The sequence below is a fragment of the Chloroflexaceae bacterium genome, from assembly GCA_025057155.1.
In the GTDB taxonomy this organism is placed as follows: Bacteria; Chloroflexota; Chloroflexia; order Chloroflexales; family Chloroflexaceae; genus JACAEO01.
This window is the reverse complement of sequence record JANWYD010000008.1, coordinates 115343-172682: the sequence shown is the minus strand read 5'-3', so window position 1 is coordinate 172682 and position 57340 is coordinate 115343. Positions and strand designations below refer to the sequence as shown.

Below are 57340 nucleotides of genomic sequence, written 5' to 3'. Positions count from 1 at the left end.
AAGGCCTGGAACCGCGCGCCCTGTGGTCGCACAAAGCCGTGATTGACCAGCTCGCCGACCATGCTCCCCTGCAGGTCGAGCAGCAGAGGCGCGCCGAGCAAACGGGCGACGGGGAGGGCTACCGCGGCGCCCTCGTGCAGATGGGCGTGGATAATGTGCGGCTGGTAGCGGCGGGCCACCTGGAGCGTGCGCGCCATCAGGAGCACATCGAGGTACAACTTGTGCCACGACGGCCCCGCCGACCCCTTCCGGTACCACGGGATCGGCGGAATGCGGTAGGTCGGGATTGAGCCAATCGTGCGGCCGAGATGGTAGGTCACGATGGCGACATCGTTCCCGTTCACCTGCTGCGAACGCGCGACCTCGTAGATCTGAACGTGGCAGCCGCGGTCGAAGAAGTAGGGTGTCGGGGCCACCATCAGCACGCGCTTGTGCGCAGCCATCCTTCATGCTCCATCTGCAACTATGATGCGCCAGGGCCGTTCAACTCCTCCCGCACCACATAGATTGACCGGTTGCGCCCCTCGTAGTAGACCCGCGTGATCAACTCGCCCAGGAGACCCATGCCCAGAAACTGCACCCCGATCAGGACCAGCAGGATCGCCAGCAGCACTAGAGGCCGGTCGGCGATCGGCTGGCTGAGGATCAGGCGCACATAGCCCAGATAGAGGAGCAGCGCGGCGCCGATGGCCCCGCTCACCAGGCCGATGCCGCCGAAGACCTGCATGGGCCGGGTGGAGTAGGAGAGCAGAAAGCGCACGGTGATCAGGTCGAGCAGAACGCGGGTGGTGCGCCCGATGCCATACTTCGAGCGGCCATATTTGCGGGCGGCGTGGTTGACCGGCGCCTCGGCGACGGCCACCCCCTGCCACGAGGCGATCGCCGGGATGAAGCGGTGCAACTCGCCGTAGAGATGAATGTTCTTTACCACCTCGGCCCGGTAGACCTTCAGCGAGCAGCCGTAGTCGTGGAGATGCACCCCGGTGGCCAGAGAGATCAACCGGTTGGCGATGATCGAAGGGAGCCGCCGACTAAGAAAGGGGTCCTGGCGGCGAGCGCGCCAGCCGCTCACCACATCGAAGCCGCTCTCGGCCTTCGCCAGGAGCGCCGGGATATCGCGCGGGTCGTTCTGGAGATCGGCGTCAATGGTGACCACCCACTCGCCGCGGGCGCGGTCGAAGCCCGCGGCGAAAGCAGCCGTCTGGCCGAAGTTGCGCCGGAAGCGAACGACCCGCAGGCGCGCATCGGCGGCGGCCAGGTTGCGCAGCAGTTCAAAGCTGCGGTCGCGCGAGCCGTCGTCAATCGCCAGAATCTCGTAGGGATGCCCGAGCCGGTCGAGGACATCGGTCAACTGAGCGTAGAGATGGGGGATGCTCTCCTCTTCGTTGTAGATCGGCACCACCACGGAGAGGTAGGGTCCCGGCGCCGCGGCGACGAGATCGCGCAGTTCGGGGGCCACTGCACAGGTGGTCATAGCTAACTCCGGCACACGGTTCATCCTCTACAGTTTCTCCACCTGCAAACCCGTCAGGCGCCACTAACCGCCGGCTGGAGGGGTATGGCGAAACCGGGTTGCCCCACACCCACTCCGATGGTACGCGCCCAGGTCATTGTAGCGCAGGGCCCTTACCAGCGAGAAGCGGAGCGGGCGGGACGATGGTCCCGTTCGGGGGGAACGAAGCCAGAGAAGCGGTTCACACCTGAGTCACGCCTGGAAGAGCGCGGGGGAGGCGACGCCTTCCCGCGCCTTCCGTTCCACCCGCTGCACGCGCGCCCCGGGACTACCTGGCGTCGAACACCTCGTCCACACTCACAGCGAACCCGTCAATGAGCTTTGAGGCGGCGCGTTCGCCGCGGCGGAACACGCCGTGCTCAACGTAGGCCGCGCCCTCGAGCACGAGTACGGTGATCGTCTCATCGAGGGGGTTCACGATCCGGTATTCGGGAATGCCCGCCTCGGCGTAGTCGCGCCGCTTCTCTTCGATATCGCGCTCCGGCCTGTCCGGGCTTACAATCTCCATAACCAGATCGGCGCCGAGCCAGTACTCGTTCTGGTTCCGCGGATCATGCATATCCTTAAGGGCGAGAATGTCCGGCTGACGAAACTTCCCCGGCCGCACCTGAAGCCGTAGCGGCGCAAAGAGGACCTTCCCTCCTCGGGGGCGAAGCAGCAGCAGCAACACCTCGTACAGAAAGGCCAGGATGACCTGATGATCGCGGGTCGGCATCGGGAGGACCTCAATAACGCCATCGGTAAACTCAATGAGATGGTTCGTCTGATCGCTGAGCCTGAGGTACTGCTCAACGCTCCACAGGCCCTGGAGGGGCCGCAAATCCAGATCCAGCCCATCGGCCTCGCGGACCATGCGCAGGTCGTCAGCCCGGGTGTGAGTGGCCATGGCGCTCCACCTTCCGTGAGAGAGTAATCCTGACCAGAGTATACGCGAGCCGGCCAGAGATTAGCAAAACCTCTTGACACAAGAACGGCTGACTTTACCATACTATGGGAAGCCAGGTTTCCCCACGCCCCTGCCCGTGGGAGAACTCCGGCGATCCACGTTGTCTGGGAACTCGCCGATACGCTAATAATACGGTTGTCAGTAGTCTGTGAACTAGGTTTCCTTGCATTTCCGCCCCCCTCCCAACTTTCCCCCGATGGGGAGACGCGCCGGACTCCCTCCCCCAACGGGAGAGGGTTGGGGAGGGGGTTGGAGTTAGCGAAAAACTAAGTCCACAGAGTAATCAGACACCTTGCGGGAGAAGGAGCAACCCATGGCAATTAAAGCATGGGCGCTGAAACACCCCGTCGCGGCCTACATCGCGCTGACGCTCGGCTGGTCCTGGATCGTCTGGTTGCCGCTCTTCTTCATCGCCGAGCCGGGCCGTATCTTTGAGGGCGCGCCTTCCCCCGCGGTGCTGAGCTTGATGTTTGCCGGCCTGCTCGGGCCGGCGCTGGCCGGAGCAGGCCTGACGGCGTTCCTGTACGGCCGGCGGGGCCTGGCCGCGCTCGGCGCGCGGCTGCGCGACGCCCGGGCCGGGTGGTGGTGGCTGGCCCTGCTGGTCATTCCCCTGACCTACGCCCTGCTGCCGCTGCTGCGCTGGATGGCGGGGCATCCGGTTGACGCGGGCGCGATGCTTGCGCGGCTCGGCCCGGCGCTGGCCATCGGCATCTTCGCCGGGCTTGCCGAGGAGCCGGGCTGGCGCGGCTTCCTGCTGCCGCATCTGCTTAAACGCCGCCCACCGCTGGTCGCCGCGCTCCTGGTGGGCCTGGTCTGGGGTGGGCTGTGGCACGGCTACGCCAACTACTTCGGGCTTGGCGACCGGGGCTGGGCCTTCATGCCACTGAATCTGCTCCAGGGGTTGGGGTTGCTCACCGCGTGGTCGCTGATCCTCACCCGCGTGTACCAGCACACCCGCGGCAGCCTGCTGCTCTCCATCCTGATGCACGTGAGCATCTCATTCAGCGCGTTCGTCACGGGCCTGACCTACCGCTCGCTCGGCGACGAGTTGACCTGGACAGCCATTCAGGTGGGGCTGGCCTGGCTCGTGGCCCTCGGCTTCTGGCTGGCCACGCGCCCGGCGGCCGCGGCCCAGGCAACCCCGGTGCCGGGGCCGGCAGGTTAGCGCAGTGGCGCCAGGAAGTGCGGGCGAGCCAGGAAGGCGTCCTGACGCCGAATACGGCAGCAGGGCCGGTGGCGCTTGTGGAACATCGGGCGCTGCTCAGAACCGGCAGGGGCGACCAGCCGGTCGCCCCTGCCGGTCCAGACGGGCGGGAAGGTGGCGGGCAGCGCCCGCTCCACCTGTGGGTAATGTATAGTCCCTGGCGAGGGTTTCTGGCTCCTTCTCCAACGGGGGGGCTGGGGGAGAGGGCGGACATGCCAGGAAACGTACTTTACCGACCAATTCGTGGTCTGTGAACGAAGTTTTTCGCTCAACACGCCCCCTCCCCAACCCTCCCCCGCCGGGGGAGGGAGCCTGCCTCCTCCCCCGCAGGAAGGAGGTTGGGAGGGGGACGGAAATGTCAAGAAACTTGCTTTACAGACCAATTATGCGGCCAGGGGGAGGATTTCCCTCCCCGGCTCCGCCCAACGACGCAGGGCAGAGCGACGCCGGCGGACGATGTGCGTTGTAACTCCGCAGAGTATACTCTCCTCAGATAGATCAGGGCCGGCTGCCATACACTGTAGCGTGCAAGCCTGCCGGCCCGTCCCTCCTCTTCCGCGACTGCCCCTGGCGGGTCAGTCGCTTTTCTGTTACACTCGTGCGCGATTGTGCGCTGCACATTCCTAAAATGGGGAAACCGGGGTTCCCCATTCCCCTGCATGTGCATGGGCGTTCGCCACCCTCCCGGTTGATGGCAGGGGCGGGGGAGACCGGGGTTCCGCATTCTCTCAGGTGTAGGGTTTTTCAAGCGAGAAGGGGTTTTTAGCATTCCCATACGTTTACGATTCTCACCCCCCGCCCCCCTCTCCCTGAGCGGGAGAGGGGGAGTTGGGCGTCTCAATGCCCCAGATGGCGCATGCTCGCCTCGCACGCGCCGGAAAACCCTACCCCTGAGAACCGGGGAGACCGGGGTTCCCCATTGCCCCCTGCCGCAAGGGATGGGCGGGCGCGGCGCGTCTGCCCATCCCTCCCCTGGTGATAGCTGGAGGCTTTTGTGATACGTGTGCTCCTGGAAGTGCTGCTGCCAGTCGCGCTGGTGGCGGCGGCAGGCATGGTCCTGCGCCGCCGCATGGCCCTCGATCAGGCCACGCTGAACCGGGTGGTCATCTATGGGTTAAGCCCGGCGCTGATCTTCACCTCGCTCGTGACCACCGATCTGTCGGGCGCCGGCGCGGCGCGGATGCTGGCCCTGGCGCTGGGGGTGCTGCTGGCTATGGGCCTGATCAGTTGGGCGACTGGCAGGCTGCTGGGATTGCGCGGCGGCAGCCTGAGCGCCCTGGTGCTGGTGGGCGCGTTTATGAACTCGGGCAACTACGGGTTGCCAGCGGCGCGCTTCGCCTTTGGCCAGGAGGGCCTCAGCCTGGCGCTGTTTTACTTCATCGTTCAGGCGATTATGGGACAGACGGTGGGAGTGGCGGTGGGCGCGGCGGGCAATGCCCGCTCCGGCGCCGGCGCGCCCCTCGAGGTGACGCAGCGCGTGCTGCGGATGCCGCAGGTCTACGCTACTGCGGCGGCGCTGCTGGTGCGCGCGACGGGCTTTGACCCCACGGCGGCCGGCGGGGCCGTCCTGGGCCTGTTCCGGGGCGTCACGCTGCTTGGCGAAGCCGCCCTGCCGATGATGCTGATCGTGCTGGGCGCCCAGCTTGGCAGCGGGATAGCGCGCGAGGACCCCTGGCTAGTGGGTCTGGCCTGCGCGCTGCGGCTGGCAGTCTCGCCGCTGGTGGCCTATGGCCTGGGCCTGATGCTGGGGTTGCAGGGCATGAGTCTGGCGGTGGGGGTCATGCTCTCAGGGATGCCCGCCGCGGTGCATACCACCATCACCGCGATCGAGTTCGAGGCGCGCCCCAGCCTCGTCGTCGCCGTGGTGGTCGCGTCGTCGGCGCTCAGCCTGGTGAGCCTGGCGGTGCTGCTGGCGGTCCTGCCGGGGTGATGAGGGGAGCGCGTGGTAAAGGAACCTTATGCGAAATCGGTATCTCCGGGATACGGTTCCACCTGCCAGCCTATCCGCGAACGTGGGCTGTAGGTGATCAGGTAGCTCCGTCCCGGCTCAAGGGGTTCCCACACGGTGTGGGGTATCTGAATGGTAATTGAGGCGTCAAAGACGGCGTAAAAGTGTTTCGGGCTGCGCGCGGAACTGTACTTGCGCGTCAGGCGCGCCGTGTGGACAAGGGCCACCCCGTCGCGCGCGTCCAGCGCGAGATTGTAGGTGCGCCACGCCGTGAGCCCGAGCGCTGTAAGCGCGAGGAGCAGAAACAGGCCGATGAGGATCCTGATTAACAGCACGTCGCCAGCAACGATGAACATGCACGACAGCAGCGCCCCCAGACCGACAATGACAACGGCTACCACTCCTGCTGTCAGCCAGGCGATGGCCTTAAGAACGTTTCGTTGTTCGATGGTGAGCGGAATGCTTTGCATATCCCCCGTCCAGATCATACGCTGCCTGGTACTGGCGGGACGAACACCAGTGTTCTCGTGGGTACAACCTTCAGGGGTGCGCCTACAGCTCTTTCCCCATCACCCCATGCCGCCCAGGGCAATGAACAGGAGCGTACCCAGGCAGAGGTAACTGCCGTAGGCGATATAGGTCGGCGTGGGCCGGCCGGCGCGCCGGGCAATGAGAATGCCCGCCGAGACGACGCCGGCGAGGAGCATGCCGTAGAACAGCGCCGGGGCCAGGTTGAGCAGACCTACCGCCGCGCCGATGAAGATGGCCAGGTAGACATCGCCGAGACCAAACGGCACGCCAGCCCCCGGGAAGAGGAGGCGCGCCGCCAGATAAAACAGCATAAAGACGAAGCCGCCGGTAAGGGCGCCGAGGGCGACATTGATCCAGTTCAGACCGGCGAGCGGCCCGGCGATCAGGGCCACCAGGGCCGCGCCGAGAATGACGAAGGTGTAGATGTAGCGGTAGAGCCAGTCAATCGCCCCGGTAACGATCAGCACTGCGCAGACAAAGGCCAGGTAGAAGAAGCCCGGACCGAAGCCGTAGAGGTGATAGAGCCGCAGCAGAATGAGCGCGGTAATCAGCTCAACCAGGGGATAGATCCAGTGCAACCGACGCCCGTCGGCGGCGCGGCCCCGCTGGAACAGCCAGCCCGCCACGGGGATCAGTTGCCAGGGGGCCAGGGGCGCGCCCGTGCGGGTGCAGCGGGGCCAGCCCAGCAGGCGCCGTTCGCGCGGAATGCGGATGATCAGCACGTTGAGCAGCGCGCCGAGCACCAGTCCGGCCAGAAAGACGAAAAGCGCGGGAAGCATGCGAGTGTCCGTACCTGTACTGCTTCAGCGGCGGAGCGCGCCGGGAAATGGGCAACGCTCCTCTCCGCGCCGGGCGGGCAGATCCCACCCGTTGTATCATACCAGCCAGGTGCGACCAGGATGGATTTTGGATTTTAGATTTTGGATTTTGGATTTTGGATGGGGCGGGGCGCGCTGGATTTTGGATTGGGGGTGTGGGATTTTGGATTGGGCGCGGGGGAGCGATGGGATTATGATGGCCGCGCCTGCGGATCGGCCTCGAATTGCGGGTGCAACCTTCCATTCTCGCCAGCACGCAGAGCAACCGGCGCCCAGGATCAAACTGGCCGATCTGCGCGGCGCGACCGCAACCGCTTCCTTCGGCGCCGATCCCCGACATGCGTTTCCGGTGTTCGAGGCGCGGTGCTACCGGCTGGCGTCGCTCTACGATCCGCTGCTGGCGATGAACATGTTGCAGGTCGATCCGTGCATAGCGCAGCGATAACCACAGGGAACGGGAAAGGCGTCACCCGACTCCCTCCCGCGCCTGGCCGGCGCTCTCCTGGCCCTGTCCTCTCAGCCCCGGCAAGGATCACGCCTCGCCCTGATCTACCCCCGGCAACGGGGCGAGGGCGCGGGTGAGGGCGGCCCACTCGGCGAGGGTGACGGTCTCGGCGCGGCGGGCAGGAGCGATGCCGGCGCGCTCCAGCGCTGCCAGGGCCTGCTCGCGGGAGACTCTGACCCCCAGCGCGGCCAGGCCGCCGGCAAGGGCGTTGCCGAGTTGCTTGCGCGGGTGCAGGAAGCCCGCTTTGATCACCCGGAAGAGCGTATTGGCATCGTCTATCTCGACCGGCGGGGCGTCGTGGCGGCGCAGGCGCAGCACCGCCGAGTCGACCGCCGGCTGGGGATAGAAACTGCTGGCGGGCACGCGGGCGACGATCTCGGGGGCGGCATAGAATTGCACAGCGTGGGCGAGCACGCTCAGGTCACCGGGCGCTGCGGTGATGCGCTCGGCAACTTCCCACTGCACCAGCACCACGCTCAGGTCGGGCGGTTCGCGGGCCTCGAGGAAGTGGCGCAACACGGGCGCGGTGATGGCGTAGGGCAGGTTGGCCACCAGCTTGTAGGGCGGCTGGCGCCCGGCGGCGGCGAGGAGTTCGCCGGGGGTGACGCGCAGCACGTCGGCCTGCACGATCCGCAAGGGGGCGCCGGCGAATTCGTCGCGCAGGCGCGCCGCCAGGCGCTTATCCAGTTCGACGGCGATGGTGAAGCCAGCGCGCCGGGTGAGTTCCCAGGTCAGCACGCCGAGGCCCGGCCCGACCTCGATCACCAGGTCATCGGGCCGCAGGGCGGCGGCCTCGACAATCGTGGCCAGGGCGCCAGGATCGATGAGAAAGTTCTGCCCCATGCCCCGCGTCGGGCGCAGGTCGAGGGCGCGCAGGGCGGCGCGCACGCGCCGGGGATCGAGGTAAGGATTCACGACTCGATTGGTACGATGACCCTCACGGTCGTGCCTTTGCCGGGGGTTGAGGTGATCTCGGCATGCCCGCCGACCAGGCGGGCGCGTTCGTCAATGTTCAGCAGGCCGAAGGAGCCCCGCTTCTCGTAGGAGCGCAACACGCTCTGCATATCGAAGCCGGCGCCGTCGTCCTGGACCACGGTCACCAGATGATCGCCTTCGTGGCTCAGGCGCACCCAGATGTGGGCGGCGCGGGCGTGCTTCAGGGCGTTGTTGATGGCCTCCTGGATGATATTGAAGAGGGTGCCTTCGGCCTTGGTCCCCAGCCGCACATCTTTCAGGTCGCCGGCTTCGAGGATGATCCGCGGTTCCTGGCCGCCATTTTTGAAGCGTTCCAGATACTGCTCGAGGGTGGCGCGGAGGCCCTGGCTTTCAAGCACAAGCGGGCGCAGCTCGAAGAGCATGGTGCGCACCTCGTAGGTGGTGCGCTTGGCCAGGCTGCTGAGCTTGTCAAGCTCCTCGACGACCCGGTCGGGGTCGCGTTCCAGCAGGCGCTTGATAAACTCCACGTTCATGGTAATCGCCGCCAGAGCCTGGGCGGGGCCATCGTGGAGATCGCGGGCGAGCTGGTGGCGCACCTGCTCTTCCTTGGAAATGAGCTTGTTGCGCTCTTCCTTCAGATCGAAGATCAACTGGGCGTTGTGCAGAGCCATGATGGCATAATTGGCCAGGGCGGTCAGGTTGGCGACCTGTTCGCCGGAGAAGGCGTCGGGCGCGTCGCTGGCCACCACCAGGAGGCCGTAGGTGCGCATCCCGGCGCGCAGGGGAATGAGACAGGCGCGAGTGCAGGAGCGCAGGGTCTCGAAACTCTGCAAATCGGGTTCGCGGGCCACATCAGGCACAATGCGGGCCTCGACGCTGCGCAGGGCGGCGAACAAGCCGCTGCTCACCGTAATGCGCCGCGCCTGATCAGCCGGCGCGAGGGACTGGCTGGCGGCGACGTAGAGTTCGTCGGGTTGGCCGGAAGCCAGGAGCACGAACCCGGTTGAAAAGGGCACCAGTTTGCGACTCTCGCGCAGCGTGGTCTCGAGCACCTGGCGGTAGTCGACTGTTGTGGAGAGGGTATAGGCCACCTCGTAGAGGGAGCGCATCTGGTCGCGGTAGGCGCGCGCCTCGGCGAGGGCTTCTTCGGCCTGCTGGCGGGCCTGCACTACACTGGCGCGGTTGTTCTCGCTCCAGCGTTCGGCAAGCCCGCTGGTGAGCAGCGGCACATAGACCAGGGTGAGGGCGCGCAGGCCCAGACCCACGGTATCGAGGGTATTGATGGGCGGGGCGCTCTCGGCGGCGATGATCAGGCGCCAGCCCAGAAAGGCGAACACGTAGAGCAGCGCGGCGAACAGGCCGGAGAACAGGCTCGCCAGCGGTGGATGGCGGAGCGCCGCATTGATAAGCGGGACCAGGTAGAGCGGAAAAAAGATGACCACCTGCTCACCGCCGAAGAAGGTCATCAAGGCGATGAACAGCAGGTCAACGACATAGGCCAGGCTGAGCAGGTGGTCGGCGGCGGGAATGAACAGGGCCAGGGTGGTGAGCAGGCTGAAGCCCGCGTAGGCCCAGAGCACCATGAGCAGCGGCGGGCTTTCAGTGGTGAGCGGCCACAGCGGTGCGCCGGTGAGCAGACCGGTCACTGCCGCCAGGAGGACGACAGTCAACCAGCGCGCCACCGTGTAAAAGCGCTCGCCACCGGGGAATCGCCAGCGATCCACACCCGTTTTAAGTTGAGGAGCAAGGTTCCTTGCCGTCGTCGCCTTCACGGATCTCCTGCGAGCAGATGGGGAGGCATGAGCGCTCCACGCTCATGCCTCCGGCCAGATCAGAGCGTCTTGAGGGTCTCAAGGGTCGCGCGCACCGCGTCCGCCGACTTCTTGAGCAGGGCCATTTCTTCCTCGTTGAGGGGCAGTTCGATAATCTTCTCGATGCCCCCGGCACCGAGGATCACCGGAACGCCGAAGTACATATCGGAAAGCCCGTACTGACCGGTGAGATACGCCGAGGCGGCAATGAGCCGCTTCTTGTCCTTGAGAACCGCCTCGACCATCTGGGCGGTGGCCGCGGCGGGGGCATAGTAGGCGCTGCCGGTCTTGAGCAGATTGACGATCTCGCCGCCGCCCTTGCGCGTGCGCTCTACGATGGCGTCGAGGCGCTCCTTGGGGATGAACTCGGTGACCGGGATGCCGCCGATGGTCGAAAAGCGCGGGAGCGGGACCATCTCGTCGCCGTGGCCACCCAATAGCATCGCCTGAATATCCTCGACGCTGATTCCGGTCTCCATGGCGATAAAGGTGCGGTAGCGAGCGCTATCGAGGATGCCGGCCTGCCCCATCACCCGCTCTTTGGGAAAGCCGCTGACCTCGGCGGCGAGGTAGGTCATGGCATCAAGCGGGTTATTGACCATAATAATCACTGCATTGGGCGAGAGAGGCGCGGCCTTGCTGATGCAGTCGCGGGTGATGTCAGCATTGACTTTGATCAGATCTTCGCGGCTCATCCCCGGCTTGCGCGGGGCGCCGGAGGTGACGACAATCACATCGGAATTGGCAGTGTCAGCGTAGTCGTTGGTGCCGCTGATCCGCGCGTCAAAGCCCATAATCGGCCCGGCCTGGTACAGATCAAGCCCTTTGCCCTGAGGGATGCCTTCCAGAATGTCGAGCAGAACAATGTCGCCGAGTTCCGCGGCGGCGCACCAGTGAGCAGTCGTGGATCCGACGAACCCTGCCCCGATAATACTGATCTTCTTGCGCATACGTGGCCTCCTCTGCGTGGCTGATCGGCGGTCCTTCCCGCCACGAGCATCCTGTCGGGCATGGCGCCTACGACATGGCAGCATTGTAGCATAACGTGTGCGCCGCGCCGCGCAGACGGCTATCCCGGCGTATTATAAGCCGTCGCTGGCTCCACAGGCGTACCAGGAGCGCGGCCCCCCGGCCACGAGCATCGCGGCGGCAACGAGCGCCACTGTTGCTGAACTCCGACTCGATACCATGTTTGAAACGCGCCCGACCAGATGGCCCTCACCTCCACACCTCCACACCTCCACATCTCCACACATCGGTTATGGAGGACCATAGAACGCCTGCCTGGCGGAGAATGTCCGGGTTCGAAACACGCCTGGAGTCTACGGAGGGACCTATGTTTAGCCCCGTTCGCGCCGATTTTCCCGCGCTGGCCGATCTGACCTATCTCAACCTGGGCACCCACGGCTTGATGCCGGAACCGGCCCTGCGGCGTTACCTGACCGCCGTGGCACGCTACGAGCGCGAGGGTTATTTTGCCCACTATGACCTTTTAGCGACGCGCGAGCGGGTGCGCGCGCGCCTGGCGGCGCTTATCGGGGCCTCTCCAGCGACCCTGGCCCTGACCGGCAATGCCAGTGATGGCGTCAACCTGGTGGCTGCCGGCATCGCCTGGCGCCCCGACGATGAGGTGGTGATCAGCGATCAGGAGCATCCTGCCGTCGAAAACCCCTTCGCCTACCTGGCCTTCCGTGGCCGGCTGCGGCTGCGCCGCTTCTCGCTGGCAATGGATCCGCAAACCACCCTGGACAACCTGGCCGCGGCGTTGACCCCGCGCACGCGCCTCCTGGCGGTCAGCGTGGTCAGTTCCCAGACGGGCGCGCGCCTGCCTCCTGTCGAGGCCGTGGCCCTGGCCCATGCCCATGGCGTCGAGGTGCTCCTCGACGCTGCGCAGGCCCTGGGGCAACTGCCGCTCGATGTGACGGCCCTCCAGTGCGACTACCTGGTGAGCAATGGTCACAAGTGGCTGCTGGGACCCAAGGGCGTCGGACTGCTCTACGTCCGCCCTGACCGGCTGGAGGGGCTGACGCCGGCCCATGTGGGCGCAGGGTCATTGCGCGAGGACGCGCCGGTTCCGACGCTTCAGCCCACGGCGGCGCGCTTCGAGTTTGGCACGCGGGCACTGCCGCTGTGGGAAGGGATGGACGCCACGCTCGACTGGTGGGAGGAACGAGACGCGGCGGCGCTTCAGGCGCATATGGCCGCCCTGGCCGCTGAGTTGAAGAGCCGGGTGGCGGCCCACCCGCGCCTGCGGCTGCTCTCACCAGGGCCCTGGGAGCACAGCTCGGCCCTGGTGAGCTTCCAGGTCGCGGATCGGCTCGACGCCGTGGAACTGCTGCGGGCGCTCTGGGCGCAGCGGGTGCTGGTGCGCGCTGTTCCCGAACGGAACGCCCTGCGCGTCTCGACCGGCCCGTTTAATGACAGCGGCGACCTCGACCGGCTGTTCGCCGCCCTGGAGCGGATTTGATGCCAGAGCGCCGACCGGAATGCTTGATCCATCTCCACGCCAGGCCCCCCCGCTCCGCCTCTGGTACGACCCCTCTACAGCGCAATCGGCAACTCCCGATCGCGCCGTGCGCTGACGCGCAGAGGATTGCCACGCGTTACACTTCTGGCGGGAGTCGAGACCGGGAGGCCGTTATCCGATTTTGGATTTCGGATTTTGGATTTTGGATTTTGGATTTCGGATTGCCGTGTCTGGGTTCCCAGGGCGAGCTGACGATGATGCGCATGCACTCGGTTCAACAGGAATTGGCGCCATGCCTGCGACGTCACTGGCTATCGAGACCAGCAGGCTGACCAGATACGACGGGCTGCGCCGCAGCGTTGCCAGCGTGAGCCTGGCGGTCCCGGCAGGGGCGCTGCTGGGCCTGCTCGGTCCGCCCGGCGCAGGTAAGAGCACCCTCATCAGGCTGCTGGCGGGACGTTTGTGTCCCGCCAGCGGGCGCGGCGCGATCTTTGGCCACGATCTGCGGCGCGAGCGGAGAGCCGTTCGGGCGCTTACGAGCGTGGTCACGGCGGTCCCGCCGCTGATCGGCAGCCTGTCGCTGCGGGCCAATCTGCGCCTGCTGGCCGTGCTGAGGGGCCAGGGCGCGGCGGCGCCGGTGGATATGGCGCTGCGCCGGGTGGATCTGGAGGCGCGCGCCGGGGCGCCTGCCCGCGAGGCTGCCAATGCCGAGCGCTGGCGCCTGGCCATCGCCGCCGCCTTGCTCCACCGACCCCGCCTGCTCTTCCTGGATGAACCGACCGTTGATCTGGATCCTGCGGGGGTTGCGGCCCTGCATCGCGTGCTCAGGGGCCTGCACGGGGAAGGGTTGACACTGGCGCTTGCCAGCCAGCGGGTGGAGGAAGTGGAGCGCCTCTGCACCCACGTCGCGCTGCTCCGAGAGGGGCATCTGCTGGCGTATGGCCCGATCGAGGACTTCCTGCGCGGCGAAGATGCACTGCTGATCACGGCCGAACCTCTGCCAATCGTCGCGGCAGTGGCGGCCCATTTCGGTTATGAGGCCTTGCCAGCGGGCCGCGGCGCCCTGCGGGTGGCAGCAGGCCCCGAAGCCGCTCCGGGGCTGATCGCCGCCCTGGTGAGCGCCGGGGCGCGCGTGTTTGAGGTAACCGCGGAGCGGCGCGGTCTGGCGCGCTGTCTACCGGAACTGGAAACTCGGAAGGAGCGCTAAGACGCCGCTTCTGGCTGATGCGGACCAACCTGCCGGTAGAAGTCTACAATGATGCCCTCTGGTCCGGCAATCATCGCCGACTCTGTGCCCCAATCCGTTCGTGTCGGTTCAAGCAGAACGGCTGCGCCGGAGCGGCGCGCCCGTTCAAGGGCGCCTTCCACATCATCCACCTGGATATGCAAAATAACCCCTGCCGCTTCCTGTACGGGAACGAGGGCGTCAGGACTGAGCATAATCATTATGGCCCCGCCGTCGAGTTCGGCGAAGCGCGCATCCTCAACGCGGACAGGTAGACCGACGACATCGCGGAAAAAGGCAGTGGCAGCCGGAACATCGCGCACAATCAGGTCAAGCTGATTACAGTTTCGCATGGCGACTCCATATTTCCGATTGTAGATTCTGGATTTTCGATTGCGGTCTTACACTGCCAATACCAATGAATCAAGGTTAAGCGGGAATACTGGCATCTGGACCCTGATCCCCTGAGAACGAAACGAACAGGCGACTTACCCTTACCTTATCGCATTCACAATTGACCATACAATAGCGATTATGATAACCAGCCAGATGGCAATCACCATCATCGCCCCGGCGCGGCTGATCGGTTTGCCCTGCTGCACCATCTCTTCGGACTTCCGCCGAGCTTCATCCATTACTTCAGGCGGGATCATCTTCAAAGCAATGATGACGCCCAGAGGAGTTATCACCAGGTCGTCGAGATAGCCAAGAACAGGAATGAAGTCTGGAATCAGGTCTATAGGGCTAAAAGTATGCGCTACCACCAGACCGAGAACGGCTTTAGCGTACCAGGGAACTCGCGGATCACCAGCAGCGATATACAGAGCGTAAACTTCTCGTTTTAGAGCGCGGGCGCGTTGCTTAAGTTCGGCAATCACAGCCATCACCCCTGAGGTTGTCACGATTGGCCCGCCCAGCGGTCATACCCATCGTGTGCGCCAATCCAGAATCAGGTGACTGTATCTTCTTTGAGGAGACCCGACGCTCAGGATTCCGAATCGATCCGCACTGAATAGATGGGCCGGTTTTCTTTCACCCGCTTGAAGAAAAGGTTCCGATGGGCGGATTCTCTCGCCAAACTTTGCAGGCTTGCCGTGGCCGTCAGCGGACTTCAGGGGCAACGCCCGACAGGGCTTGCAGAGAGACTCAGTCGTTGATGATTTGATTGATGTTCGATGCATTCGCCGCCTTCATCGAACATTGGCATCGTGGGGTATCTGCCGGAGCGAGTCACGGATGTGTTTTGCCGCTTCGCCGATAATCTCAATCCTCCGGAGGTATTCGCGCACTGACAGTTGCATATTCAACCTCACATAGAATATGCGGGCCGATGTACGGGCTTAATAACTCAGTCGTGATCAAATCAACCTTGGGGCCAAGCAAATCTTCGTGGAAAAAGGCAAGCTGCATGATAATGATCAAACGTCTTCTGCTCTGGCTCGAACTCGACCAGAATGTTCACATCACGCTGATCATTCCACACAAATGAACCAAAGAGTCCACAGCGTCGCACACCAAAGCGCCGCAACTGGAGTTGGTGCGCCTGTAACAGGGCCAGAATCGGCTCTTTCGTCTGGACCGTCACATACACCTCGCATATCGGCTCTCGCACGTCCACGATTATAGCACGCTGGTGTCGCAACTGGCACCGGTAGCCAGGAATGGCGCCGGTCGAAGGTTCGGGTGCTCGTGGTGGATACGAGGTCGATGGGTGCAGGCGAACGCCCTGCGCGTCAGCCGCGCCGCCTCCGGCGGCGTCGGCTGGATGCGCAGGTTGGGCGGCACTCTGCTACATCAGAACCTCATCCAACCAATCAAACAGCGTTTGATTGGAAAGACTGAGGTTATTCACCTGGCAGTGAGCTTCTGCACCTTCTTCGGCTGTGAACACGCGGATAGCTTTTTGCCCGCGTAGCCGATCATAACATTCGTGCGTTTGTCGAATACACTCTGCTGGATCAGCCGTGCTCACCATGCACAACATTGCACATTCGATCTGCTCTACCTCCACGCGCGCCTGCTTGACTTTCTCCATATACTCCGTAATTCGGTTAACGCCCATAGACCAAAGTAATTTGCTCAACGCAACCTGTACCACAGGATTGCGGCGCGTAATGATTCTAAGCAACATTTCCTTCAAGGCGTTTGGGGCTTTTTGGAATGCCGCCCATTCTGATTGAATCAGGCGCGAGAGGTCAATGATGGACGGATTCGCTATACACGCTTTGATGCGCTTTTCAAACGCGGCGGCTCTGGTGACAGCATAACCACCGCCGCTGATCCCGTAAATCGCTAACCGTTCTCCATCCACTTCAGGCAGCCCCAATGCAAAATCTACGATCTGATGTGCTAGCGCCTCAGTGTCTAGACGAACACTCATTCCATCGAGGATTGCCTGACCCTGCCCAGGTCCTTCAAACATCAAGACGTTATACCCGCGCCGAATGCCTGCCGCGCCGCCAAAGAAATACATATCTTCAGCCACACCATCGCCACCACTGACTGCCAGCAGGGTTGGACGCCTGGCGCCTGTGGCATCGGGTCGCATAAAGTAACCTGTGAGCGTCTTGCCATCAAAAGGTATCTGAAGTGGGATTACGGGTGGATTGGATAACTCGGCTACCTTGCGAAAACACTCTCTCATTCTTTGCCAAGTGGTAGGCAAATCGGCATCTTGAGGGGACTGGCAAAGGGAAGCAAAGCGGTAATAAGTCATCGCGCGCAGATAGGTTTCACGGGCGCTCACCAAGCGACTTTTGGTTTGCATAAACGCAGCCGCTTGTTCCAAGTGTGCCGCCATACTTTTCCATGCTCTTACCCAGCTTGCCGGATCGCTTTCGTTGATTTGCGATGCGATATACAAGCATTCTCCAAGTTCAGCCCCTTGATAAGTTGAGAATCCCATCGCCCATGACAGGTAGAAGTCAAGGTCTTGATTCTTGAAAAAGATGTGTTGCTGATGTCTTTGAAATACCCTTTCTTGTCCCATAATGACTCCTCTACAATTACTGCCGCCCAACATGAAGCAGCCCGCCTGCCGCCGCCTATTCCCGCAGGCGCCATATTATATCCATTTCGGATTTTGGATTGTGGATTTTGGATTGCTGTATACGTCGCCTCAGTGAGATCCGGCAATGTTACGCATGCACAATATTCAACAGAAATCAATATCAGGCCGATAGCTGTCCGTCTATTCCTGCCCTATTCGGGCGTTCGACCGCCATGCGTCTGCCTGACCCCCCCTCTGCAAGATTAGCCGGACAGCCATCCGTCTCCCGCCTCGCCACGGCGTTCCGCTGCCGCTCGTCCGCCTGATACCCGCCCGCGCCGGCTGCGACGGACATCAATCAATGCCCTACGCTGCTGGACGGCAACCGCAGGGTCATGTCTCCGACATGGAGCAAAAAGCGATGATGCGCGCGCTATTCGCCTTCGAGCGGCTTGAGACGCCGTTCGATGTCCTCGAGCGCTATTCTTCCTGGCTCCTTCCGCCGTTCCGCCGGAAAGTCTGCGAATTCCCGGCTGTTCCCCAGCGCAGCCACTTCGCGGTCAAAGTCGTCTGCGGCTTCGAGGATATAGCGCCGGACCTCTTTGGTGACGATCAACACCGCCTCTGAACGCGCTGCGCGCACACGCCAATCACGCTCCCATAAGCTCATCGGCTGCGGCGAGCAGAGCGGCGATGCGTTCCGGGCTGAGGGGCGGCTGTCTGGCGCGCAGGTAGAGTTCCAGCGCGCGCCGGGGGGTGAGGCCGTCGAGCAATTCGGGTTCGGCGGCAGCGAAGCGCCGGCGGCCGGCGCGTTCCACGTGAAACACGATCCCGGCCACTACGAAGGCCCCGGCGTCATCGAGCAGGCGGCGGATCTCCTCCGACCGCAGCGTGTCGGCCTGCTCGCGGGTGACCCGCAGTTCCACCCGCACCACCGCGCCGCGCAGGTCCTGGCGCGCAATCAGCGCGGCGAGGGTGCCGGCGGGGTCGCTGCTGCGGCGCAGATCCTCTTCGATGCTCACGAACGGGCGCGCCCGCAGCGGATGGAACGTCCAGCGGGCCTTTCCGTTGGTGATCTCCACCAGCACGCAACCCTTTGGCTCGTCACGCTCGCCGAAATCCACCCGCTCCAGGCTGCCGGGGTACACCATTGGCGGGTCGTGGTGTAACACCTGGTGGCGGTGGATGTGGCCGAGGGCCACGTAGGCCACCCCGGGGTGGATGAACAGCGAGCGGGGCAACACCAGGTCCTGGCCCAGGGTCATTACCCGTTCGGCGCCGACCTGCGCGCCGTCGAGGCTGCCGTGAAAGGTGATGATACCCGGTCGTTGCGGATCGAAGCCGCGCGCCTGCTCCTCGATGAAGCGCTCCAGGCGCCGGCGCAGCTCGTACTCGATGTCGGCGAACGAGGCGCCCCGCAACTCCTCGCGGCTGAGCAACATCTGCCGCGTGATCCAGGGAACGGCGAGGATGCGCGCCGGGCCGACGCGGGTGGGCACCTCGTAGAGGCGGGGGCGGTCGGCGATGGTCACGCCCTCGATCTCCAGGGCGCGAAAGATCTCCACCGAGTGGGCCCGGCCCGCCGCCGGGGAGATGTCGTGGTTGCCGGTCAGGATAAACACCGCTACATCGGCGGCGCGGAGGCGTTGCACCCGGCGGGCGAACTCGCGCTGGTGGGTGGGGTTGGGCGAGCGGTTCTTGTAGACGTCCCCGGCGATGAGGACCAGATCTACCCCCGCCTGCAGGCCAAGATCCAGCGCCTCGTCCAGGCGCTCGAGGTAATCCGCCAGGCGAGTGTGCAGCCCGGTGGCGGGATCGAGGCGCCCATAGTTCTCGACGCCGATGTGCAGATCGGCGAGATGGAGGATCTTCATGCCGGTCGCCTCTGCGTCGCCCGCGGGCTAAGCCGCGATCGGCTCGCGTTCGGCGCCCTGCGCGGCGACCGCCCGCAGGCGCGCCACGAGGGCCGGGAGGGTCTCAAGCACGCAGGTGATGTCGGCCTCGGTGATGCCATGGCCCAGCGAGAAGCGCACCGAGGCGTTGGCGGCGGCGGGCGAGAGGCCCAGAGCCAGCAGCACGTGAGAGGGTTCGAGCGACCCGCTGGTGCAGGCCGAGCCGCTGCTGGCGCAGATGCCCGCCTGGTCGAGCAGCAGGAGCAGGCTCTCGCCTTCGATGCCAGCGAAGCCCAGATTGGCGTTGCCGGGCAGACGCTGGATACGGTCGCCATTGAGCCAGCTATTCGGCACGGCGGCGAGCACCCCATCCACCAGCCGGTCGCGGAGGGCGCGCAGGCGCTCGGCGGCGGTGGGGCGCCGTTCTTCGGCCAGCGTCAGGGCCGCGGCCAGACCGACGATGCCGGCCACGTTCTCGGTGCCGGCGCGCCGCCGCCGCTCCTGGGCGCCGCCGTTGATCTGCGGCAGCAGCGGCGCGCCTCGCCGCGCGTAGAGGGCGCCGACGCCCTTGGGACCGTAGAACTTGTGAGCGGTGAGGCTCAGATAATCCACCTTGAGCGTCTCGACATCGAGGGGCAGCGACCCCGCGGCCTGCACCGCGTCGGTGTGGAAGGGCACGCCAGACTCCCGGCAGATCGCCCCCAGCTCGGCAATGGGCTGGATGACGCCGATCTCGTTATTGGCGTACATCACCGACACCAGGGCCGTGTCGGGGCGCAACGCCGAGCGCAGATCGTCGGGCCGCACCAGGCCGCGCTCGTCTACGGGGAGCAGGGTCAGTTCGAACCCGTGGTGTTGCTGGAGGTATTCGGCAGCGTGCAGGACGGCGTGATGCTCGATGGCGCTGACGATCAGGTGCGCCCGCACGCCCGCCGCGCGCCGGGCCAGGGCCGCGCCTTTGATCGCCAGGTTGATGCTCTCGCTTCCCCCGCCGGTGAAGATCACCTCACGGTGCGAGCATCCCAGCACCAGAGCCACCTGTTCGCGGGCATCGTCGAGGGCCTGCAGCGCCGCGCGCCCCAGGCGATGGATGCTTGATGGATTACCGTAGTGCTGCGTGAGGTAGGGCAGCATCGCCTCCAGCACGCGCGGATCGAGCGGGGTCGTGGCCGCGTGATCCAGATAAATGATACGCTCGCTCATCAGTGACTCCTCCGGAGAGGCACACAGATGGTAGTATACCATACCCGATTCACGTGCAATGGGTGCCAGGGTATGGCGGGGTGCGACGAAACGTTCTGCAGGATGGGGGAGCAGGCGTCTGGCGACCCGGAACCCGGCAAGCATCCCGCTGGTTCGCGCGCGGTGCTAGTTTCCGGTTTGCTCCGCGGCGCGGCGCCGGTGGGCGCCCCCCTCCCGGCCTGCCCCCGTTGGGGGGAGGAGCGCGGTTCCCTCCCCCAGCGGGGGAGGGTCAGGGAGGGGGCGGGGCGGCGTCCGCCGGGAACGGACGCCGCGCGCTCCTGAAACCCGGTCCGCTTCGCGCAGTGGGGAGCATGCAAAACGTTTCGTCACACCGGGTATGGCGCCATACATCGCACGGCGGCGGGGCCATCACGGCCCCGACTCTACGGCGCCTCAAGGCGCGCGCCGGCGGCCTCGACGCGCACCTTTCCCTCCGCGCCCGGCGGCAGTTCGATGGCCAGGGGCAGATCGGGTCGCAGGGTCAGGGGGGCGCTGCGGAAAACCTCGCGCCCGTCGAGGCTCACCCTCACTGTCGCGCGGGGGACAATCCGCGGCGTCGCCAGGGTCACCGTCAGGCCGCCGTCGTCGCGGCGCGCGAGGCCGAGGGCGCCGTCCGCCGTGGCTGTCACCAGGCGGCCTAACCCCCACAGCGGAAGCCAGGCGCTCTCGATGCCGCGCGTCGCGCCGGGGGCCAGGGGCGGGTTGTCCCAGAAGGTGGCCTGGGCTCCGCTCCAGAGCTCGACGTAGCTACTGTCGTCGTCGGTGTACAGACGCGGATCGTTGCGCGGGCCGAAGCCGAAGATCTTGCCGCCAGCGACGCCCGGACCGTGCGCGACGGCCACGCCGCTGTCGGCGCTCACGTCGTAGACTGCCAGAAACGGCGGCGGTTCAGGAGTAAAGGCGCCCAGGTACCCCGTCCAGGTGGCGGGGTCGCTCAGGTCGCGCCCATCGTGGCGCGGCCAGGCGATGCCCATGCGCGGGCCGGGCAGCCCCGCGTCACCGGTGGCATGGACGATCATCTGCCCGGTAGGGACCACGAAGCGCAGACCCGGCCCCACCCGGTTGTCGCCAGCCGGGCTGAGCATGGCATTGGTCCACAGTTGGAGCGGCTCGGCGGCGCCGGAGGAATTGCGCGCCGCCAGGCGCACCGTGAAGCGCGCCTCGTCGGCCCGCAGGGTGACGCTGCCGCTCACGGCGAAGCCCCGCTGCCGCTCGGTGATCGTGCTACGCACGGTCAGCGCGTCGCGGCCCCGGCTCACCGTCAGGTCCCAGGGGAGATGTTCCAGATAACCGTGCTCCTCGGTGGGCACGGCCCACTCCAGCCCGCCTACCCCCAGCCACCAGCCGCGTTGACCAAAGGGCGCAGGCTTGATCACTGGATTCTGGTAGAAGATCGCCCGCCCGCTGGCGCGGTCCACTGCCTGAAGCAGACGCCCGCCCACCTCTGGCAGAAAGGTCAGGCTGAGGAAGCGGTTCTCGACCACTACGGCCCGGTAGGCACGAGGCCGCAGCGGGCCGACCTGGCTCAACTCAAGCCGTTCGTAGGGAGAGATGGGATCATCGGGCGAGGTGGGGCGCAGCGCCGGCGTCAGGTCGTAGGTCGGGATCACCAGGGTGGTCTCGCGCACGCTGAGCGGTTGGGCGGACACGGGGCGAGCGTACTGCAATGCGTGGCCGTGGCGCCAGCGCAGGTAGTGCTGGCCCACATTGCCCATCTCCACCTGCCAGGGTTCGGGGTTGGCGGGGGTGTAGGTGAGCAGCCGGCGCTCGAAAGCCTGGACCAGCACCTGCGTGTCGCGCCCGCCCACTCGCGCGCGGGTCCAGAACGGCTCGGTGATCGGGCGCCCGAAGACGAAGAGCGGGTCGAGCCAGGCGCGCTGCTGGTCCATGAAACGCTCAAACACCAGAGGCACATTGCGGCCCGTCACCTCATCGTACCGGGCGATGGCGGTTTCGGGCCGCGCCAGGTCCGGGGCGGCGCCGTTGCCGGCGGGGCCGAAGGCGGCGCTGACCGGCTGGCCGAGGCGGGGCGGTTCGCGCCCGGCCCCGGCCAGAGGAGCGAGCATGGCGTAGGTGGGCGCGTCAGGATTATCGGCCAGATCGCCAGCCACGGGGATGGCCGCTGGCGCGCGGGGCACGAACGTCGTCGCCCCGACCTGCACGCGCCCGCCGATCATCTCGACCACCAGCAGGCCGGCGGTCACGAACCAGGAGGAGCGGCGGTCTCCGGCAGGGTCGCCGATCTCCATGCGCGCCTTGTCGAAGTACTGCACCAGGCGCGCGCCGCCGGGCGCCTGATCATAGCGCTCGTAGCGCCGCTCACCGGGCAGGGCGCCCCACGTCCACGACCGACCGGCGCCCCCCCTGGCCACCGACAGATCGGCGCGCGCCCAGAGGTCGCGGAAGGCCGGGTCGGCGAAACCATCGGGCGGGGCGGGGTTGGCCAGGGTCGCTGGCGGGCAGAGGGTCAGGGCGAGCAGGAGGATCAGCGCGGAGAGGGGAACGATGGGCGGGAGACGGCGGTGCTGCCGAAAGATGTGATAGCGCACAACATTCCTACTGTGTTTCGCCAGACCGCCAGCAGGGGCGCGGGAAAGGCCAGTTTCCGCCATAACGCAACTGTAGCGCAACCTTCCCGGTTGCGCTACGAAACGGCATGCAGGCAAGCCGAGACAGGCTCACAACGCCGAACGGCCCCGGAAAGCCAGGCGGCTCAGGGCGATCACAATAATCGCTCCAACCGTCGCCACCAGAAACGTGGTTAGATTAAAGCCGGTAGTCAGGTCCACCCCCAGGATAATTGATGTAAGCCAGCCACCCAGCCACGCGCCAACGATACCCAGCAGCAAGTCAACGAACCAGGGATAACTGCTGCGCATGACGAAACCTGCCACCGCGCCGACGACCAGACCCATAACAATCCACAGAATGAAGCCCATCATCACGCCCTCCCTCTAGCCGCAGAGCGGCTTGTAGTACTGTTTAACGCTCGTCAGAGCAGTTTGACCCGGGCCAGCGTGTGCCGGCGCTCTGGCGCGATAGCATCGGAGCAATGACGCGCCGGCCGGCGTACCGTGCGGCACGTCAATTCTTTACCTGCGGAACCGATTCCGCCAGCCGCTTGAGTTTCTGGAGCGTATTCTTGACCCGCATGGCGTCGGCTGGATTGCCGCCGGCCACAAAGTTGCCCAGCAAGCCGCCCGGCACGTCATAGGCGTAGGTGTAGCGCACCCGCGAGTCTTTGGCCCCGACACTCAAAAAACCTCCCGAGCGGTCAATGTCGAAGGTGTGGTGGCGCTCATCATTGCCCATCCGGGTGGCCAGTTTGAGGGCCATCCGCTTCTGGTCCACGTCCAGGACGGCCCCCGTGCCGCTGTTGTTGCCCTGGCGCCACTGAAAAGAGGCCCCCGGCGCCACCTCGGTCAGGCCCTCGACCTGCTCCATTTGCTCGATCCACAGCGGCCACTTCGACGCGTCGGTGATCAACTCCCAGACCGTTTCGGGGGTCGCGTTGATATCCACGTGCTGCTCGAACGTAACGGCCATATCCGTCTCCTTTCCGGTTTGTCCGGCGTGTCACCTTGCACTCACAGGGCGCAAGGAAGCTGCTGTTCCGGGACGCGGTTTCCCTGTGCGGCCATCCGGGTTGTCATTCGCAGGAGGCGCGGAGGGTCGGGGCCTCCGCGCTCCGCCGGTCCTGCGCGTGGCGAACGTGCCGGGGTTCGCCGGGGCGCAAGACCGCCGCGGGCCGCACCGGGGTTGGGAGGAGGCTATACGTGGCTGCGCTCCTTCCAACGGCAACTCATGGGAAGCGGTTGCTAGGAGAGCCTGTCCTCCCTGGTCTTCACGTTTGATCGTTGTACCGTTTTGGAGTACCTGAAGCTAAGACGCGCAATACGGGGCCGCGGTCACACCAGCTACCGCTCAATTCCGGCGCAACTTGCCACGAAGTGGGCAGTGCGACCGGAGGACGTGACGGTCACACCAGCTACCGCTCAATTCCGGCGCAACTTGCCGCGCGCATAGCCGATCAGCGCGGCCATAGGGAGCGCCGTGCGCGGCAGAAAGCCGCAGCGCCACAGGCCGCCGTGGTTGGCGCCTTCGGTCAACAACTCCAGTGGATGGGCCAGGGGGTAGGCGGGATCGGCGGGGCAGTCGGTGCAGCGCAGGTCGTGCACCCAGAGGGCGGCCATCAAGGCGCGGGTGGTTTCGGGTTCGAAGATCTCGATTCCAAACAGATCGGCGCCGTCGTAGCCGGCCTTGAGGGCCGGGTTCTTGATCACCGAGCGGGTCATGGTCGAAGGGGTCACGTTGATCGCCACCCGCTGCCCGGCGGCCCGGGCGGTGATGGCGCGCCACTGCTGGAGGCGCTTGGCCAGGGCGTAGTTCGGCCCCTGTTCGACGAAGATCCCGTCCACGATGCCGTAGCGTTTGCCGTTGCCGCCATCGAGCAGGCCGCGCACGTGGGGCTGGAGCAGTCGCCCGCCGCTCAGCCCGCGCAGCACGCCAGCGGCAACCGGCCCCAGCGGGCGCGCCTCGAGGGCGTTCTGCATCGTTGCGCGGGCCAGGGCCTCATCAACCGCGAACACATCGGCGGGCGTGGCCATGTACATCAGCGTCGTCTCCGGACGGGTCGCGCTGACAGTGGCAATGATGGCGTCCATCGCCAGCGAGACGCGCAGGTGCCGTTCACCGTCCAGGTAGGCCAGGGCGGCAATATCGAGGGGCGTATCGAGGGAGAGCAGCCAGGCGGCGATCTCCGGCGTCTGGGTGAGCAGATCGGCGCCGGCCAGCTCCGCCCGCTGCGCTACCGGCGCATCGGGGGCGACCGGCTGGCGCGCCGGCGCAATCAGGCGGGCATTGCCGCGGACCACCAGGCCGGCGATGCGCTCCCAGCGCGCCGGGTCGGGCAGATCAACCGCCACGATGTTGGCGCGCCAGCCGGCCAGGGCGGCCAGCGGCCCGGCCTCCGATCCGGCTCCGAGCAGCACCAGGGTGCGGTCGGAGAGGTCAAACCACTCGGGATGCGCGCTGACCCGCCGCAGGGCGCGGGCGTGGCTCGGTTCGATGATGCCGGCTTCTTCCCAGCGGGCGATCTGGGCCAGCAACGCCTCGCCCTGAAGCTGCCGACCGCGGTAGGGCAGCGACCAGGGTTCGATGGCCGGCGATCCCTGGCCGCGGAGTTCGATGCTGAAAAGCGCGCCCGGACGGGGGTGGCGCATCGCCTCGGCCAGCGTATACGCGGCCCCGTCGCGGATGAACTCCACCTGCTCCCAGGCGGCGGCAAGCCCGGCGGAGGCTATCGCCAGCGCGTTCTCGGGGCGGGCGATCCCGGCCTCAGTAAGGGCGCGCAGATGGCGGGGGTACCGTTTTCGCCAGTTGGCCTCGTCGCGCGCGGCCTGCGCCGCCGACGGATTGACCCGGTCCAGCGCCGCGCTACAGATTGCCTTGTTGGCCCGGGTGGTGCTGCGTTCACCGTCTGCCCCCGCCACGAACTGAATCCCCTCCAGAGTGGTTGCTGACATAGAACCTCGCCATACACGCACCGTCAATACCCATAGACGGGCCACGCCCTCTCAGGTGCGCCATATCGTTGGAGCAAACAATGTTGCGCTCCAAAAACCGGCTTTCGCCATCCTCTTGCTCGCAGTAGTATACCGCACTTCTGTGCGGGGGCATGGGGAAACCAGGTTCGTCCACACCCGCTATTCATCGAGGGGCCGGGGTGAAGCCCTCCCAGACCAGGCCCATCGCCCGGATACGTTTGCAGATTTACCGCCGAGCACGCAGAGGAACGTAGCGTAGAGGATGGGCCTCTGGAAGCCATTTGCACCCCTCCGCGCTCTCTGCGACGCCAACGCGTTCGGCAGACCATGCCGCCCGACTTATATTTGACAAAATTGATCACATATATTAAATTATGACTGCCCGCGACACGCGTCGCGGAGCCAGCAGCTCCGGCAATCCTTACCAGAGGTAGATGCCCGATGACATATGGCCTTGTCTCGCTGGTCGGCGCCGGTCCGGGCGACCCCGAGCTGATCACCTTGAAGGGGCTGCGGCGCCTGCAGGCCGCCGATGTGGTCGTTCACGACGCGTTGATCGGGCTGGAGTTGCTGGAGGAGTGCCGCCCCGGCGCGGAGATCGTAGACGCCGGCAAGCGCGCTGGCGGCCCCGCCCGCCCCCAGCAGTGGATCACCCGCCTGTTGATCGAGCGGGCGCGGCAGGGGCTGCGCGTGGTGCGCCTCAAGGGCGGCGATCCGTTCGTCTTTGGGCGTGGCGCCGAGGAGGCCGAGGCCCTCGTCGCCGCCGGCATCCCCTGGGAGGTGGTGCCGGGCGTCAGTTCGGCGGTGGCCGTGCCGGCCTACGCCGGCATCCCCCTCACCCATCGCGCCCACGCAGCCTCGTTCGCCGTGATCACCGGGCATGAAGCCGCCGACCGCGCTGAGTCGCGCCTGCACTGGCAGGCCCTGGCCCGCGGGATTGACACTCTGGTGTTCCTGATGAGCACGGGCCGGTTGGCCTCGATCAGCGCGCGCTTGATCGAGGCCGGGCGTCCGGCCTCGACCCCCGCCGCCGTTATCCGCTGGGGCACCACTGCCGAGCAGGCGCAAGTCGTCGCCGATCTCGCCACCATCGCCGAAGCGAGCGAGCGAGCCGGCATGACCCCGCCGACGCTGCTGGTTGTCGGGGAGGTCGTCAATCTGCACGCCGCGCTGGCCTGGTTCGATCCGGCCCGGGCCCGCCGGCTGACGGTGTCCGCGGCGGCTGATTGATTGCGTCATGTTGATTCGGAACGCCCTGGACGACAATCCAAAATCCACAATCCAAAATCGTATGAAGAGGCGCCAATGACAGCAACCGCTCACAGCCCCGTTCGCTGGAACGACACGATCGTGCAGGCCCTCAATCGGCGTTTCCGTGATGCTCCCCCCGAGGCGTTGCTCGCCTGGGCCGCGGCGGAGTTTGGCGACCGCGCGGCGCTTACATGTAGCTTCGGCGGCGCCGCTGGCATGGTGCTGCTGGACATGATCGCCCGCCAGCGCCTGCCGATTGCGGTGATTTTCCTTGACACCGACTTGTTGTTTCCCGAGACCTACGCCCTCGTCGCGGAAGTCGAGCGGCGCTATGGCCTGCCGGTCATCCGCCAGCGTCCGGCTCTCAGCCTCGAAGACCAGGCGCGCCTGCACGGCCCGGCGTTGTACAGCCGCGATCCTGATCGCTGCTGCGCTATTCGCAAGGTCGCGCCCCTTGCCGAGGCCCTGCGCCCCTACCAGGCCTGGATCAGCGGCATCCGGCGCGAGCAGACCGCCCAGCGCGCCGCCACAGAGTTGGTGACCTGGAACGCGAAGTACGGTCTGCTGAAACTCAGCCCCCTGGCTGCCTGGAGCGCGCGCCAGGTGTGGGCCTACATCGGCGCGCACAACGTGCCCTACAACCCACTGCTCGATCAGGGCTACCCCAGCCTCGGCTGTGCGCCCTGCACCCGCCCGGCCAGCGCCGACAACCCGCGCGCCGGGCGCTGGAGCGGTTTTGCCAAGACTGAGTGTGGAATTCACACCTAAGTTAGCTTGTGGAGCGACCATGACCACTACATCCACGATTGCCCCCCATGGCGGGACCCTGGTTGACCGGGTGCTGCGCGGCGGCGCCCGCGAAGAGGCCCTTGCCCGTCTCAGCGGCGCGGCCCGCGTGACCCTCAGTGATGTCGGTCTCTCCGACCTTGAGTTGATCGCCACCGGGGCCTTCAGCCCGCTGACCGGCTTTCTTGGCCGGGCCGACTATGATCGGGTCGTAGGCGAGGCCCGTCTGGCAAACGGCACGCTCTGGCCCATCCCTATCACGCTCCCCGTTGATGAGGCCGAGGCCCGCGGGTTGCGCGAGGGTCAGCCCGTCGCCCTGCTGGCCCCCGATGGCCGTCTGGCCGGTCTGCTCGAATTGCGCGAACGCTACCTTGCCGATCCGCGGCGCGAGGCCGCCGAGGTCTACCGCACGACCGATGCGGCCCACCCCGGCGTGGCGCGTCTCTACGCCCAGGGCGCAGCGCGCCTGGCCGGCGAGGTCTGGCTGCTGGACTCGCCGCCCCGCCCCTTTCCCCATCTCTGCCTGACCCCCGCCGAGAGCCGCCGGGCCTTCGCCGAGCGAGGGTGGCGCACCGTAGTGGGCTTCCAGACGCGCAACCCCGTCCATCGCGCCCACGAGTACATCCAGAAGGCGGCCCTGGAACTGGTGGACGGGCTGTTCCTGCACCCCCTGGTGGGCGCCACCAAGGACGATGACCTGCCCGCGGATGTGCGCGTGCGTTCCTACGAAGTGCTGCTCCAGAGCTACTACCCCGCCACCCGCGCGCTGCTGGCGGTCTTTCCCGCCGCGATGCGCTACGCCGGTCCCCGCGAGGCGCTGCTGCACGCCATCGCCCGCCAGAACTACGGCTGCACCCATTTCATCGTCGGGCGCGACCACGCCGGGGTGGGCACTTACTATGGCACCTATGACGCCCAGCGCATCTTCGATACGTTGCGCTCCGGCGATCTGGCGATTACGCCCCTGCGCTTCGAGCATACCTTCTACTGCCGCACCTGCGCCAGCGTGGCTTCGTCGCGCACCTGTCCCCACGATAGCAGCCATCACCTCACTCTCAGCGGCACAAAGGTGCGCGAGTTGCTGCGAGCCGGCCAGGCCCCCCCGCCTGAGTTCACCCGCCCCGAGGTCGCGCGGGTGCTGATCGAGGCCCTGCGGGTTGCGTAGGCGATTTTGGATTTTAGATTTTGGATTTGGGATTGGGCGGGGCGAGTCCGGGGGTGGCGGAGGCTGCGCCGATGCCCGGACAGGTCTCCTGGAAGTTCGTCAGTCTGAAGAGAGAGCCTGAGAGAACCATGTATTCGCGATCCACGCTCCTGTGGCCTCTGGCCGCGCTACTGCTGGTGGTCGCCGCTTGCGGCCAGGGCGCGCCCGCGGCAGGGCCAGGCGGCAAGGAGGTGCGTATCCGCGTCTCCGGGGCCTTCGCCCTCTTCCCGATGATGACGCTCTGGGCCGACGAGTACCGTAAGCTCAACCCCGACGTCACCTTCGACGTGCAGGCCGGTGGCGCAGGCAAGGGCATGGCTGACGTGCTCAGCGGCGTGGCTGACATCGCCATGCTCTCGCGCGCGCCCCGACAGGAGGAGCTTGACCGGGGAGCCTACCTGATGCCTGCGGTCATTGACGCCGTGGTCGCCACGGTGAATGCCGACAATCCCCAGCTCGAGCGGGTGCTTGCCGCTGGCATCACGCCCGCGAAGGGTGCGGCCCTCTGGCTCACTGAGGAGACCCAAACATGGGGCGCGCTGGTCGGCAACAACGACGCCACCCCCATCACGGTCTACACCCGTGCGGATTCGAGCGGCGCTGCCGAGGTCTGGGCGCTCTTTCTCGGCGGTACAGCCCAGGAGGACCTGCGGGGGATCGCCGTCAACAGCGACCCGGGCCTGGCCGAGGCGGTGCGTCGAGACAGGCGGGGCATCGGTTTTAACAACATCGCCTTCGTCTACGACCCGGCCACCGGGCGACAACTCGCCGGGCTGCGCGTGGTGCCGATTGACCTGAACGGCGACGGCGTGATCTCCACCGACGAAGACTTCTACGCCAGCCGCGAGACGCTCAATGCGGCGGTGGCGGCGCGCAGGTATCCCTACCCGCCAGCGCGCCTGCTCTACCTGGTGACCAGGGGCCCGCCCGCGCCCCCCATCGCCGCGTTCTACCGCTGGATGCTTACCGACGGCCAGGCTCTGGTCGAGGCCGCCGGATTCGTCAGGCTGAGCGCTGAGAGTGTTCAGGAAGGCCTGGTTCTGCTGCAAGCTCCATAGCTGCTCTACAGGGAAAGCCGATGTATGTTTCGCAGAGAACCGAGCGTGCGCCGACGCGCGAGGCGACCCGTCCCGCTTCGCATCGCCAGCGCCTGCGCCGCCTTCAGGATCGCATCGGTCAGAGCGTGATGGGCGCGCTGGCCTGGTCGCTGATCGGCCTGCTGATCGCCATCGCCAGCGTTCTGCTTCTCCGCGCCCTGCCCATCCTGCGCGGCCACCCTCTTGCCGACATGCTCTTCTCAACCACCTGGCAGCCGCTGCGCGGCCTCTTCGGCATGGCCCCCTTCATCGCCGGAACCATCGCCGTGACCCTGGTGGCCATGCTGCTCGCCGTGCCCACGGCCATCCTCAGCGGAGTCTACCTGGCCGAATACATGTCCAGCCGCACGCGCCTGGCCTTCAAGCCGGTCACTGACCTGCTGGCGGGCATTCCACCGGTAGTCTACGGGGTGTGGGGGGTGCTGGTGATCGTGCCGCTGGTGCGCGACCACCTGGCGCCCCGGGCTGACCGCCTCCTGGGTGGCGCCTTCCCCCTCTTCGCTGGCGCCAACCCCTCAGGCTACAGCATTCTGGCGGCCGGCATGGTGCTCGGCCTGATGATCTTCCCTATCATCGTCGCCGTTACCGAGGAGGTGCTGCGCGCCGTGCCCCGTGAACTGCGCGAGGCGCTCCACGCCCTGGGCGCCACCCGCTGGGAGGTGACAAAGGTCGTCCTGTTGCGCGCCGGGCTGCCAGGGGTCGGCGCCGCCGTGGTGCTCGGCTTCTCGCGGGCCTTCGGCGAGACGCTGGCGGTGCTGATGGTGGTTGGCAACATGCCCCGCGTGCCCGCCTCGCTTTTCGACCCCGGCTATACCCTGTCGGGGCTGATCGCCAACAACTACGGCGAGATGATGTCGGCGCCGCTCTACGAGGGCGCCCTGATGGGCGCGGCCCTGGCTCTGCTGCTGGTGGTCGTGAGCTTCAACATCGGGGCGTGGCTCTTTCTGACGCGCACCAGAGGAGACCGGCAATGACGCGCAAGCGACTGCGCAGGCTTGAGGGCCTCTGCTTCCTGTGGCTGATGCGCCTCTCTCTGCTTCTGGCGGTGATCGGGCTGGCTTCGATCCTGCTGACGATCACGCTGCGTGGCGCGGCGGCCCTCAGTTGGGAGATGATCAGCCAGCCTCCGGCGGCCAACTTCTTGCTCGGCGGCGAGGGCGGCATCCTCAATGCCATCCTCGGATCGCTCTGCCTGGCCCTGGGAGCGACGGCGCTGGCCGCGCTGGTGGCCGTGCCGGTGGTGCTTTACATTAATACCTACGGGCGGGGCACGGCCCTGGCCGCGATCGTGCGTCTGGCGCTCAACGTGCTCTGGGGCATGCCCAGCATCGTCTTCGGCGTCTTTGTGCTGGCCATCCTCTTGCAGTTCGGCCTGCGCACCTCGCTGCTGGCCGGCAGCGTGGCCCTCGCTCTGGTGATCCTGCCCATCCTCGCCCGCACCTTCGACGAGGTGGTGCGCATGGCGCCGCCCGAACTCACCGAGGCCACCCTGGCCGTCGGCGCCACTCGCCTGGAACTGACGGTCATGCTGTTGCGGCAGACCATCCCCGGGCTGCTCGCCGGGCTGTTTCTGGCCTTCGAGCGGGCGATCGGCGACGGGGCCGCGGTGCTGTTCACTGCGGGCTACACCAGCGCGCTGCCGCGCTCGCTGTTTGAGCCGGCAGCCTCCCTGCCGCTGGCGATCTTCTTTCAGCTCGCCACGCCCTTCCCGCAGGTGCAGGAGCGCGCCTACGCCGCGGCCCTCGTGCTCACCGTCATCGTGCTGACCTTCGGGATGCTGGCCTATGTGGTGCTGCATCGTTTTGGACGGCATGTTATTCGCTAGGATAGAGGGTCGGGAAAGGTTGCGCCCTTCGGTTCGAGAAGGCGCCGGACGCGCGGTGCGACGAGGTGTACAGGTGCCGACGATAACGATCAATAAGCTGAATGTCTGGTATGGCGGCCACCACGCCCTGCGGGAGATCAGCCTCGATCTGCCCGGGGGCCAGATCACGGCGATCATCGGCCCCTCGGGGTGCGGCAAGTCCACCCTGCTCAAGAGCATGAACCGGCTGCTCGACCTGAACGAGCAGGTGCGCGTCACCGGCCAGATCCTCATCAATGGCGAAGACATCTACGCCCCGGACGTAGACGTGACCGAGGTGCGCGCGCGGGTGGGGATGCTGCCCCAGAAGCCCTTCCCGCTGCCGATGTCAATCTACGACAACGTGGCCTACGGCCCGCGCCTCCACGGCCTGGCCGGTCGCAAGGAGCTTGGCGAGCTTGTGGCTTCCAGCCTTAAAGCGGCGCGCCTCTGGGACGAGGTGCAGCACCGCCTGAAAGATCCGGCCCATCGCCTCTCGGTGGGCCAGCAGCAGCGGCTCTGCCTGGCGCGGGCGCTGGCGGCGCAACCCGAGGTGTTGCTCTGCGATGAGTCAACCGCCTCGCTCGACCCCATCTCGGCCCGCGGCATCGAGACCCTGCTCGCGTCGCTGCGCGAGCGCTACACCCTGGTGATGGTCACCCACGATATTGACCAGGCCCGGCGCCTGGCCGACTACGTGGTCTTCATGTGGCTGGGCGAGGTGGTGGAGGATGGACCAGCGAGTCGTGTCTTCCACCATCCGCGCAACCCATTGACCCGGGCCTATCTTGCCCGGGAGATTGGCTGACGATCCGTATGCCTTGCCCGCGGCCCCGCCCGCGGCGAAGCGCGGGGGCCGCCGGGCGCCCGCAAAGGAAGGAACCCTATGACCATCGGCTTCACCCTCTGGTTCACCGGCCTCTCCGGGGCCGGCAAAACGACCCTGGCGCATCTGGTCGAGGCGGAGTTGCGCGCCCGCGGCTACAAGGTCGAGGTGCTCGACGGCGACGTGGTGCGCACCCATCTCTCGAAAGGCCTCGGCTTCTCGCGCGAGGACCGCGACACCAACATCCGGCGCATCGGCTGGGTGTGCGAGGTGCTGACACGCAACGATGTAGTGGCGATTGCCGCCGCCATTTCGCCCTTCCGCGACACGCGCGACGAGGTGCGGGCGCGCATCGGGCGCTTCGTCGAGGTGTTCGTGGATGTGCCGCTGGAAGTGGCGATCGCCCGCGACGTGAAAGGACTGTACCGCAAGGCCCTGGCCGGCGAGATCCCTCAGTTCACCGGAATCAGCGACCCCTACGAGCCGCCCCTGAACCCTGAAGTGACCATTCGCAGCGCCGAGGAGCCGCCCGAAGCCAGCGCCGCTCGCATCCTCGCCGCCCTGGAACGGCTGGGCTATCTCCAGCCGGCCCGCCGGCTCGCCGCCGACTAAGGGTTGCAGGGGGATGGGGAAACCAGGTTTCCCCATCCCCTCTGCCCGCCGAGAGGGCCGAGGAAACGCAGGGGCTCTCCACAGGAGGGTCCGCGAGAGCCGCGCCCTCGCGCAACTATCCGCTTTCGTGAATGGAGTGACCGATGAGTATCGCCGATCCGACGCGGCCCCTGTCACACGTTGAGGAGATCAAAATTGCCAATCCGGGCCTGGGCGGGATTCTGCTGGAGGAGATCCGTCATTCCCAACAGGATCACCTGAGCGAAGAGGCCGCCATTCTGCTCAAGGCCCATGGCAGTTACCAGCAAGATGATCGCGATCAGCGCCAGGCGCGCAAACGGGCCGGCCAGGATCGGGCCTGGCAGTTCATGGTCCGCACCCGCGCCCCCGGCGGGCGGATGACCGCCGCCCAGTATCTGCTGGCCGACGAACTGGCGACGCGCTACGGCAACGGCACGCTACGCATCACGACCCGCCAGGGGCTCCAGTTTCACGGCGTGGGCCGGGCCAACCTCAAGCCGCTGATCAAGGCCCTCAACGAGCGCCTGATCACCACCTACGCCGCCTGCGGCGATGTGGCCCGCAATGTGATGACCTGCCCGGTGGCCGATCTGCTGCCCGGCCATCACTACGACCTGCAGGCCGTGGCCCAACGCATCAACGACCGCTTCCTCCCCGAGAGCACCGCCTACTACGAACTCTGGCTCGATGGCGAAAAGGTCCTCGCCGACGGCAAGCGGGTGAAGGTCACGCCCAACCGCGAAGAGTCCTTCTACGGCCCGACCTACATGCCCCGCAAGCACAAAATGGCCATTGGCCTGCCCCACGACAACTGCGTGGACCTGTTCACCCACGACCTGGCTCTCGAAGCCGTGGTGGAGGAGGGCGGAACCCTGCGCGGCTTCAACCTGCTGGCCGGGGGCGGCCTGGGGAGCACCCACGGCAAGGTCGAGACCTTCCCGCGCCTGGCCGACCGGGTCGGCTTCCTCCCGCCTGAGCGCGCCCTGGCGGTCATTGAGGCCGCCAGCGCGATCTACCGCGACGAGGGAGACCGGACCAACCGCAAGCATGCCCGCCTGAAGTATGTGCTGGAGGAACGCGGCGTGGCCTGGTTCCGCGAAGAACTGGCCCGGCGGCTGGGATGGCCCCTGGAGGCGCCGGTCGAAGTCGGCCCCTACGCTGCCGATGACCATCTGGGCTGGCAGCGGCAGGCCGATGGCAACTGGCTGGTGGGCGTCTGGGTAGCCAGCGGGCGGATCAAGGACGAAGGGGGCCAGCGGGTGCGCACGGGGCTGCGGGCGATCATTGAACTGACCGGCGCCGAGGTGCGCCTGACCCCGCAACAGAACCTCGTGCTGGCCCGCATCGCGCCCGCGCAGCGCGACGCCGTCGCCGCGCTGATCGCCGAGTATGGTCTCGCGACCGCCGAAGGCGAAGCCGAGCTCACCACTCTGCGCCGGCATGCCCTGGCCTGCCCGGCCCTGCCTACCTGCGGCCTGGCCGTGGCCGAGGCCGAGCGCTACCTGCCCACGCTCCTCGGCGAACTCGAAGCTCGCGGCGTCGGCGGAGAACGGGTCAACCTCCGGCTGAGCGGCTGCCCTAACAGTTGCTCGCGCCCGCCCACGGCCGAGATCGGCATCATCGGGCGCAGCCTTGGCAAGTACAACGTCTACGTGGGCGGATGCCCGGCCGGAACGCGCCTGGCGCGTCTCTACCGCGCCGAGGTCAGAGCTGCCGAACTTCCCGATCTCATCGGCGCCCTGCTGACCCGCTGGCGGGTCGAGCGCTCCCCCGGCGAGCCCTTCGGCGACTGGGCCACCCGCGCCGGTCTGGGCCATGGCTGGCACACCGAAGCGGAAACGAGTGACGCCTGAACAGCAGCGGGGCGACCCTCCAGATTGCCCCGTGCAAAACACAAAGCCCGGAGGATTACCTCCGGGCTTTGTCTGTGGTGGAGATGGGGGGAGTCGAACCCCCGTCCAGAAAGCTAAACCGCAGATATGCTACAGGCTTAGCTCGTTGTTTACGCTCGCCCGCGGCCACACAACGAGCAAGGCGGCCTCTGGGCAAACCTGCTGATCTTTTCCCCAGGCTAGCAGGTAGTCACCTGAGGAGCACTCGACTTGCTGACGCCTGATCGCCGATCATCGAGCGAACCGGCGGAGGCGCGCCGTGTGTTTGTTACGCGGCGAGGGCGTAGGCCGGAGCCTTAGCCCACTTGTTGGTGTTGGCAGTTGTTGCCTTGCCCCTTTAACGTGACTGGGCGGCACGGCCTGCAATCTACGGTCTTCACTCCCTGTCGATACCAGAGCATCCCCGCGGATTACCTCTCATATTATATCGCTTCGCTGGCCGCCGTCAATGCGCTCTTTGATGGAGTTGTGTTAGACTTATGGAAAGCGGGCAAGCCGGGGTTTCCCCCAACCCCCGCCCCCGGCGGCGGCACGCGCCCCGGCGCCGGTTGGTTCAGGTGGGGAAACCAGGTTTCCGCATACCCCGCCCGCCAGGGTGGGAGGACGATGGATGGATTCAGGGCGCCCGTGGAATGCACGCTCTCCTGCCCGCCGGGGTAGCGCGCGTTCCCTCGCCGCGTGGAAGGCAGGGAATCGGCTTTCCCCCACACCTCTGCGGAACGCCATGGCAGATACGCACGCTGTTGATCCTCGCGCGCGGCTCGTGCGCCTCCGCAGTCGCCTGCTGGGGGTGACGAAGCGCTGCTACGTCTACCTGCCGCCGGAGTACGCCGTGGAGCGCCGGCGCCGCTTTCCGGCGCTCTTTTTGCTCCGCGGCCACGAGCGCGAGTGGATCAACCCCCACGAGGACCACAGTCGTGGCGGGACGACGGTGATTGATGTCTACGAGCGGCTGCGCGCCAGCGGCGCGGTTGGTCCGCTCATCCTGGTCATGCCCGGACTGGCCAGCGACGATAATCGCATCCCCGGTCTGCTTACCGATTTTCGCTGCCCCGCCTGCGCTCCGCCGCGCACGGCGGGCCTCGGCAATGGTCTGTTTCAGCGTTTCTTCTTCGAGGAGTTGCTGCCGGCGATTGACGGACGCCTGCGCACCCTGCCCGCCGCGCGCGCCATTGCCGGGTTTTCGCTGGGCGGCTACATGGCGGTCAAAGCCGCCGCCCTCCGTCCCGACCTGTTCGTCAGCGTCGGCGCCTTCGACGGGTCCTTTCCCTATGCCAGCGATGCCGGGGCCAGCGCCCGCCTTAGCGACACGCTCTTCGCCCAACCTATGTTCGACCCGGCCCTCGGCGTGCCCCGCGACCCGGAGCATCTCAGCGCCAACAATCCGGTCTGCCTCCTCCTGCGCGCCGATCGCGCCGCCCTGCGCCGTATCACCTGGCTCATCCAGTACGGCCCCGAGCAACTGGAACCCTGGGGGTCCAACTTTTACCGGGGTGAATACCTGGTGCGGGTCCTGCGGAGCCTGGGCATCGAAAACGCCGCCCCTGTCGCGGCCCTGCCCGATGGCGAGCACACCTGGCGCGCCGCCGACCGTCACATTCAGCAGACCCTGCCGCTCCACTGGCAGGCCCTGGCGCGGGTGATGTAGAGGCCGGTGTGGAGGTGCGGAGGCGTGGAGGCGTGGAGGTGTGGAGGTGTAGAACTATGGTATACGGAACCGTCCTCAACAACGCCTATGGCTGTGGATAAAACCCCGAATCCGCCCGACATCGCCGCCGCGCTGCGCAGCGTGCGCTGGCCCCTGGCGGCGATCATCGGGCTGATCTTCGCCCTCACTCGCCTGGGAGAGACGGCACTGGTCGGCCTGCGCCCGACGACGCCGCTCATCAGCGCCCTTGACCCGCTCTTCTGGGGCGTGCTGGCGGCGGTCGCGGTGTGGGGCGTGCTGAGCTGGGCCGCCGGCCAGGAGCGGCGTTACCGCACCGCCGAGCGCCGTATGCTCGACGAGCTGCAACTGGCCCACCAGCGCCTCCAGGTGCTCTACGAGCTCAACCAGCGCATCGCCAGCAGCGCCACCCTCGACGAGGTGCTGGATTATGCGGTCACCCTGCCGGGCGAACTGGTCGGGGCGCGCGCCGTGGCGGTGATGCTCTACGATGAGCAGGGCAGCGCCTTCATTGCCCGTAGCAGCGGGTTGACGGAAGAGCAACTGGCCGCGGCCCGCTCCGCCGTGGGCCTCCGGCCTGACCAGCCGCCTCCTGTGAAGCCTGAGACACTTACGCCCCGTGGACCAATGCCTGCCGATCTGCGTGGCGGCCTGATCCTGCCGCTTGCCGAAGGCGAAGCCGCGCCGGTCGGCTGGATCGAGTGCTACCTGCGCGACACCAGCGGCCTGGTTACTGACGCCTCCGGCAGCCTCGCGCCCGAGGTCGCCTCGCTCCTGATCACCGTTGGCGGAGAGATCGCCGAGGCGGTGCAGGGCAGCCGCCGTCGGGTCCGCGAGATCGCCAGCCTGGTGGCCCTCGAACAGGCCATTACCGCTGAACGCACGCGCATCGCTCGCGATCTCCACGATGGCGTCGCCCAGAGCCTGGCCTTCCTGCGCATGCGGGTCGCCCTGTGGGAAGACTGGCTGGAGCAGGAGCCGGAACGCCTGCGCGAGGAGTTCGAGGCGCTCAAGGCCAACCTGCGCCGCCAGATCGAAGAACTGCGCCGCGCCATTTTCGCCCTGCGCCCCATCGAACTCAGCCAGCTCGGCTTCGCCGGGGCGCTGCGGCGCTTCGTGAGCGAGTTTGCTGATCAGCAGGACTGGGATCTGGAACTGGAGTTGAGCGATCTGCCTCCCGATCTGCCCTACGCCCTCGAACTGGCCGCGTTCCGCTTCGTGCAGGAGGCCCTCAACAATGCCGCCAAACATGCCAATGCCCGCCACGTGGTGGTGGCCCTCCGCGTGGTGGACGGCGGGCTGCAGATCGTCGTGCGCGATGACGGCGTGGGCTTCGACCCCGGCGCGCAGGGCGAACTGCCCGGCGCCCGTCTGGGCCTGCGGCAGATGCGCGAACGGGCCGCCGCCCTCGACGGGCGCCTGACCATCCTCTCCCGGCCCGGCCAGGGGACTGAGGTGCGAGTCTGGCTGCCTCTGCGCTACGCGCGCGAGTCCGCGATCACCGCTGCGGGGGAGCGCATGACGCGATTCTAGATTGCGGGGTGTGGCGGCCCGATAACCCGCGACGATGATGGCCGCGGCGCATCACGTCATTGATCCCGGCGGGCCTTGATGGCCCGATGCTCCACCGCTTCCGCATCCCGCGTGCTATACTGGTTCCCGCAACCTGCCGGTAGAGACGCGAGGCAACGATGAATGCAGTAACTGATGGGGAGATGGTCGTTTTTGCAGGGAGCAGCAGCCGCCGCCTGACTGCCAGGATCTGCGACCGTCTAGGGATCACACCGGGCAAAGGCGAAGTGATCACTTTCTCCGAAGGCAACACCTTCGTGCGCGTGCTCGAAAACGTCCGCGGTCGCGAAGCCTACGTCGTGCAGAGCACGGTCTTCCCCACCAACGACAGCTTCATGGAACTGCTCTTCTGGATTGACGCCCTCAACCGGGCCAGCGCCGCCTCGGTCACCGCGGTTATTCCCTACTTCAGCTACGCCAAGGGCGACAAGAAAGACGAACCGCGCGTCTCCATCCGCGCCCGCGTCTGCGCCGACTGCATCGAAGTAGCCGGCTGCGACCGGGTGGTGACGATGGACCTGCACGCGCCCCAGATCCAGGGCTTCTTCCATGTGCCGGTGGACAACCTGTACGCCATGCCCGTGCTGGTCGAACGCATCCGCGAGTTGCACCTCCCCAATCTGGTAGTGGTCTCGCCCGACGCCGGCTTTGTGAAGGCGGCGCGCCGCTACGCCAATGCGCTCGGCACCTCGCTGGCCATCGCCAACAAGGAGCGTGCGGGGCACGACGAACACGCCGAGGTGCTGGAGATCATCGGCGATGTGGCCGGCAAAACCGCGTTGATCGTAGACGACTTCACCATCTCCGGCGGAACGCTGGCCGAGGTAGCTAAACGCCTGGTCGAGCGCGGCGCGCGCAAGGTTTACGCCATGGTCACCCACGGCGTGCTGACGCCCGGCTCGGTGGAGCGTATTGACGCCAGTCCTCTCGAACGGCTCTTCATTACCGACTCGATTGAGACCCAGCCGGTGACCTTCTCACCGAAGATCGAAGTTGTATCGGTGGCGCCCCTCTTCGCCGAAGCCATCCGGCGCATCCACACTCGCGAGTCGGTGAGCGGAATGTTTACGGATTGACCGGCGGGTTCTTGCATGATACGGGGCTGGGAGGACTTCGCCCTCCCAGCCCCTCCCGTGCAGGGCTAATTCTTTACTGCTGGCGATAGCGCGCGCAGGCGCGCTGGTAATGCTCCTGGAGTTCCGCCTCGCTCCTGGCGTACACTTGCAGGTCGTGCAGCAGGCCATCGGAGATGCGGTAGATCCAGCCGTGGATCTCCAGATCCTGCCCGCGCTCCCAGGCGCTCTGCACCACCGTCGTGTGCGCAACGTGGACCACCTGCTCGATCACGTTCAACTCGCAGAGCCGGTCGAGGCGCTGCTCGTCATCAGGCAGACCCTCCAGCAGCGCGGCGTGCTTATGCATCACGTCCTGGATGTGCCGGAGCCAGTTGTCAATCAGGCCCAGGTGTGTATTGAGCATAGCAGCCTTGACTCCACCACAGCCGTAGTGCCCGCAGACGATCACATGCTCGACCCGCAGCACTTCCACTGCGTACTGGAGCACCGCCAGGCAGTTCAGATCGGTGTGGATGACCTGATTGGCCACGTTCCGGTGAACGAAGAGTTCCCCTGGCAGCAGGCCGACGATATCGTTGGCCGGAACACGGCTGTCAGAGCAGCCAATCCACACATACCTGGGGGCCTGCTGGCGCGAGAGTTTCTCGAAGAATCCCGGATCGCGCTCGAGAATCGCGGCGGCCCACTTCCGATTGTTGTTGAACAGGTAGCTGAGGGTTCGCATACGAGGCGCTCCTTCTTTCACTGATCCGCCCGCAACGTCAGGGCGTCGCGCACCAGGGATCGGTAAATCGCGTTCTCGACATGACAGGAGTACCAGTCGCGATAGGTCTTCGCTGCCAGGTGCGCTGCGATATCCCGCGCTTCTCGCAGCAAGACCCAGAGGTTGTGCGTGGCGCGGTTGCAGAAGCCTTCTATGCCGCTCGCGGTCAGCCCGGCGACGCCGAACCGCCGGCACGCCGGACAGGGGCACGCGGCCAGCATGGACCACTCGGCTGCGTCCGGTTCCCTCCCGCGCCAACTGCCCATGTTCGCTACCACCCGATCACCCCGTCCTGGTAGCTGGACAATGCCCCGCGCCGCGCGATTGCGCCAGCCCGACGAGTCGAGCGAGTCGATGCTGAAGAGGGCCGCCAGGTGCAGCGTGGCCGTTCCGCCAAGTCCAAAGGCGTGCAACTCTTTGTTGACCAGTGTCCGACGCACCTGATCCAGACCTCTCAAGATTTCGGCGTAGGGCATGGCGCGGGGCGCGCGCAACAGGTTGGGCACCATGCCTCCCAGGGCGACGCGCTCCTTCTGGGTCAGCTTCGTGCTCCTGGTGAACTCCTCCAGATATCTGGGAAGTTGCCGACTGATGTGCATGACGGGCACAAACCCATTGTGCTCGAACGCGCGATTCATCTCCATCGTGCGGCAAAGACACCGCAGTTGCGCTTCGTCGTCCATGTGCGGCGTCGGAATAAAATCCTGGGGGATCGGATACCAGTCAGGTTGGGCGACCTGCACAAACTCCTGGTATTCGTGGAGGGGAATACCGCCATCGCGGCCAAGAAAGTAAAAGGCCCCATTATCCAGATAGATCCGCACGTGCGCAGGCGCTCCCAGGTAGCTGCGCAGCGTTTGCTCCATTGCCGCGCGGCGCTGCCGGGGCGCACGATGAAAATCGGCATATGACACCATGACCGCCGTCAGGTCGGGAAGGTAGTACGGCGAGGCGGGGTCCCAGACGCGCGGTTTCAGATTCTTCAGGCTCAGACCGGCGACGATATTCACCTCTGTTGCTCCGCGACCGCCGTGAAATCTGCGCGTTTCGCTCTCAGGCGTAGAGTTTTTCATGCGCAAAGGGCGTTTTCTGCGTTAACCCTGGTTGACTCACGCGCCTCATACGGATGTTGCCTGGTGATGGCCGGACGACGAAAGTCGTCATTATGCGGCTTTTTTGCTTATGATGGCGGGATGACGAAAGTCGTCATTACGTATTGTTCCTTGTAGGGAATAATATCGTTTGAAATCCGCGTTGTAATGACTTGTGAAATTAAGAATTAAATCCGGCATCGCCCGCGCAGGCGGGCTTCGCATCGGTAGCCCGCGGCTTCAGCCGCCGGGCTGCCGGGCGAATACCGGTTTATATTCTTAATCTTCATTAGCCGTTCCCTTCCACGAGGATGTTCCCCCGCTCCCTGGTCGCGAGGGCGTATTTTCGAGGGTTTTTCCGTCGCGATCAGCCGGCTGCCGCTTCGCCTGTTGCTGCTGGCGATGGGCTGCTTCGAGGGCCTCGAATGCATCTTCTTCTTCCCGTTCGCCCTGGGACTCTGGCGGTTTGATCCGCACCAGCACCGGGAAGTTGATCAACTGGCCCGACAGCAACGCCTCACCAACGTCGAGATCCGGCAGCAGACGGGCATCGTCTTCGCCCAGACTCTCGATCACCTTGCGCACGAAGTTCTGGTCAGCCGGGTTTACCAGGCGCATGATGATGTAGGAGTTGCACTGCGACAGAGTGGTTTCATCGAGACGCGAGGGCCGCTGGCTGATCATCACCAGGCCAATGCCGAACTTCCGCCCTTCCTGGGCGATCTGCTTGGTGATGGCAATCGAACGCTCCTCCGCGGCGGTGTTGGCGCGCCCCGGCGCGAAATTGTGCGCCTCTTCCAGCACCAGCAGCACTGGCAGTTTCAGTTCTTCTTGCACCCGCGCCTGGAACAGATCATTCGCAATCAGGCTGTAGATGGTGGCCTGGAAGTCGCTGGTGTAGCCGGCAAGCGCGATAATGCTTATGCCTCCATAGCGTACAAGCTCCTTGCGATCTGTCGGAAGCGGGTTCGTACTGCGGGCAATCTTCCGATTGATCTGTTCCATGTTCTGTAAAACTCTTGCCGCCTTATAGGCGCGCTTCTTGATACCCTCTAATGTGTTAGCGTCGCGTTTTGAATAGTTGCCGAAGCCTTCCCATCCCCACTCGACCAGCAAGTTCTTGCCGTCATCATCATTCGCGCGCAACGTCAACTCGCCGGCTTCGGCAAGATTGGCGATCAGCCACATGTCACGCTTGACGCCATGGGTGCGCAGATCGTCTTTCCCCAACCTTTCAGCAAGCCATTGCACCCTTTCTTTCAGTTCCTCTTCATCGGCGTTCGCAAACCGGATAGCTGCATTGAATAAAGCTGCAAATCGCTCTTTCATTGCATCTGTGAGTTCGTATCCTAAAGCGTTTACAATTCTTGCCACCGCATCGGCGTCTTCATCAAACAATGGAAATTGCGCGCAGTAGCGACGCACACGCGGTGCGAGCGTCGGAACATCGGCCAGGCCCGTGTAATCCCCATGAGGATCAAAAATCACAATCGGGTAGTTCTTTGCCGCGAGCTGTTCGATGATGCGCCGCGCGGTCCAGCTCTTGCCGGCGCCGGTCATGGCCAGGATCGCCAGGTGACGGGTCACGATCGCGTGCCCATCAACGCTGACCGACACTTCGGGGCGATTCGACAGGGTGGCGATGTCGAGGGCGCGATTGGCGCGTTGGGCCAGTTCACCGAGCACCACGCGCGCCATATCCTCGGTGCTCGGACGGTAGGCGCTGCTGGCCGGTTGCGGGGGGTAGCGCAACTGGTCGAGTTTGCCGCGCGCGCTGGCCTCGCGTGGTTCCACGCCTAACACCTGGCACACCGCGGTCACCATCTCGCGGCTCAATGACAGGACCGTATCAAAGGGGTTCGTGCGCGTGGCGGCCAGTTCGTGGCCGGCTTCCCGCGGGAAGAGCGGATTGATGCGCTCGATGCGCTGTACCTTGGCCCATACACGGATGGGCCGGGCCGGACCCTCGCTACTGCTCGGACGCAGTTCAGCGTCAACGGCGATCAGATCCTGTTCCCGCACGGCTTCCTGGGCGATCGCCAGCCGAAACTCGCGGCTGGTGCTCTCGCCGACGATAGTGCCCACATACTCCGGTGGCGCCGGTGGCGCGGCCAGATCAGGAGAGGGTTGGAGCGCCTGACGGGATCGTGAAGTTGTCATAGCTCAACTCCCTACACGGTTCCAGACGGCCCGTTCGAGCCTCAGCGCGACGGTGGCCACATTCGACTACGCCGATCCCAATCCGCAATCCCAAATCCAAAATCCCAAATCCAAAATCCAAAATCCCATCAGGGTTCCGGACGAAAGAGCCAGTCCCGATGGGTCATATAAATGGCCTGCACCAGCACCCGCCGCATCTCGGCGTCGCTGATCTCCCCCTGTTGCAGGCTCACCCCCAGATGGTAGCGGATCAGTTTGCCGTAGGCGTCGGTCAACCATGCCGGGATGTGGGCATATTTGTCGGCGATGTCCAGACCAACCGGAAAACCGTATCCAGGTAACAGCCGCGCGTACAGATACACGCGGCGGACGACCTCTTCCAGGTACGCGGGGGTGGCAAGTTCGTCGAACACCTCAATCCGCAGCGGATCGGCAATCTCCGCAACGTGCAGATAACAGCCGCGGATCGGCGGGAAGCCAGATGGAGCAGGGGGTTTAAGGACCTCAAAGTTGACGATCTCCTCACCCGCCTCTCCGGGCAGGCCGACTTCGCCCCGTCTCAGGCCCTCAAACTTGTGAATGACCCAGCTCTCAGCGTACTCTCCCGGCTCCAGCAGCATCGCCAGTAGCAGCGCATCAGTATAGCCTAAGCGGTCAAGGAGGGCTTTCGGTGTTGACAGATCGGTTCTGCCATAGAGCCTGTTGAAGTAATCACCGTTGCCCTTTTCGCGCAGGCCGCGAAACACGCGCTTTAGCAAAACGGTTTCACTGAAATCGCGCAGGGCGCCCCGCTCAACGACGCCGACGATATAGACCGGCTGCGGGCGCCGCCGGGCCGCGTCGCGGAGTTGCCGCAGCAGAAAGGCCATGAACGCTAACGGCTCAAAGACCCGCTGCCGCGCCCATTCGTCCGGGCGCCTGGTCATCCCCGGGTAGACATCAACATGGGCCTGCTGCAAAAACATCTCTTTCAACCGGTGTGCGCCCGGCGCGTCCGGCGCGTACTGGTGCAAAAAGAGATCGATATCCCGCTCGGTAAACGGCGTATGCCCGGCATAACTGCCAACCAGGTAGGTCAGCGGGCCGTGGAACATCAGCACGCGCAGGTCGGGTGTGCGTTCCAGGGCCGACAGTCCCGCCAGCAACTCGGCGGTGATGCGCACAATATCAACGAAGTCTTTCCGCTCCTTGCTCCCGCCTTCAAGATCGCCCAGAATGACGGGATAGTAGCCGAACTGCTCGCGTTCGCTTAACTGACGTTCCCCGGTGCGCACCCGGTAGGAGCCGACCCGCAGCAGGATAGGCACCCGGCTGGCCAGTTGCACCTGCCCGACCCCACCGTCAATGAAGGTAACCACCTCTCCCCGTACATCGGCCCATGAAGTTGCGGGTACCGGATACACCTCCAGCACCGGCTCAGGGCGGCGTCCTGCCCGGGTTTCGGCAATCGCCCGGCGCAGGGCGGCGATGAACCTGGCTGTATTCTTGAAGTAGTTTCCGCGCAGGCTTTCAGCGACGGTCAGGGCATTCTCCGCCAGCCGCGCGAAGAGGTGCGGTTGACGTTGCAGGTCCTCCTGCACCCCGGCCTCGGTGAACCATCGGTCGGACAGCGGCGTATCGTTCATAGGCGTTGCACCTCCACCCCTAGCGCGGCGAGCACTCGCAGGGCGTCCGTCGTACTGAAGGCGCTGACCGGCAGGCCGGCGAGCTGGCTGACCAGCCATTTGGGGCCAACCCTGTGCCCGTCAAGCTCCACGTACCAGGCTTTCGGCTGGGGAGGCGGCGTCTGCTGAGCACGCAGGGCGTTCAAGCCGCATGCGAGCACCGCTTCGGGTTCGAGGCAAATCTCAATTCCACATAGATGGGCGCACCCTGAAGGAAGGGGCCGCCGCCGGCCTGGTCGGGCCTGGTTGCCGTACAACCAGTCGAAAAGGCTGGCGAGCCGTTCGCCAGGGGAACCCTGGAGGCGGGTAATGGTACAATTATCCGGCAGAATGGTTTCAAGCCCTTCAACGGCCGGCGCATAGTCGCGACCGATGGCGACGCAGCAGCGCCGGTAGCTGGCGCGCTGAACATACTGCCGCAGCGCGGCCATTACCTCCGGGCGGAGCTGCAACGCCCGCGCCGGGGTCATCCGCTGTTCGTAGGCGGAAATGCGCTCGGAGGCGGAGAGGAGGCCGAAGCGCGCCGAAAGAATGGCAATCTCCAGGCTCGACCACGCGGCGGGATGAGCGCGGAGATAGTTCCGCACAAGCCGAAACTGCGGACCATCATAACGATCCAGCGCCGGAAGCGGATCAGGGTCGGCGCGCTTGCGTTGCGAGCAGGCGAGCAGTAGGAATGCATCGGGTTGAGCCATCGCGGATTGTCGTATTCGCTAGAGGGCGCTGCTCGCGGCGTGACTCTCCTCTCAATCTTCTCCTCACGCCGGACGGGTTGCCAGGCGGCGCCAGGCGAGCATGATCATCACCGTGAACGCGGTCATCCACAGCTTGCCGACGATCTGGCCGGCCAGGAACTGCAATGAGCCAAACGCCAGCCACAGGAAGAGCGCGCTGTCTACCACCACGCCAACCGTATTCGAGGCCGCAACGGCCCCCAGGCGGTTATGCTCGCGCAATGGCGAGTAGACCACGAAGTCAGCCAGTTCGCTGAACAGAAAGGCCAGGCCGCTGGCCAGGGCCAGTTGGGGGCTTAGCGCCGCGGAGATTGCCGCGCCCAGCAGAATCGCCCCCACCACCCAGCGCCGCCCAAGCGTCTCGTGGAGCGCGTCGCGCAGCGAGAAGACCAGACCGGCAAAGTACACCCCGGCGGGGGCCATCAACCCAAAACCAACCGGGACGATGCCGAAGATAATGATGGCGACATTAGCAAGGATGATGGTCAACACGTAACCAATAAGGGTGATCAGACCGGGGTTGCGGATTGCCACAACTATCTCCCTCGACGCGGCAAGATTGCCTGGACACTGGCGGCGAGCGCTTCAATCACCAAGGAGCAAGGAAAGACGCCTTAACAGATGACCTATTATATCCTGCCAAGTTCAAATACACCAGTTTACCGCATAGCGGCGCCGGTGGAGCGTCGGGCGGCGCCGATCAAACCGGCAGGGGCGAGCGGCCGGTCAGAATATCAGGAAGGCCGGGTTCCAAATCGTTCCTCTGCCATGCAAGGTGCGCGAGAGAGACAGGGTGAGGATCGTCGGCGCATTCGGCTGCAGAGACCTCCTCTCGCGCGAACGGCTACCAGGGGGATGACACAACGACCTGACAGGCAGGCGCACGGGCGATCCTGGTTCACGCAGCGGCATCCTGGAGCCTGCCTGTCAGGTCTCACATGCGCATCTACTCCCGCGAGGTCAGGGGGACGAAGGTTGTAAGCGCATCGAGATGCAGAAACTCCCTTCTCGCTTCAAAACCCTTCATCTGGCAGGGGCCTGAGAGGGCCTGAACCTCTCACGGGCAATTCTGACGCACCCCTTAACCCCATGCCAGCCTGCGACCGAATTTGGTATGATGGGGGCTACAGCCACTGGAGAAGAGGGGAGGACTCCGTATGTCGGCCGGACAGAAGATCCGCATTGGCGTGATGACCAGCGGCGGCGACGCGCAGGGCATGAACGCCGCCGTGCGCGCCGTGGTGCGCACCGCCATCACCCGGGGCTGCGAGGTATACGCCATTCGCGAGGGCTACGAGGGGATGGTCAAGGGTGGCAACTACATCCACCCGATGGATTGGTACAGCGTCGGGGGCATTCTGCACAAGGGCGGCACGGTGATCGGCACGGCCCGCAGCACCGCCTTTCTTACTCGCGAGGGCCGACGCGCCGCCGCGGCCAACCTGCTGGCCCATGGCATTGACCGGCTGGTGGTGATTGGCGGTGATGGCAGCCTCACCGGCGCCAATGCCTTCCGTCAGGAGTGGCCCGAGTTGCTGCGCGAACTGGTGGAGGAGGGCCGCATCTCCGCCGAGGTTGCCGCCCGCCATCCCCATCTCGCCCTGGTGGGCATGGTCGGCTCGATTGACAACGATTTTGCCGGCACCGATATGACCATTGGCGCCGATAGCGCGCTCCACCGCATCACCGAGGCCCTCGATGCCATCGCCTCCACCGCGGCCAGCCACCAGCGCACCTTCGTGGTCGAAGTGATGGGTCGCAACTGCGGCTACCTGGCCCTGATGGGCGCGATCTCCGGCAGCGCCGACTGGGTGTTCATTCCTGAACGCCCGCCCGCTACCGACGACTGGCAGACCGAGATGTGCGACGCCCTTCGCACCGGACGGCAGAGCGGGCGCCTCGATACGATTGTAATCGTCGCTGAGGGCGCGCAGGATCGTCATGGCAACCCGATCACCGCCGAGCAGGTGCGTCAGGTGCTGGAGGAGCGCCTCGGCGAGGACACCCGCGTGACCATCCTCGGCCATGTGCAGCGCGGCGGCGCGCCCAGCGCCTTCGACCGCTGGATGAGCACCCTGCTCGGCTACACCGCCGTCGAGGAGTTGCTCAAATCTCCGCCCGAGCGCGAACCGCAGGTGATCGGCATCCGCGAGAATCGCGTCACGCCTGTGCCATTGATGGAGAGCGTCGCCCAGACCCGCGCGGTCGCCGAGGCCATCGCCGCTCACAACTATGAGCGCGCCATGGAGTTGCGCGGGCGCAGTTTCATCGAAGCCTATGAAACCCTCCAGACTCTCATCCAGTCCCAGCCGCCCACGGGCAAGCCAAACGCCAGGCCCCTGCGCTTTGCGATTATGCACGCCGGCGGCCCCGCGCCGGGGATGAATACCGCCGTCCGCGCCGCTGTGCGCCTCATTCTGCACCGCGGGCACAAGACCCTGGGAGTGCGCAATGGCTTCCACGGTCTGATTGACGGGGACATTATCGAGATGGACTGGATGAGCGTGAGCGGCTGGGCCACGATGGGCGGGGCCGAACTGGGCACCAACCGCAAGGTGCCCCAGGGCTCCGAACTCTACAAGGTGGCGCGCAACATTGAGGAACATCAGATCAACGGCATCCTGATGATCGGCGGCTGGGCCGGCTACCAGGCAATGCACAAGCTCTTCACCGAGCGGCATATTTTCCCGGCCTTCAACATCCCGCTGATCTGCATGCCCGCTACAATCAACAACAACCTCCCCGGCTCGGAACTCTCCATCGGCGCTGATACCGCCCTCAACAACATCGTCGAGGCCGTGGACCGCATCAAGCAATCGGCGGTCGCGGCGCGCCGCTGCTTTGTGGTCGAGGTGATGGGCCGCGACTGCGGCTATCTGGCGCTCATGGGCGGTCTGGCCAGCGGCGCCGAGCAGGTCTATCTGCCCGAGGTGGGCATCAAGCTGCGCGACTTGCAGGCCGACCTCGATGAGATGATCTACTGGTTCAAGCGCGGCAAGCGTCTGGCGCTGGTGATCCGCAACGAACGCGCCAATCCGGTGTACACCACCTCGTTCATCTGCAACCTGTTCGAGGAGGAGGGCGGCAACCTCTTCGAGGTGCGGCAATCCATTCTGGGCCATCTCCAGCAGGGCGGCGATCCCTCGCCCTTCGACCGCATCCACGCCACGCGCCTGGCGGTCAAGTGCGTGGAGTTCCTGATCGACAATGCCACAAACGGTCGCGCCGAGGGGGCCTTCATCGGCTACACCGGCGGGAAGCTGCACATGGCCAGCCTGGACGAGTTTCCGCGCATGATTGATCCCCGCTATTCTCGTCCTCGCGTCCAGTGGTGGATGGACCTGCGGAAGATCGCCGATGCGCTGAACCAGCCGCCCAAGGACGAGCAGGAGTGAGAATGGGGGAGATGTATGACGCCAACGACTATGGCGCGGGGCCACGGGGACAGGCCGACGAACCAGTCACGGCAATTTGACCGTCAGTAGCGGAGAGGGGCGACCTTCCGGTCGCCCCTGGCGGTATGTCGTCGCTGGTTGCCTCTGACTGGTAGCGACAAGATGCTCAGCTATGCCCTCAGCGCACCGGCGATGGTGTGGGAACGCCGATATTAAACTGCAAGAAATCCGGTTGAGCAGCGAGATACACCGTGAAATACCAGATACAGCCGTAGGTCATGCCAAAGGTAAGCAACCCTACGAGACCGACTTCGACCAGTGCACTGACCATCGTTCTCCCGTAGCGCACGCTCATGAACACATGCAACCCTGTTCCCAGGGCAAGTCCAACGATGAGGGTTAAGCCAATCGGGGTGCTTATGAGCGAGGGTAGAATCCCCGCCAGTATTCCAAGGGCGCCGCAGCACGAGACAACCAGTTGGAGCATTTCGGTTGGACGGCGACGTGAACGAGATTTGCTGGTTGCCATAGCCTCACCTTGCACGCTAATGTGGAGTGTTCGCGGGCATTATACTAACAGGTGTCAGATGCCAGGATTCACCTGGAGGTCCCAATGAAAGGTAGTACTGCGTGCGGAGGTGGGTGGTAAGCCTGACATGCAGCACACCGGCAATCGGCCTATAATACGTACAGTGTTACCATTGCAAGCCCGCGTGCCCCCCTATGCCCGACCATCCCGCCCTCCCCAATCTCGACGCCTGGTTCGCCGCTCGTGGCTGGACCCCTTTCCCCTTCCAGCGCGCGGCCTGGGCCGCCTACCTGGCCGGCGAGAGCGGGCTGATCCACGCCGCCACCGGCACCGGCAAGACCTACGCGGCCTGGTTCGGTCCCGTCGCCGAGGCGCTGCTGAATGGCGACGCCGGGCCGCCTGGCCTCTGCGTGCTCTGGATCACCCCCCTGCGCGCCCTGGCCGCCGATACCGCCGCGACGCTCCAGGCCCCCCTGGCCGACCTGGGCCTCACCTGGCGGGTCGAGACCCGCACCGGCGACACCAGCGCCGCCACCCGCGCCCGGCAGCGCCGCCAGCTTCCCGAGGCCCTGGTGACCACCCCCGAGAGCCTGTCGCTGCTCCTGGCCCGCGATGATGCCGCGATCCTCTTCTCCGGCCTGCGCTGCGTGGTGGTTGATGAATGGCACGAACTGCTGGCTTCCAAGCGCGGCGTGCAGGTCGAACTGGCCCTCGCCCGCCTGCGCCGCTGGCGCCCCGCCCTGCGCACCTGGGGCCTCTCCGCCACCCTGGGCAACCTCGATACCGCCCTGGGCACGCTCCTGGGCAACCGGGTCGTGCAAGGGCCTTCGCCGCTGCCCGCGCCCCGCCCGCCGGGCCGCCTGATTCAGGGGGAGGAGCCCAAGACCATCGTCATTGACGCGCTGATCCCCGCAACCATCGAGCGTTTTCCCTGGGCCGGGCACCTGGGCCTGCGCATGCTCGACCAGGTGGTGGGCGAGATCGAGGCCGTACAGAGTTGCCTGGTCTTCACCAACACCCGCGCCCAGACCGAGCAGTGGTACCAGGCGCTGCTCGAGGCGCGCCCCGAGTGGGCCGGGCTGATCGCCCTCCACCACGGCTCCCTGGCCCCCGAGACGCGCGCCTGGGTGGAGGATGGCCTGCGCGACGGGCGCCTGCGCTGCGTGGTCTGCACCTCCAGCCTCGACCTGGGGGTGGATTTCAGCCCGGTGGAGCGGGTGTTGCAGATAGGCAGCCCGAAAGGCGTCGCCCGGCTGTTGCAGCGCGCCGGGCGCAGCGGCCACCGCCCCGGCGCGCCCAGCCGGGCCACCTGTGTGCCCACCCATGCCTTTGAGCTGATCGAGGCCGCCGCCGCGCGCCGGGCCATCGCCGCCGGGCAGATCGAGGCTCGCCCGCCCCTGTCCCGGCCCCTCGACGTGCTGGCCCAGCACCTGGTCACCGTGGCCCTCGGAGGCGGCTTTTACCCCGACGACGTGCTGGCCGAGGTGCGCACCACCGCCGCCTACCACGATCTGAGCGACGAAGAGTGGCGCTGGTGCCTCGACTTTGTGACCCGCGGCGGCAGCGCCCTCGACGCCTACCCCGAGTACCGCCGCGTCAGCCCCGACGCCGACGGGCGCTACCGCGTCACCGACGAGGCCATTGCCCGCCGCCACCGCCAGGCCATCGGCACCATCACCGCCGACGCGGCCATGGTCGTGCGCTACCTCAGCGGCGAACAACTCGGCACGGTCGAAGAGTCCTTCATCGCCCGCCTCCGCCCTGGCGACCGCTTCACCTTCGCCGGGCGGGTGCTGGAGTTCGTGCGGGTGAAGGAGATGACCGCCTGGGTGCGCCGGGCCACAGCCGCCGACGGCGCCGTGCCCCGCTGGACCGGCGGGCGCCTGCCCCTCTCGACCGAACTGGCCGCGGCGGTGCGCGAGCGGCTCCAGGCTGCCCGCGACGGCATGTTCGACGACCCCGAACTGGAGGCCCTGCGCCCGGTGCTGGCATTGCAGGCCCGCTGGTCGCGCCTGCCCGCCGCCGACGAACTGCTGGTCGAGCGCACCCGCACCCGTGACGGCTACCATCTGTTTATCTACCCCTTCGAGGGGCGCCTGGTCCACGAGGGCCTGGCGGCGCTGCTGGCCTACCGGCTCGCCCGGCGGCGACCGATCACCTTCAGCGTGGCCGCCAACGACTACGGCTTTGAACTGCTTGCCGCCGAGCCGCCGCCCCTGGAGGACGAGGGCGATCTGCGCGAGGCGCTATCCGCCGACGGGCTGGCCGAGGACCTGCTGGCCGCGCTCAACGCTGCGGAACTGGCCCGCCGGCAGTTCCGCGAGATCGCCCGCGTGGCCGGGCTGGTGGTGGTGGGGCCGCCCGGCGAGCGGCGTAGCGCCCGCCAGTTGCAGGCCGGCAGCAACCTGTTCTACGACGTGTTCCAGCAGTACGACCCGCACAATATGCTGCTGCACCAGGCCCGCCGCGAAGTGCTGGAGCGGCAGCTCGAACACCAGCGTCTGCGGGCGACGCTTGATCGCCTTGCCGCCGGGCGCGTCACCATCGCGCCCACGCCTCGCCCGACGCCCTTTGCCTTCCCCCTGCTGGTCGAACGCCTGCGCGAACGGGTCAGTTCCGAGGAACTGGCCGAGCGTGTGCGGCGCATGCAGGCGCGCCTGGAGCGCGCGGTCGGGTAGAGGCGTGGGGAAACCTGGTTTCCCCACCCTCCTCCAACGCGGGCCGAACAGAAGGCGGCTGCGGGGAGGCGGCGCCTCCCCGGGCTCCATCCAGTGTAACGAAGGAGTCCTGATGATCACCCTGCCCGAAGGCCCCCTGGTCAGCACCGCGTGGCTGGCCGAGCACCTCGGCCACCCGCGCCTGCGCATTGTGGACATGCGCGGCCTGGTGCTGCCGCCCACCGAGCCGAAACCCCACTACTTCGCCCGCCACGCCGATTATGCCGCCGGCCACATCCCCGGCGCGGTGTACCTCGACTGGACCCGCGACATCGTGGACCTGGATGACCCGGTGCCGGTGCAGGTGGCCCCGCCGGAGCAGATCGCCCGCGTGCTGGGCGAGCGGGGCATCGGCGACGACAGCGTAGTCGTGGCCTACGACGACTGGTTCGCGATGTTTGCCGGCCGTCTGCTCTGGGTGCTCCGTTACTACGGCTTTGAAAACGCCCGCATCCTCAACGGCGGCCTGGTCAAATGGCAGGCCGAGGGGCGACCCCTGACCACCGACGTGCCGAACTACCCGCCCGCCATCTTCACTCCGCGGCCCCGGCCCGAACTGCGCCGCACCGCAGCGCAGATCCTGGCCGGGCTGAACACCGGCATGGTGCTGATTGACGCCCGGAACGAGGCCGAGTATCGGGGCGAGGAGTCGCGCGCGGCCCGAGGCGGGCACATCCCTGGCGCGCTGAACGTGTACTACCAGAGCCTGCTCGACCCCGATCTGCACACCTTCGCGCCGGTGGAGGAGCTACGGGCGCGCTTCCTGGCCGCAGGAACGCCGCTCGACGACCTGGAGGGGCGCGAGGTGGCGGCATACTGCAACGGGGGCGTTTCGGCCACCCCTGTCGCCCTGGCCCTGGAGATGATCACGGGGAGGCGGGTGGCCATCTACGATGGGTCGTGGAACGAATGGGGCAACGACCCGAATAAACCGCTGGAGAAGTGATCTGATCTGGGATTTTGGATTGGCGTTCCGGGCTGAACATGCCGATCTGAAGCAGCCTTACGTTCCAGCCACGGCTGCCACCACGGCTGCAACATCGGTCAGGTCAGGCAGGGCGGCGTCGGGTTGATGGGCCAGCAGTTCCTCGAGAGGATAGGGGCCAGTGGCGACGGCCACGGTGCGCGCCCCATTGAGCTTGCCGCAGACGATGTCGTGGGGCGTGTCGCCGACGATCACGATCTGGTCACGCTGGAAGGACTGGCCATAGCGCGCCGCGGCGCGCGCGGCGGCGATTGGCACCAGGTCGGGGCGGTGGAAATGGTCATCGCCATAGGCGCCCGCGGCCAGATCGAGGTAGGCCGTCAGGCCGACGCACTCCAGCTTGAGCCGGGCCACCGCGGCGATGTTGCCGGTCAGGGGCGCCTGGTAGCCGACCGGCGCAAGGGCTTGCAGAGCCGCCACTACGCCGGGAAAGACCCGCGAGCGGGCCGCCAGGGCGTCGCGGCGGGCCTGCAGCAGGCCCAGGTAGGCGGCGGCGAACGCCTGCAGGCGATCGGCGATGGTATCAGGCGGCAGGGTGGGAAAGCTCTCGCGGATAATCTGCCAGTCGGTCTTGCCGGCGTAGGCAGTGCGCTCCATCGGAATCGCTGGCCCCACCACCCGGCGCATCGCCTCGCGCATCGCCTCGGCGGCAAGGCCGTCGGTGCTGAGCAACGTCCCGTCAACATCCCACAGGATTAAACGTTGCGATGGAGGCATCCAGTTCGGCTCCGGAGGCGATTGAAAGACGCGGCGAAACCTTCCGTGTCTAAGCCCAGGTGTATGAGCAAGGCCGGGAGGGCGCTATGCTCCCGGAGCGTCATCGGCCAACCTGGTTACTGGAGGACGTGGTATTCCAATTCCTGTTGAACGACACACACGCATCACTGCTCGATCCTGTCGGGACGCCATATCCAGCAATCCAAAACTCAAAATAATACTAGATGCACATTCGCTACGCGCACACCGCCGCAATAAAATCGCTGGCGGACGGCTATCAGCTATTGGCTATTTTCACATCAGATCCCCAGCACCCGCGCCCGATCCACAGGAACGTATCGCTGCACCGCTGCCAGCAGTTCGTCGAGATCAATAGGTTTCGAGAGGAAGGCATCAAACCCTGCCGCCACCGTCCGTTCCCGATCGTCCTCACCCAGGCCGCTGACGGCTATCGCCGGACAGCACGCCATCCCCGGTTCCTGGCGCAGGGCCTTCAACAGATCAGGGCCATCGCGATCAGGCAGACGCATATCAATCACGACCAGGTGGTAGCGCTCCTGTCGAGAGAGGTTCAGGGCCTGCTCAGCGCTATCCGCGACGGCGACGCTGTAGCCCTGGCTGACAAGGAACCGGCTGATGACCTGTTGCATCAGGGGGTTGTCGTCCACAAATAACACGTGCATCCGACGTCCTTTCTGACTTGCCGTGTTGTTGATGGCGTGTTAACTCAAATTATACCCGATGAGGCAAGCCCCGACGAACGCCACATGGCGGGTGTCAGCGAACCGTGTTTTCCTACAACAGATCCTTGCGCATATAGTACCAGCGGCCCTGGCCAAAGATAAGCCAGGCCAGCAGCGACCGGCGGACTCGGACGGTGGCGAAGCCCAGGCTGCGATAGAGACGCTGTGCAGCGTCATTGCGCGCCGCGACGTAGAGCCCCAGGAAGCGTTTGCCGCGCAGACGCGCCTCCTGTTCGGCGCGCGCCAGCAGGGCGCGGGCCACGCCGCTGCGCCGGTAGGGGGCCAGGACGGCCACGTCGGTCACGAAGCCTTCGCCGCGCTGGATGCGATGATCAAGCAGGGACAGGGCGAAGAGCGAGCGCGCTGCTCCGAACAGGCCCAGTTCTTCATGGAAGGCCAGTTCCGCTGCTCCGCTATTGTCGCCGCCCATCTCCCAGGTGCGCACCGTGGTGGTGCCAATGATCTGCTGCTGGTATTCGGCCACGAACATGCCGCGAAGGGCCGAGGCGCCCTGCCGCTGCCAGGCGCTGGCGAGGGCCGCCATGCCCCGCTCGGCGCCCGCGGATCCGAACGCGCTGCCGAACTTGTCGGCGAACGCTTCGCGGTGCAGGGCGAGGATAGCGTGAATGTCGTCCATCCGCGCCGGCCGGATCGTAAGCGGCGCGATCAGCGTCGTGCCGCGTGCGGCCCCCTCGCCGGGATTTCCGGCCAGCGCCGGGAACCATGCGGTCATAGTGGCGATCAATCTTGCCGGGAGCACGGAAAGGCGCAGCCGCCCTGCCAGCAGCGATCTCCCTACCGTCTGACCCTGCTCCCGCGCCGGATAGTGTTCACTTCCGCCGAACGCCTTCGAGTCGCAGAAGGGCGCAAAGAGCTTCAACAAGCTCACCCTCTGCGTTTACGCTCCTCTGCGTGCTCAGCCGTACATCTGAACACGCACCCGCAACAATAGTTCACCTGGATGTCAACTCGGTTACGCGCCGGTCAAGACGCGCCGAGATCTCGCGGTACATCTCGCCGCGCAACTGGGCCGCTTCGAGCTGGCGGCGCAGCGTCAGAATGTAGATCCCTGCTACGATCAGGGCGAGGGTTAATAGTAGATTGAGCTTCATGGTTCTCTCTCCACTCAGACAGGGGGAAGAGGCATATGCCGCCATTCTAGCGCAGCCCGCGCCGCACTTCAAGTCTGTGGAGGCGTGGAGGTGGTTGAGGCGCTTTCGACATCTCCACACCTCCACACCTCCACACCTCCACACCCCTCACCGCGCCCGCTGGCGCCAGGCGAAGTAGAGGGCGATGCTGCCCGCCACGGCGGCGTTGAGCGAGCCGATCTGCCCGATGATCGGCAAGCGCACCAGAAAATCGCAACGCTCGCGCACCAGCCGGGCCAGTCCTACGCCTTCGGCTCCGACGACCAGCGCCAGCGGCATATCCAGATCCACGGTGTAGACATCGCGGGCCGTCTCGTCGTTCTCCAGCCCGACCACCCAGACGCCGTTGCGCTGCAATTCGGCGATGGTCTGCGCCAGGTTGCCGATGAGGGCGATCTGGAGGTGCTCGGTGGCCCCTGAGGAGGCGTTCACCACGGCGGGGGTGATTTCGGCGGCGCGGCGACCCGGCAGCGCCACCCCGTGAACCCCCACCGCTTCGGCGGTGCGGAGCAGCGTGCCGATGTTCTGCGGATCCTGGAGGTGATCCAGGAGCAGGAGCAGGGCGGCCTGTTTGCGTTCCGCAGCGAGGGCCAGACAGGCGTCCAGTTCCACGTAGGGGTACGCTCCGGTTTCCAGGGCCACGCCCTGGTGGTTCACGTCGCGCAGTTGTCTGTCGAGCGCCTGCCGTTCCACCCGTTCAACAGGCACGCCGGCCCGCCCGGCGAGCTTGATAATCTCGGCAATCACGCCGGTCTCTTGCACGCCGCTGGAGATGCGCAGGCGGTGCAGCTCGCGCCGTCGTGCGCGCAGAGCTTCCCGCACCGCGTTGCGACCGTACAGTACCTCCGTCATACGATTGCGGATTTCGGATTTTGGATTTTAGATTGGGCGCATCCGGACGCAAAGGGTTGTGAGCGTCTTCCGTATCGGCCCTGCTCAACGAGGGGGGAGAGAGCCTGGCGCCTTCCCGGCGGGGGCGGCTGAACCCTGTGCAGCGGGCCTAGAGACCAAAGGCATCCTTGATGCGCCCGAAGAAGCCTTCGTCACGCTCGCCGGGCGTTTCAGTCTCAAAGGTGCGCGCCAGTTCCTGGAAGAGACGCCGCTGCTGCTCGGTCAGCCGCTCGGGAACGACCACGCGCACCACCACGATCTGATCGCCGCGGCCCTGCTGGCGCAGGAAGGGCACGCCCTTGCCACGCAGGCGGAAGGTCTGCCCGGTCTGGGTGCCGGGGGGCACGCGCATTTTCTCGACGCCGTCGAGGGTTGGCACGT

At 65.8% G+C, this 57340-nt stretch carries 52 protein-coding genes and 1 other RNA gene (2 of these 53 cut by a window edge); 21 read left to right on the top strand and 32 right to left on the bottom strand.

Going from position 1 to position 57340, the window contains the following annotated elements; genetic code table 11:
- The 3 genes from NZU74_09075 to NZU74_09065 all read right to left on the bottom strand — a co-directional run.
- A protein-coding gene (locus tag NZU74_09075; protein ID MCS6881472.1) for a glycosyltransferase family 4 protein crosses the window boundary here: on the bottom strand, positions 1–443 show its 5' portion. The gene continues 805 nt to the left of window position 1, outside the view; the window shows 443 of its 1248 coding nt (coding positions 1–443); the start codon lies at positions 441–443; its stop codon lies off the left edge, out of view.
- Positions 444–463: 20 nt separating this feature from the next.
- Entirely contained in the window at positions 464–1474 is a 1011-nt protein-coding gene (locus NZU74_09070) for a glycosyltransferase family 2 protein (GenBank protein MCS6881471.1), read from the bottom strand.
- Positions 1475–1781: 307 nt separating this feature from the next.
- On the bottom strand, positions 1782–2399 hold the full coding sequence (locus NZU74_09065; protein ID MCS6881470.1) for a Uma2 family endonuclease: 618 nt from the start codon (positions 2397–2399) through the stop codon (positions 1782–1784).
- A 373-nt stretch (positions 2400–2772) separates the two neighbouring features.
- Between NZU74_09065 and NZU74_09060 the strand changes: the two genes are divergently transcribed.
- Positions 2773–3624, top strand: a complete 852-nt coding sequence (locus NZU74_09060; GenBank protein ID MCS6881469.1) for a CPBP family intramembrane metalloprotease — start codon at positions 2773–2775, stop codon at positions 3622–3624.
- On the opposite strand, the gene NZU74_09055 is transcribed toward NZU74_09060, so the two are convergent.
- On the bottom strand, positions 3621–3800 hold the full coding sequence (locus NZU74_09055; protein MCS6881468.1) for a hypothetical protein: 180 nt from the start codon (positions 3798–3800) through the stop codon (positions 3621–3623). The genes NZU74_09060 and NZU74_09055 overlap by 4 nt on opposite strands.
- 857 nt (positions 3801–4657) lie before the next feature.
- Between NZU74_09055 and NZU74_09050 the strand changes: the two genes are divergently transcribed.
- Positions 4658–5593, top strand: coding sequence for an AEC family transporter (locus NZU74_09050; GenBank protein ID MCS6881467.1), 936 nt, complete (start codon positions 4658–4660; stop codon positions 5591–5593).
- Between the two features lie 26 nt (positions 5594–5619).
- Here the strand turns inward: NZU74_09050 and NZU74_09045 are convergent, their stop codons facing one another.
- Both NZU74_09045 and NZU74_09040 read right to left on the bottom strand, forming a co-directional pair.
- Positions 5620–6081: a hypothetical protein gene (locus NZU74_09045; protein ID MCS6881466.1), complete on the bottom strand. Its 462-nt coding sequence runs from the start codon at positions 6079–6081 to the stop codon at positions 5620–5622.
- 99 nt (positions 6082–6180) lie between these two features.
- Positions 6181–6921, bottom strand: a complete 741-nt coding sequence (locus NZU74_09040; protein MCS6881465.1) for a prepilin peptidase — start codon at positions 6919–6921, stop codon at positions 6181–6183.
- Positions 6922–7153: 232 nt separating this feature from the next.
- On the opposite strand from NZU74_09040, the gene NZU74_09035 reads away from it, so the two are divergent.
- Positions 7154–7405, top strand: coding sequence for a hypothetical protein (locus NZU74_09035; GenBank protein MCS6881464.1), 252 nt, complete (start codon positions 7154–7156; stop codon positions 7403–7405).
- An 87-nt stretch (positions 7406–7492) separates the two neighbouring features.
- Here NZU74_09035 and rsmA read toward each other — a convergent pair whose 3' ends face one another.
- The 3 genes from rsmA to mdh all read right to left on the bottom strand — a co-directional run bounded on the left by rsmA (position 7493) and on the right by mdh (position 11162).
- Positions 7493–8380 (bottom strand): 16S rRNA (adenine(1518)-N(6)/adenine(1519)-N(6))-dimethyltransferase RsmA, encoded by an 888-nt coding sequence (gene rsmA, locus NZU74_09030; GenBank protein MCS6881463.1) that lies wholly within the window; start codon positions 8378–8380, stop codon positions 7493–7495.
- Positions 8377–10125 (bottom strand): sensor histidine kinase, encoded by a 1749-nt coding sequence (locus NZU74_09025; protein ID MCS6881462.1) that lies wholly within the window; start codon positions 10123–10125, stop codon positions 8377–8379. The genes rsmA and NZU74_09025 overlap by 4 nt, the downstream gene beginning before the upstream one ends.
- Positions 10126–10232: 107 nt before the next feature.
- Positions 10233–11162, bottom strand: a complete 930-nt coding sequence (gene mdh, locus NZU74_09020; protein MCS6881461.1) for a malate dehydrogenase — start codon at positions 11160–11162, stop codon at positions 10233–10235.
- Between the two features lie 386 nt (positions 11163–11548).
- Between mdh and NZU74_09015 the strand changes: the two genes are divergently transcribed.
- Both NZU74_09015 and NZU74_09010 read left to right on the top strand, forming a co-directional pair.
- A complete protein-coding gene (locus tag NZU74_09015) occupies positions 11549–12679 on the top strand; it encodes an aminotransferase class V-fold PLP-dependent enzyme (GenBank protein ID MCS6881460.1) in 1131 nt (376 codons plus the stop codon).
- A gap of 292 nt (positions 12680–12971) precedes the next feature.
- Positions 12972–13886 carry an ABC transporter ATP-binding protein gene (locus tag NZU74_09010; GenBank protein MCS6881459.1) on the top strand — a complete coding sequence of 305 codons (915 nt, stop codon included), beginning with the start codon at positions 12972–12974 and terminating at the stop codon, positions 13884–13886.
- Here NZU74_09010 and NZU74_09005 read toward each other — a convergent pair.
- The 3 genes from NZU74_09005 to NZU74_08995 form a co-directional block, all read right to left on the bottom strand.
- Entirely contained in the window at positions 13883–14257 is a 375-nt protein-coding gene (locus NZU74_09005) for a VOC family protein (GenBank protein ID MCS6881458.1), read from the bottom strand. The two genes, NZU74_09010 and NZU74_09005, sit on opposite strands and share 4 nt — an antisense overlap.
- Positions 14258–14398: 141 nt before the next feature.
- Positions 14399–14782, bottom strand: coding sequence for a YkvA family protein (locus tag NZU74_09000; protein ID MCS6881457.1), 384 nt, complete (start codon positions 14780–14782; stop codon positions 14399–14401).
- A 911-nt stretch (positions 14783–15693) separates the two neighbouring features.
- The gene (locus tag NZU74_08995; GenBank protein ID MCS6881456.1) at positions 15694–16893 is read right to left on the bottom strand and encodes an alpha/beta hydrolase; all 1200 of its coding nucleotides are present in this window, start codon (positions 16891–16893) and stop codon (positions 15694–15696) included.
- A 361-nt stretch (positions 16894–17254) separates the two neighbouring features.
- On the opposite strand from NZU74_08995, the gene NZU74_08990 reads away from it, so the two are divergent.
- A complete protein-coding gene (locus NZU74_08990) occupies positions 17255–17521 on the top strand; it encodes a hypothetical protein (protein MCS6881455.1) in 267 nt (88 codons plus the stop codon).
- A gap of 22 nt (positions 17522–17543) precedes the next feature.
- Here the strand turns inward: NZU74_08990 and NZU74_08985 are convergent, their stop codons facing one another.
- From NZU74_08985 to NZU74_08960, 6 genes are all read right to left on the bottom strand, one after another.
- Positions 17544–18767, bottom strand: a complete 1224-nt coding sequence (locus tag NZU74_08985) for an exonuclease SbcCD subunit D (GenBank protein ID MCS6881454.1) — start codon at positions 18765–18767, stop codon at positions 17544–17546.
- A gap of 27 nt (positions 18768–18794) precedes the next feature.
- On the bottom strand, positions 18795–19988 hold the full coding sequence (locus NZU74_08980; GenBank protein ID MCS6881453.1) for a cysteine desulfurase: 1194 nt from the start codon (positions 19986–19988) through the stop codon (positions 18795–18797).
- Positions 19989–20410: 422 nt separating this feature from the next.
- A complete protein-coding gene (locus NZU74_08975; GenBank protein ID MCS6881452.1) occupies positions 20411–22576 on the bottom strand; it encodes a DUF5107 domain-containing protein in 2166 nt (721 codons plus the stop codon).
- A gap of 129 nt (positions 22577–22705) precedes the next feature.
- Complete coding sequence (locus NZU74_08970; GenBank protein ID MCS6881451.1) at positions 22706–22969, bottom strand: GlsB/YeaQ/YmgE family stress response membrane protein; 264 nt, start codon at positions 22967–22969, stop codon at positions 22706–22708.
- Positions 22970–23111: 142 nt separating this feature from the next.
- A complete protein-coding gene (locus tag NZU74_08965; GenBank protein MCS6881450.1) occupies positions 23112–23573 on the bottom strand; it encodes an SRPBCC family protein in 462 nt (153 codons plus the stop codon).
- A 449-nt stretch (positions 23574–24022) separates the two neighbouring features.
- A complete protein-coding gene (locus NZU74_08960; protein MCS6881449.1) occupies positions 24023–25552 on the bottom strand; it encodes a hypothetical protein in 1530 nt (509 codons plus the stop codon).
- A gap of 462 nt (positions 25553–26014) precedes the next feature.
- Between NZU74_08960 and cobA the strand changes: the two genes are divergently transcribed.
- From cobA to NZU74_08915, 9 genes are all read left to right on the top strand, one after another.
- Positions 26015–26803 (top strand): uroporphyrinogen-III C-methyltransferase, encoded by a 789-nt coding sequence (cobA, locus tag NZU74_08955; GenBank protein ID MCS6881448.1) that lies wholly within the window; start codon positions 26015–26017, stop codon positions 26801–26803.
- A gap of 75 nt (positions 26804–26878) precedes the next feature.
- On the top strand, positions 26879–27592 hold the full coding sequence (locus NZU74_08950; protein ID MCS6881447.1) for a phosphoadenylyl-sulfate reductase: 714 nt from the start codon (positions 26879–26881) through the stop codon (positions 27590–27592).
- 19 nt (positions 27593–27611) lie between these two features.
- Positions 27612–28775 (top strand): sulfate adenylyltransferase, encoded by a 1164-nt coding sequence (gene sat, locus NZU74_08945; GenBank protein MCS6881446.1) that lies wholly within the window; start codon positions 27612–27614, stop codon positions 28773–28775.
- 128 nt (positions 28776–28903) lie between these two features.
- Positions 28904–29872: an extracellular solute-binding protein gene (locus tag NZU74_08940; protein MCS6881445.1), complete on the top strand. Its 969-nt coding sequence runs from the start codon at positions 28904–28906 to the stop codon at positions 29870–29872.
- A gap of 20 nt (positions 29873–29892) precedes the next feature.
- Positions 29893–30885 (top strand): phosphate ABC transporter permease subunit PstC, encoded by a 993-nt coding sequence (gene pstC, locus NZU74_08935; protein ID MCS6881444.1) that lies wholly within the window; start codon positions 29893–29895, stop codon positions 30883–30885.
- The gene (locus tag NZU74_08930; protein ID MCS6881443.1) at positions 30882–31736 is read left to right on the top strand and encodes an ABC transporter permease subunit; all 855 of its coding nucleotides are present in this window, start codon (positions 30882–30884) and stop codon (positions 31734–31736) included. The genes pstC and NZU74_08930 overlap by 4 nt, the downstream gene beginning before the upstream one ends.
- 73 nt (positions 31737–31809) lie before the next feature.
- Positions 31810–32562 carry a phosphate ABC transporter ATP-binding protein gene (locus NZU74_08925; protein MCS6881442.1) on the top strand — a complete coding sequence of 251 codons (753 nt, stop codon included), beginning with the start codon at positions 31810–31812 and terminating at the stop codon, positions 32560–32562.
- Positions 32563–32640: 78 nt separating this feature from the next.
- A complete protein-coding gene (gene cysC, locus NZU74_08920; GenBank protein MCS6881441.1) occupies positions 32641–33192 on the top strand; it encodes an adenylyl-sulfate kinase in 552 nt (183 codons plus the stop codon).
- A 143-nt stretch (positions 33193–33335) separates the two neighbouring features.
- Positions 33336–35066 carry an NADPH-dependent assimilatory sulfite reductase hemoprotein subunit gene (locus NZU74_08915; protein MCS6881440.1) on the top strand — a complete coding sequence of 577 codons (1731 nt, stop codon included), beginning with the start codon at positions 33336–33338 and terminating at the stop codon, positions 35064–35066.
- A gap of 75 nt (positions 35067–35141) precedes the next feature.
- Here the strand turns inward: NZU74_08915 and ssrA are convergent.
- Positions 35142–35510, bottom strand: a transfer-messenger RNA (tmRNA) gene (gene ssrA, locus NZU74_08910).
- A gap of 319 nt (positions 35511–35829) precedes the next feature.
- Here ssrA and NZU74_08905 point away from each other — a divergent pair.
- From NZU74_08905 to NZU74_08895, 3 genes are all read left to right on the top strand, one after another.
- Positions 35830–36753 carry an esterase family protein gene (locus tag NZU74_08905; GenBank protein MCS6881439.1) on the top strand — a complete coding sequence of 308 codons (924 nt, stop codon included), beginning with the start codon at positions 35830–35832 and terminating at the stop codon, positions 36751–36753.
- 87 nt (positions 36754–36840) lie between these two features.
- Positions 36841–38304: a sensor histidine kinase gene (locus NZU74_08900; GenBank protein MCS6881438.1), complete on the top strand. Its 1464-nt coding sequence runs from the start codon at positions 36841–36843 to the stop codon at positions 38302–38304.
- Positions 38305–38462: 158 nt separating this feature from the next.
- Positions 38463–39419, top strand: coding sequence for a ribose-phosphate pyrophosphokinase (locus NZU74_08895; protein ID MCS6881437.1), 957 nt, complete (start codon positions 38463–38465; stop codon positions 39417–39419).
- 73 nt (positions 39420–39492) lie between these two features.
- Here the strand turns inward: NZU74_08895 and can are convergent, their stop codons facing one another.
- The 6 genes from can to NZU74_08865 all read right to left on the bottom strand — a co-directional run bounded on the left by can (position 39493) and on the right by NZU74_08865 (position 46365).
- Positions 39493–40143 (bottom strand): carbonate dehydratase, encoded by a 651-nt coding sequence (can, locus tag NZU74_08890; GenBank protein ID MCS6881436.1) that lies wholly within the window; start codon positions 40141–40143, stop codon positions 39493–39495.
- Positions 40144–40160: 17 nt separating this feature from the next.
- Positions 40161–41192 carry a hypothetical protein gene (locus NZU74_08885; GenBank protein MCS6881435.1) on the bottom strand — a complete coding sequence of 344 codons (1032 nt, stop codon included), beginning with the start codon at positions 41190–41192 and terminating at the stop codon, positions 40161–40163.
- A gap of 360 nt (positions 41193–41552) precedes the next feature.
- Positions 41553–43433, bottom strand: coding sequence for an ATP-binding protein (locus NZU74_08880; protein MCS6881434.1), 1881 nt, complete (start codon positions 43431–43433; stop codon positions 41553–41555).
- A 128-nt stretch (positions 43434–43561) separates the two neighbouring features.
- Positions 43562–45058: a DNA double-strand break repair nuclease NurA gene (locus tag NZU74_08875; protein MCS6881433.1), complete on the bottom strand. Its 1497-nt coding sequence runs from the start codon at positions 45056–45058 to the stop codon at positions 43562–43564.
- A complete protein-coding gene (locus NZU74_08870; GenBank protein MCS6881432.1) occupies positions 45055–45792 on the bottom strand; it encodes a YaaA family protein in 738 nt (245 codons plus the stop codon). The genes NZU74_08875 and NZU74_08870 overlap by 4 nt, the downstream gene beginning before the upstream one ends.
- A gap of 63 nt (positions 45793–45855) precedes the next feature.
- Entirely contained in the window at positions 45856–46365 is a 510-nt protein-coding gene (locus tag NZU74_08865) for a VUT family protein (protein ID MCS6881431.1), read from the bottom strand.
- A gap of 623 nt (positions 46366–46988) precedes the next feature.
- On the opposite strand from NZU74_08865, the gene NZU74_08860 reads away from it, so the two are divergent.
- Positions 46989–49226, top strand: coding sequence for a 6-phosphofructokinase (locus tag NZU74_08860; protein MCS6881430.1), 2238 nt, complete (start codon positions 46989–46991; stop codon positions 49224–49226).
- A 178-nt stretch (positions 49227–49404) separates the two neighbouring features.
- Here NZU74_08860 and NZU74_08855 read toward each other — a convergent pair whose 3' ends face one another.
- Entirely contained in the window at positions 49405–49755 is a 351-nt protein-coding gene (locus tag NZU74_08855; protein ID MCS6881429.1) for a hypothetical protein, read from the bottom strand.
- 194 nt (positions 49756–49949) lie between these two features.
- Here NZU74_08855 and NZU74_08850 point away from each other — a divergent pair, with 194 nt between their 5' ends.
- Positions 49950–52433, top strand: a complete 2484-nt coding sequence (locus tag NZU74_08850) for a ligase-associated DNA damage response DEXH box helicase (protein MCS6881428.1) — start codon at positions 49950–49952, stop codon at positions 52431–52433.
- Between the two features lie 112 nt (positions 52434–52545).
- Positions 52546–53418 (top strand): sulfurtransferase, encoded by an 873-nt coding sequence (locus tag NZU74_08845; protein MCS6881427.1) that lies wholly within the window; start codon positions 52546–52548, stop codon positions 53416–53418.
- A 57-nt stretch (positions 53419–53475) separates the two neighbouring features.
- On the opposite strand, the gene NZU74_08840 is transcribed toward NZU74_08845, so the two are convergent.
- The 6 genes from NZU74_08840 to dnaJ all read right to left on the bottom strand — a co-directional run.
- The gene (locus NZU74_08840; GenBank protein MCS6881426.1) at positions 53476–54174 is read right to left on the bottom strand and encodes a haloacid dehalogenase-like hydrolase; all 699 of its coding nucleotides are present in this window, start codon (positions 54172–54174) and stop codon (positions 53476–53478) included.
- Positions 54175–54473: 299 nt separating this feature from the next.
- A complete protein-coding gene (locus NZU74_08835; GenBank protein MCS6881425.1) occupies positions 54474–54857 on the bottom strand; it encodes a response regulator in 384 nt (127 codons plus the stop codon).
- Between the two features lie 112 nt (positions 54858–54969).
- Positions 54970–55806 (bottom strand): GNAT family N-acetyltransferase, encoded by an 837-nt coding sequence (locus tag NZU74_08830; protein MCS6881424.1) that lies wholly within the window; start codon positions 55804–55806, stop codon positions 54970–54972.
- Between the two features lie 64 nt (positions 55807–55870).
- On the bottom strand, positions 55871–56029 hold the full coding sequence (locus NZU74_08825) for a hypothetical protein (protein ID MCS6881423.1): 159 nt from the start codon (positions 56027–56029) through the stop codon (positions 55871–55873).
- A gap of 147 nt (positions 56030–56176) precedes the next feature.
- Complete coding sequence (gene rlmB, locus NZU74_08820; protein MCS6881422.1) at positions 56177–56920, bottom strand: 23S rRNA (guanosine(2251)-2'-O)-methyltransferase RlmB; 744 nt, start codon at positions 56918–56920, stop codon at positions 56177–56179.
- Positions 56921–57068: 148 nt separating this feature from the next.
- A protein-coding gene (gene dnaJ / locus NZU74_08815; GenBank protein MCS6881421.1) for a molecular chaperone DnaJ crosses the window boundary here: on the bottom strand, positions 57069–57340 show its 3' portion. 853 nt of this gene lie beyond the right edge of the window; 272 of the gene's 1125 nt are visible here — the last part of the coding sequence; the start codon falls outside the window, past its right edge; it ends in the stop codon at positions 57069–57071.

What these genes read in the sequence shown, in the direction of transcription:
- NZU74_09065 (MCS6881470.1), bottom strand. Translation starts at nt 2,399, where the DNA reads ATGGCCACTCACACCCGGGCTGACGACCTGCGCATGGTCCGCGAGGCC.
- NZU74_08970 (MCS6881451.1), bottom strand. Translation starts at nt 22,969, where the DNA reads ATGATGGGCTTCATTCTGTGGATTGTTATGGGTCTGGTCGTCGGCGCG.
- NZU74_08980 (MCS6881453.1), bottom strand. Translation starts at nt 19,988, where the DNA reads ATGAGCGAGCGTATCATTTATCTGGATCACGCGGCCACGACCCCGCTC.
- sat (MCS6881446.1), top strand. Translation starts at nt 27,612, where the DNA reads ATGACCACTACATCCACGATTGCCCCCCATGGCGGGACCCTGGTTGAC.
- NZU74_08860 (MCS6881430.1), top strand. Translation starts at nt 46,989, where the DNA reads ATGTCGGCCGGACAGAAGATCCGCATTGGCGTGATGACCAGCGGCGGC.
- NZU74_08870 (MCS6881432.1), bottom strand. Translation starts at nt 45,792, where the DNA reads ATGGCTCAACCCGATGCATTCCTACTGCTCGCCTGCTCGCAACGCAAG.
- NZU74_09060 (MCS6881469.1), top strand. Translation starts at nt 2,773, where the DNA reads ATGGCAATTAAAGCATGGGCGCTGAAACACCCCGTCGCGGCCTACATC.
- NZU74_08940 (MCS6881445.1), top strand. Translation starts at nt 28,904, where the DNA reads ATGTATTCGCGATCCACGCTCCTGTGGCCTCTGGCCGCGCTACTGCTG.
- NZU74_09040 (MCS6881465.1), bottom strand. Translation starts at nt 6,921, where the DNA reads ATGCTTCCCGCGCTTTTCGTCTTTCTGGCCGGACTGGTGCTCGGCGCG.
- NZU74_08985 (MCS6881454.1), bottom strand. Translation starts at nt 18,767, where the DNA reads ATGAAGATCCTCCATCTCGCCGATCTGCACATCGGCGTCGAGAACTAT.
- NZU74_08905 (MCS6881439.1), top strand. Translation starts at nt 35,830, where the DNA reads ATGGCAGATACGCACGCTGTTGATCCTCGCGCGCGGCTCGTGCGCCTC.
- NZU74_09005 (MCS6881458.1), bottom strand. Translation starts at nt 14,257, where the DNA reads ATGCGAAACTGTAATCAGCTTGACCTGATTGTGCGCGATGTTCCGGCT.
- NZU74_09070 (MCS6881471.1), bottom strand. Translation starts at nt 1,474, where the DNA reads ATGACCACCTGTGCAGTGGCCCCCGAACTGCGCGATCTCGTCGCCGCG.
- NZU74_08850 (MCS6881428.1), top strand. Translation starts at nt 49,950, where the DNA reads ATGCCCGACCATCCCGCCCTCCCCAATCTCGACGCCTGGTTCGCCGCT.
- NZU74_08995 (MCS6881456.1), bottom strand. Translation starts at nt 16,893, where the DNA reads ATGGGACAAGAAAGGGTATTTCAAAGACATCAGCAACACATCTTTTTC.
- rlmB (MCS6881422.1), bottom strand. Translation starts at nt 56,920, where the DNA reads ATGACGGAGGTACTGTACGGTCGCAACGCGGTGCGGGAAGCTCTGCGC.
- NZU74_08990 (MCS6881455.1), top strand. Translation starts at nt 17,255, where the DNA reads ATGCCCTACGCTGCTGGACGGCAACCGCAGGGTCATGTCTCCGACATG.
- NZU74_09010 (MCS6881459.1), top strand. Translation starts at nt 12,972, where the DNA reads ATGCCTGCGACGTCACTGGCTATCGAGACCAGCAGGCTGACCAGATAC.
- NZU74_08930 (MCS6881443.1), top strand. Translation starts at nt 30,882, where the DNA reads ATGACGCGCAAGCGACTGCGCAGGCTTGAGGGCCTCTGCTTCCTGTGG.
- NZU74_08880 (MCS6881434.1), bottom strand. Translation starts at nt 43,433, where the DNA reads ATGACAACTTCACGATCCCGTCAGGCGCTCCAACCCTCTCCTGATCTG.
- NZU74_08950 (MCS6881447.1), top strand. Translation starts at nt 26,879, where the DNA reads ATGACAGCAACCGCTCACAGCCCCGTTCGCTGGAACGACACGATCGTG.
- cysC (MCS6881441.1), top strand. Translation starts at nt 32,641, where the DNA reads ATGACCATCGGCTTCACCCTCTGGTTCACCGGCCTCTCCGGGGCCGGC.
- NZU74_08900 (MCS6881438.1), top strand. Translation starts at nt 36,841, where the DNA reads ATGGCTGTGGATAAAACCCCGAATCCGCCCGACATCGCCGCCGCGCTG.
- mdh (MCS6881461.1), bottom strand. Translation starts at nt 11,162, where the DNA reads ATGCGCAAGAAGATCAGTATTATCGGGGCAGGGTTCGTCGGATCCACG.
- NZU74_08895 (MCS6881437.1), top strand. Translation starts at nt 38,463, where the DNA reads ATGAATGCAGTAACTGATGGGGAGATGGTCGTTTTTGCAGGGAGCAGC.
- NZU74_08825 (MCS6881423.1), bottom strand. Translation starts at nt 56,029, where the DNA reads ATGAAGCTCAATCTACTATTAACCCTCGCCCTGATCGTAGCAGGGATC.
- NZU74_09045 (MCS6881466.1), bottom strand. Translation starts at nt 6,081, where the DNA reads ATGCAAAGCATTCCGCTCACCATCGAACAACGAAACGTTCTTAAGGCC.
- NZU74_08965 (MCS6881450.1), bottom strand. Translation starts at nt 23,573, where the DNA reads ATGGCCGTTACGTTCGAGCAGCACGTGGATATCAACGCGACCCCCGAA.
- NZU74_08875 (MCS6881433.1), bottom strand. Translation starts at nt 45,058, where the DNA reads ATGAACGATACGCCGCTGTCCGACCGATGGTTCACCGAGGCCGGGGTG.
- pstC (MCS6881444.1), top strand. Translation starts at nt 29,893, where the DNA reads ATGTATGTTTCGCAGAGAACCGAGCGTGCGCCGACGCGCGAGGCGACC.
- can (MCS6881436.1), bottom strand. Translation starts at nt 40,143, where the DNA reads ATGCGAACCCTCAGCTACCTGTTCAACAACAATCGGAAGTGGGCCGCC.
- cobA (MCS6881448.1), top strand. Translation starts at nt 26,015, where the DNA reads ATGACATATGGCCTTGTCTCGCTGGTCGGCGCCGGTCCGGGCGACCCC.
- NZU74_08855 (MCS6881429.1), bottom strand. Translation starts at nt 49,755, where the DNA reads ATGGCAACCAGCAAATCTCGTTCACGTCGCCGTCCAACCGAAATGCTC.
- NZU74_08915 (MCS6881440.1), top strand. Translation starts at nt 33,336, where the DNA reads ATGAGTATCGCCGATCCGACGCGGCCCCTGTCACACGTTGAGGAGATC.
- NZU74_09015 (MCS6881460.1), top strand. Translation starts at nt 11,549, where the DNA reads ATGTTTAGCCCCGTTCGCGCCGATTTTCCCGCGCTGGCCGATCTGACC.
- NZU74_08840 (MCS6881426.1), bottom strand. Translation starts at nt 54,174, where the DNA reads ATGCCTCCATCGCAACGTTTAATCCTGTGGGATGTTGACGGGACGTTG.
- NZU74_09035 (MCS6881464.1), top strand. Translation starts at nt 7,154, where the DNA reads ATGATGGCCGCGCCTGCGGATCGGCCTCGAATTGCGGGTGCAACCTTC.
- NZU74_08845 (MCS6881427.1), top strand. Translation starts at nt 52,546, where the DNA reads ATGATCACCCTGCCCGAAGGCCCCCTGGTCAGCACCGCGTGGCTGGCC.
- NZU74_08835 (MCS6881425.1), bottom strand. Translation starts at nt 54,857, where the DNA reads ATGCACGTGTTATTTGTGGACGACAACCCCCTGATGCAACAGGTCATC.
- NZU74_08960 (MCS6881449.1), bottom strand. Translation starts at nt 25,552, where the DNA reads ATGTCAGCAACCACTCTGGAGGGGATTCAGTTCGTGGCGGGGGCAGAC.